The 57,671-nt window shown below is 74.2% G+C and carries 47 protein-coding genes and 1 pseudogene (2 of these 48 only partly in view); 19 read left to right on the top strand and 29 right to left on the bottom strand.

All coding sequences use genetic code 11. The annotated features are described in order from the left end of the window. From ACGFIA_RS00510 to mraZ, 8 genes are all read right to left on the bottom strand, one after another. A protein-coding gene (locus ACGFIA_RS00510) for an FtsW/RodA/SpoVE family cell cycle protein (protein WP_393258567.1) crosses the window boundary here: on the bottom strand, positions 1-196 show its 5' end (the start). Its footprint begins 1,307 nt before the window's first position; the window shows 196 of its 1,503 coding nt (coding positions 1-196); the start codon lies at positions 194-196; the stop codon falls past the left edge of the window. 103 nt (positions 197-299) lie between these two features. Then, positions 300-1,427 (bottom strand): phospho-N-acetylmuramoyl-pentapeptide-transferase, encoded by a 1,128-nt coding sequence (gene mraY, locus ACGFIA_RS00505; protein WP_357380781.1) that lies wholly within the window; start codon positions 1,425-1,427, stop codon positions 300-302. Further along, the gene (gene murF / locus ACGFIA_RS00500; RefSeq protein WP_393257652.1) at positions 1,424-2,833 is read right to left on the bottom strand and encodes a UDP-N-acetylmuramoyl-tripeptide--D-alanyl-D-alanine ligase; all 1,410 of its coding nucleotides are present in this window, start codon (positions 2,831-2,833) and stop codon (positions 1,424-1,426) included. The genes mraY and murF overlap by 4 nt, the downstream gene beginning before the upstream one ends. Further along, complete coding sequence (locus ACGFIA_RS00495; protein ID WP_357380777.1) at positions 2,830-4,392, bottom strand: UDP-N-acetylmuramoyl-L-alanyl-D-glutamate--2,6-diaminopimelate ligase; 1,563 nt, start codon at positions 4,390-4,392, stop codon at positions 2,830-2,832. Before ACGFIA_RS00495 ends, murF begins: the two co-directional genes overlap by 4 nt. A 52-nt stretch (positions 4,393-4,444) precedes the next feature. Next, entirely contained in the window at positions 4,445-6,658 is a 2,214-nt protein-coding gene (locus ACGFIA_RS00490; RefSeq protein ID WP_393257648.1) for a peptidoglycan D,D-transpeptidase FtsI family protein, read from the bottom strand. 3 nt (positions 6,659-6,661) lie between these two features. Further along, positions 6,662-7,243, bottom strand: a complete 582-nt coding sequence (locus tag ACGFIA_RS00485; RefSeq protein WP_357380773.1) for a hypothetical protein — start codon at positions 7,241-7,243, stop codon at positions 6,662-6,664. Next, the gene (gene rsmH / locus ACGFIA_RS00480; protein WP_357381164.1) at positions 7,240-8,349 is read right to left on the bottom strand and encodes a 16S rRNA (cytosine(1402)-N(4))-methyltransferase RsmH; all 1,110 of its coding nucleotides are present in this window, start codon (positions 8,347-8,349) and stop codon (positions 7,240-7,242) included. Before rsmH ends, ACGFIA_RS00485 begins: the two co-directional genes overlap by 4 nt. Before the next feature lie 204 nt (positions 8,350-8,553). Beyond that, a complete protein-coding gene (gene mraZ / locus ACGFIA_RS00475; protein ID WP_073831045.1) occupies positions 8,554-8,985 on the bottom strand; it encodes a division/cell wall cluster transcriptional repressor MraZ in 432 nt (143 codons plus the stop codon). Between the two features lie 355 nt (positions 8,986-9,340). Between mraZ and ACGFIA_RS00470 the strand changes: the two genes are divergently transcribed. The 3 genes from ACGFIA_RS00470 to ACGFIA_RS00460 are packed head-to-tail and all read left to right on the top strand — an operon-like array spanning position 9,341 to position 12,013. Then, the gene (locus tag ACGFIA_RS00470; RefSeq protein WP_357476813.1) at positions 9,341-10,588 is read left to right on the top strand and encodes a MurT ligase domain-containing protein; all 1,248 of its coding nucleotides are present in this window, start codon (positions 9,341-9,343) and stop codon (positions 10,586-10,588) included. Next, a complete protein-coding gene (locus ACGFIA_RS00465) occupies positions 10,578-11,300 on the top strand; it encodes a glutamine amidotransferase (RefSeq protein ID WP_357380771.1) in 723 nt (240 codons plus the stop codon). The genes ACGFIA_RS00470 and ACGFIA_RS00465 overlap by 11 nt, the downstream gene beginning before the upstream one ends. A 29-nt stretch (positions 11,301-11,329) precedes the next feature. After that, positions 11,330-12,013: a TVP38/TMEM64 family protein gene (locus tag ACGFIA_RS00460; RefSeq protein ID WP_393258563.1), complete on the top strand. Its 684-nt coding sequence runs from the start codon at positions 11,330-11,332 to the stop codon at positions 12,011-12,013. A gap of 45 nt (positions 12,014-12,058) precedes the next feature. Here the strand turns inward: ACGFIA_RS00460 and leuS are convergent, their stop codons facing one another. After that, complete coding sequence (gene leuS, locus ACGFIA_RS00455; protein WP_357469566.1) at positions 12,059-14,899, bottom strand: leucine--tRNA ligase; 2,841 nt, start codon at positions 14,897-14,899, stop codon at positions 12,059-12,061. Between the two features lie 394 nt (positions 14,900-15,293). Here leuS and ACGFIA_RS00450 point away from each other — a divergent pair, with 394 nt between their 5' ends. The 3 genes and pseudogenes from ACGFIA_RS00450 (at position 15,294) to ACGFIA_RS00440 (ending at position 20,134) form a co-directional block, all read left to right on the top strand. Then, positions 15,294-16,349 (top strand): MoxR family ATPase, encoded by a 1,056-nt coding sequence (locus ACGFIA_RS00450; protein WP_357380761.1) that lies wholly within the window; start codon positions 15,294-15,296, stop codon positions 16,347-16,349. Between the two features lies 1 nt (position 16,350). Continuing rightward, positions 16,351-17,649 (top strand): DUF58 domain-containing protein, encoded by a 1,299-nt coding sequence (locus tag ACGFIA_RS00445; RefSeq protein ID WP_393257641.1) that lies wholly within the window; start codon positions 16,351-16,353, stop codon positions 17,647-17,649. Further along, positions 17,646-20,134: pseudogene (locus tag ACGFIA_RS00440) on the top strand (DUF3488 and DUF4129 domain-containing transglutaminase family protein). Before ACGFIA_RS00445 ends, ACGFIA_RS00440 begins: the two are co-directional and overlap by 4 nt. Positions 20,135-20,837: 703 nt before the next feature. Here the strand turns inward: ACGFIA_RS00440 and ACGFIA_RS00435 are convergent. The 9 genes from ACGFIA_RS00435 to ACGFIA_RS00395 all read right to left on the bottom strand — a co-directional run bounded on the left by ACGFIA_RS00435 (position 20,838) and on the right by ACGFIA_RS00395 (position 31,660). Then, positions 20,838-21,239 (bottom strand): DUF3040 domain-containing protein, encoded by a 402-nt coding sequence (locus tag ACGFIA_RS00435; protein WP_128139017.1) that lies wholly within the window; start codon positions 21,237-21,239, stop codon positions 20,838-20,840. 115 nt (positions 21,240-21,354) lie between these two features. Beyond that, entirely contained in the window at positions 21,355-22,614 is a 1,260-nt protein-coding gene (locus ACGFIA_RS00430; RefSeq protein WP_357380755.1) for a DNA polymerase IV, read from the bottom strand. 190 nt (positions 22,615-22,804) lie between these two features. Beyond that, a complete protein-coding gene (locus ACGFIA_RS00425) occupies positions 22,805-23,980 on the bottom strand; it encodes a nucleotide pyrophosphatase/phosphodiesterase family protein (protein WP_357476734.1) in 1,176 nt (391 codons plus the stop codon). After that, on the bottom strand, positions 23,977-24,708 hold the full coding sequence (locus ACGFIA_RS00420) for a methyltransferase domain-containing protein (RefSeq protein ID WP_357476732.1): 732 nt from the start codon (positions 24,706-24,708) through the stop codon (positions 23,977-23,979). Before ACGFIA_RS00420 ends, ACGFIA_RS00425 begins: the two co-directional genes overlap by 4 nt. A 31-nt stretch (positions 24,709-24,739) precedes the next feature. Next, positions 24,740-24,919, bottom strand: coding sequence for a hypothetical protein (locus ACGFIA_RS00415; protein ID WP_013287622.1), 180 nt, complete (start codon positions 24,917-24,919; stop codon positions 24,740-24,742). A 96-nt stretch (positions 24,920-25,015) separates the two neighbouring features. Beyond that, positions 25,016-28,366, bottom strand: coding sequence for an error-prone DNA polymerase (locus ACGFIA_RS00410; protein ID WP_393257635.1), 3,351 nt, complete (start codon positions 28,364-28,366; stop codon positions 25,016-25,018). Positions 28,367-28,459: 93 nt separating this feature from the next. Continuing rightward, a complete protein-coding gene (locus ACGFIA_RS00405) occupies positions 28,460-30,259 on the bottom strand; it encodes a DNA polymerase Y family protein (RefSeq protein ID WP_357476726.1) in 1,800 nt (599 codons plus the stop codon). Then, entirely contained in the window at positions 30,256-31,017 is a 762-nt protein-coding gene (locus ACGFIA_RS00400) for a hypothetical protein (protein WP_357476723.1), read from the bottom strand. Before ACGFIA_RS00400 ends, ACGFIA_RS00405 begins: the two co-directional genes overlap by 4 nt. A 139-nt stretch (positions 31,018-31,156) precedes the next feature. Next, on the bottom strand, positions 31,157-31,660 hold the full coding sequence (locus ACGFIA_RS00395; RefSeq protein WP_357380743.1) for an SAV_6107 family HEPN domain-containing protein: 504 nt from the start codon (positions 31,658-31,660) through the stop codon (positions 31,157-31,159). Between the two features lie 539 nt (positions 31,661-32,199). Here ACGFIA_RS00395 and ACGFIA_RS00390 point away from each other — a divergent pair. The 6 genes from ACGFIA_RS00390 (at position 32,200) to ACGFIA_RS00365 (ending at position 37,628) form a co-directional block, all read left to right on the top strand. Continuing rightward, positions 32,200-32,688 carry a YbaK/EbsC family protein gene (locus ACGFIA_RS00390; RefSeq protein WP_357380741.1) on the top strand — a complete coding sequence of 163 codons (489 nt, stop codon included), beginning with the start codon at positions 32,200-32,202 and terminating at the stop codon, positions 32,686-32,688. After that, entirely contained in the window at positions 32,685-33,413 is a 729-nt protein-coding gene (locus tag ACGFIA_RS00385; protein WP_357380739.1) for a monooxygenase, read from the top strand. The genes ACGFIA_RS00390 and ACGFIA_RS00385 overlap by 4 nt, the downstream gene beginning before the upstream one ends. Next, positions 33,410-33,964 carry a GNAT family N-acetyltransferase gene (locus ACGFIA_RS00380; protein WP_357476720.1) on the top strand — a complete coding sequence of 185 codons (555 nt, stop codon included), beginning with the start codon at positions 33,410-33,412 and terminating at the stop codon, positions 33,962-33,964. The genes ACGFIA_RS00385 and ACGFIA_RS00380 overlap by 4 nt, the downstream gene beginning before the upstream one ends. A gap of 236 nt (positions 33,965-34,200) precedes the next feature. After that, positions 34,201-35,004, top strand: a complete 804-nt coding sequence (locus tag ACGFIA_RS00375; protein WP_393257628.1) for a carotenoid biosynthesis protein — start codon at positions 34,201-34,203, stop codon at positions 35,002-35,004. Next, a complete protein-coding gene (locus ACGFIA_RS00370) occupies positions 35,001-36,128 on the top strand; it encodes a glycosyltransferase (RefSeq protein ID WP_393257625.1) in 1,128 nt (375 codons plus the stop codon). The genes ACGFIA_RS00375 and ACGFIA_RS00370 overlap by 4 nt, the downstream gene beginning before the upstream one ends. A 12-nt stretch (positions 36,129-36,140) precedes the next feature. Further along, positions 36,141-37,628 carry a phytoene desaturase family protein gene (locus ACGFIA_RS00365; RefSeq protein ID WP_357476715.1) on the top strand — a complete coding sequence of 496 codons (1,488 nt, stop codon included), beginning with the start codon at positions 36,141-36,143 and terminating at the stop codon, positions 37,626-37,628. A 16-nt stretch (positions 37,629-37,644) separates the two neighbouring features. Here ACGFIA_RS00365 and ACGFIA_RS00360 read toward each other — a convergent pair whose 3' ends face one another. Together ACGFIA_RS00360 and metF are read right to left on the bottom strand one after the other, a co-directional pair. Then, entirely contained in the window at positions 37,645-38,334 is a 690-nt protein-coding gene (locus ACGFIA_RS00360) for a CDP-alcohol phosphatidyltransferase family protein (protein ID WP_357476712.1), read from the bottom strand. Between the two features lie 44 nt (positions 38,335-38,378). Beyond that, entirely contained in the window at positions 38,379-39,296 is a 918-nt protein-coding gene (metF, locus tag ACGFIA_RS00355) for a methylenetetrahydrofolate reductase [NAD(P)H] (RefSeq protein WP_357380727.1), read from the bottom strand. Positions 39,297-39,525: 229 nt separating this feature from the next. On the opposite strand from metF, the gene ACGFIA_RS00350 reads away from it, so the two are divergent. After that, entirely contained in the window at positions 39,526-40,980 is a 1,455-nt protein-coding gene (locus ACGFIA_RS00350) for a helix-turn-helix domain-containing protein (RefSeq protein ID WP_357476709.1), read from the top strand. 63 nt (positions 40,981-41,043) lie between these two features. Beyond that, positions 41,044-42,126: a polyprenyl synthetase family protein gene (locus ACGFIA_RS00345; protein ID WP_357380723.1), complete on the top strand. Its 1,083-nt coding sequence runs from the start codon at positions 41,044-41,046 to the stop codon at positions 42,124-42,126. Positions 42,127-42,286: 160 nt separating this feature from the next. On the opposite strand, the gene ACGFIA_RS00340 is transcribed toward ACGFIA_RS00345, so the two are convergent. Then, positions 42,287-42,667, bottom strand: coding sequence for an Rv2175c family DNA-binding protein (locus tag ACGFIA_RS00340; protein ID WP_357469585.1), 381 nt, complete (start codon positions 42,665-42,667; stop codon positions 42,287-42,289). Positions 42,668-42,809: 142 nt separating this feature from the next. Here ACGFIA_RS00340 and pknB point away from each other — a divergent pair, with 142 nt between their 5' ends. Continuing rightward, positions 42,810-44,795 (top strand): Stk1 family PASTA domain-containing Ser/Thr kinase, encoded by a 1,986-nt coding sequence (gene pknB, locus ACGFIA_RS00335; RefSeq protein WP_357469588.1) that lies wholly within the window; start codon positions 42,810-42,812, stop codon positions 44,793-44,795. Next, the gene (locus ACGFIA_RS00330; protein WP_357469592.1) at positions 44,792-45,661 is read left to right on the top strand and encodes a deoxyribonuclease IV; all 870 of its coding nucleotides are present in this window, start codon (positions 44,792-44,794) and stop codon (positions 45,659-45,661) included. Before pknB ends, ACGFIA_RS00330 begins: the two co-directional genes overlap by 4 nt. Before the next feature lie 124 nt (positions 45,662-45,785). Here ACGFIA_RS00330 and ACGFIA_RS00325 read toward each other — a convergent pair whose 3' ends face one another. The 4 genes from ACGFIA_RS00325 to ACGFIA_RS00310 all read right to left on the bottom strand — a co-directional run bounded on the left by ACGFIA_RS00325 (position 45,786) and on the right by ACGFIA_RS00310 (position 50,645). Continuing rightward, positions 45,786-46,814: a GntG family PLP-dependent aldolase gene (locus tag ACGFIA_RS00325; protein ID WP_357469595.1), complete on the bottom strand. Its 1,029-nt coding sequence runs from the start codon at positions 46,812-46,814 to the stop codon at positions 45,786-45,788. After that, on the bottom strand, positions 46,807-48,213 hold the full coding sequence (locus ACGFIA_RS00320; protein ID WP_013475760.1) for a class II 3-deoxy-7-phosphoheptulonate synthase: 1,407 nt from the start codon (positions 48,211-48,213) through the stop codon (positions 46,807-46,809). Before ACGFIA_RS00320 ends, ACGFIA_RS00325 begins: the two co-directional genes overlap by 8 nt. Positions 48,214-48,270: 57 nt before the next feature. After that, a complete protein-coding gene (locus tag ACGFIA_RS00315; RefSeq protein WP_393257615.1) occupies positions 48,271-48,837 on the bottom strand; it encodes a hypothetical protein in 567 nt (188 codons plus the stop codon). 173 nt (positions 48,838-49,010) lie between these two features. Continuing rightward, a complete protein-coding gene (locus ACGFIA_RS00310) occupies positions 49,011-50,645 on the bottom strand; it encodes a glycosyl hydrolase family 18 protein (protein WP_357469600.1) in 1,635 nt (544 codons plus the stop codon). 143 nt (positions 50,646-50,788) lie between these two features. Between ACGFIA_RS00310 and ACGFIA_RS00305 the strand changes: the two genes are divergently transcribed. After that, the gene (locus tag ACGFIA_RS00305; RefSeq protein ID WP_357469603.1) at positions 50,789-51,277 is read left to right on the top strand and encodes a glutathione peroxidase; all 489 of its coding nucleotides are present in this window, start codon (positions 50,789-50,791) and stop codon (positions 51,275-51,277) included. A gap of 64 nt (positions 51,278-51,341) precedes the next feature. On the opposite strand, the gene ACGFIA_RS00300 is transcribed toward ACGFIA_RS00305, so the two are convergent. Then, positions 51,342-52,145: an SGNH/GDSL hydrolase family protein gene (locus ACGFIA_RS00300; RefSeq protein WP_262013278.1), complete on the bottom strand. Its 804-nt coding sequence runs from the start codon at positions 52,143-52,145 to the stop codon at positions 51,342-51,344. Between the two features lie 215 nt (positions 52,146-52,360). Then, on the bottom strand, positions 52,361-52,711 hold the full coding sequence (locus tag ACGFIA_RS00295) for a DUF2203 domain-containing protein (RefSeq protein ID WP_260034125.1): 351 nt from the start codon (positions 52,709-52,711) through the stop codon (positions 52,361-52,363). Positions 52,712-52,876: 165 nt separating this feature from the next. Here ACGFIA_RS00295 and ACGFIA_RS00290 point away from each other — a divergent pair, with 165 nt between their 5' ends. Both ACGFIA_RS00290 and ACGFIA_RS00285 read left to right on the top strand, forming a co-directional pair. Beyond that, a complete protein-coding gene (locus ACGFIA_RS00290; protein WP_393257609.1) occupies positions 52,877-54,565 on the top strand; it encodes a metallophosphoesterase family protein in 1,689 nt (562 codons plus the stop codon). Next, a complete protein-coding gene (locus ACGFIA_RS00285) occupies positions 54,562-55,488 on the top strand; it encodes an HAD-IA family hydrolase (RefSeq protein WP_357469609.1) in 927 nt (308 codons plus the stop codon). Before ACGFIA_RS00290 ends, ACGFIA_RS00285 begins: the two co-directional genes overlap by 4 nt. Here the strand turns inward: ACGFIA_RS00285 and ACGFIA_RS00280 are convergent. After that, positions 55,446-56,066: an SLATT domain-containing protein gene (locus ACGFIA_RS00280; RefSeq protein ID WP_357469612.1), complete on the bottom strand. Its 621-nt coding sequence runs from the start codon at positions 56,064-56,066 to the stop codon at positions 55,446-55,448. The genes ACGFIA_RS00285 and ACGFIA_RS00280 overlap by 43 nt on opposite strands. Positions 56,067-56,239: 173 nt before the next feature. Further along, on the bottom strand, positions 56,240-57,671 hold the 3' portion of the coding sequence (locus ACGFIA_RS00275) for an ammonium transporter (protein WP_393257604.1). It continues 203 nt past the right edge of the window; only the last 1,432 of its 1,635 coding nucleotides appear in the window; the start codon falls outside the window, past its right edge; it ends in the stop codon at positions 56,240-56,242.

The raw sequence follows: 57,671 nt of genomic DNA, 5'->3' as shown, positions 1-57,671 counted from the left end.
TGGCGGAGAAGACCATGGTGAGGCCGATCAGCAGCAGCAGGCCGGCGCTGGACAGCAGCAGGTAGTACGAGGCCAGCGGCCGGGCCAGCAGACCACGCAGCGCGGCCAGGCCACCGGCCGGATCCCAGCGCGCCACGGGCGGGTCGGCCGGTGGCGTGGCCGCCGGGGCACGGCGGGCCGGCGGGTCGCTGGTCACCTGGATGTCTCGTCCCTCCCCCACAGGCCCATCATGGCCGCTCCACCCGCCCGCCCGTGGCGCAACGGCCCGGTCGGCGTGTCGGATCCGCACACCCCCGGCGTCAGCTGACCGCGGCGAGGAACTCGCTGTAGAACAGCCCCAGTGCGATGGCCACGCCGATGCCCGCGATGATCCAGAACCGGACCACGATGTTGACCTCGCTCCAGCCGGCCAGCTCGAAGTGGTGCTGCAACGGCGACATCCGGAACACGCGCTTGCCGGTGGTACGGAAGGAGATGATCTGGATGACCACGGACATCGTGACGATGACGAACAGGCCGCCCAGGATCGGCAGCAGCAGGATGGTCCGGGTGGACATCGCCATGCCGGCGATCAGGCCGCCCAGCCCGAGCGCGCCGGTGTCGCCCATGAAGATCCGCGCCGGGGACGTGTTCCACCACAGGAAGCCCACGCAGGCACCGGCCGCCGCGCCCGCGATCAGCGCGATCTCCAGCGGATCGCGCACTGTGTAGCAGTACGCCTCGGTGTAGTTCGGGTCGGCGCACCAGTGCCGGTACTGCCAGAACGCGATGAGCGCGTACGCCGCGAGCACCATCACCGAGGCGCCGGTGGCCAGGCCGTCCAGGCCGTCGGTGAGGTTCACGCCGTTCGTGGCCGCCATCACCACCATGATGATCACGATCACCGCGCCGATCTTGCCGATCTCCAGCGCCGGGATGTCCCGGATGAAGCTCAGCGTGGTGCTGCCCACCGTCTCGGTGTTCGTCGCGTTGCCGCCGGCGTCGGTCATGCTGGACGGGAAGTAGACCGCCACCGCGCCGAAGACCGCGCCGACCAGGATCTGCCCGGCCAGCTTGCCCCGCTTGTTGAGGCCACCGCTGTGCCGCTTGCGCACCTTGAGGAAGTCGTCGATGAAGCCGACCGCGCCGGAGAACACCATCAGCCCCAGCAGCACCAGCGCCGTGATGGTCGGCTCGACCTGGGCGATCTGCGCGTCCGGCAGCGTGGTCAGAGCCAGGTGCCCGGCCACGTACGCGATGACGGTGGCCAGGATGAAGACCACGCCGCCCATCGTCGGCGTGCCCTTCTTGCCCTCGTTGCTGGCGAGCCCGAGGTTCGACCGGATCGGCTGGCCGGCCTTGAGCCGGGCGAACACCTTGATCGCGATCGGGGTGCCGAACAGCGAGATCAGGAACGCGACGCCGACGGCGACGATGACCGCCCTCATGCCGCGCCGCCCTCCGTGGCCGTCTCCCGGGCGTCCGCGCGCAGCGCGTCGGCCACCTCCCAGGTCCGGTACCGGGAGCCCTTAACCAGCACCACGTCTCCCGGACGCAGCTCGCTCCGCAGCACCTCGACGGCCGCCGCCTGATCGGTGAGCAGCACCGACTCTCCTCCCCAGTTACCTACCGCTGTCGCGCCCTCGTGGATCGGCGCCGCCGGCTCGCCCACCACGAGCAGCCGGTCCACGCCCAGGTCGGCCGCGAGCCGGCCGACCTGCTGATGCCCCTGAAGTTCGAAGTCGCCCAGCTCGGCCATGTAGCCGAGCACCGCGACCGTACGCCCCTCGCCGCGCATGCTGGCCAACGCCCGCAGCGCCACGCCGGTGGAGGCGGGGTTGGCGTTGTACGAGTCGTCGATCACCGTCACGCCGTCGGGGCGCTCGAACACGTCCATCCGCCGGGTGGAGACCAGGCCCAGCTCGTTCAGCGCCGCCGCCAGCTCGGGCAGCGGCAGGCCCAGCTCCCGGCCGACCGCCGCGGCGGCGAGCGAGTTGGAGACCTGGTGCCGGCCGGTCAGCCCGAGCCGCACCGGCGCGCTGCCCTCCGGGGTGACGAGGGTGTACGACGGCCGTCCCCGGCCGTCCAGCGTCACGTCCACGGCGCGCACGTCGGCGCGCTCCGACTCGCCGTAGCGGACCACCCGGGCCCGGGTCCGCGCCGCCATCGCGTCGACCCGCGGGTCGTCGGCGTTGAGCACCGCCAGCCCGTCGGACGGGAGCGCCTCGACCAGTTCCCCCTTGGCGAGCGCGATGGCCTCCACCGAGCCGAACTCGCCGAGGTGCGCCACGCCGACGTTGAGCACCACCGAGATCCGCGGCGGCACCACGTCGCACAGGTAGCGGACGTGCCCGACCCCGCGGGCGCCCTTCTCCATCACCAGGTAGCGGGTCTCCGCAGTGGCCTGCAACGCGGTGTACGGGTGTCCCAGCTCGTTGTTGAACGAGCCGGGCGGCGCCACCGTCGGGCCGAGCCGGACCGCGATCTGGGCGATCAGGTCCTTGGTGGTGGTCTTGCCGGACGAGCCGGTCAGCCCGATCACGGTGAGCGCGGGCAGCCGGTCGACCACCGTACGGGCCAGCCGGCCCATCGCGTCGAGCGTGTCGCCGACGAGCACCATCGGCACGCCCGGCACCTCCCGGGTGCCGAGCACCGCCACCGCGCCGGCGTCCACCGCGCCGGCCGCGTAGTCGTGGCCGTCCACCCGCTCGCCGGGGAAGGCGACGAACAGCCCGCCCGGGCCCACCTTGCGGGAGTCGAACTCGACGGTGCCGGTGATCCGGGCGTCCGGGTCGGCGCCGGCCAGCCGGCCGTCGACAGCTGCGGCCACCTCGGCCAGCGTCAGCGGGATCACCGCTGACCCACCAGGTCACCGAAGCGGGCGCGCAGCGCCGCCGCCAACTCCACCCGGTCGTCGAACGGCAGCACCTCGCCGCCGATCTCCTGGCCGCGTTCCTGGCCCTTGCCCAGCACCGCCACCACGTCACCCGGTTCGGCCACCCGGACCGCCTCCTCGATCGCCGCCCGCCGTCCGGGCACCTCGATGACGCGGGCCGGGGTCGCGGCGGCGTACGCGCCGGCCAGCACCTCGGCCCGGATCGCCGCCGGGTCCTCGGTCCGCGGGTTGTCGTCGGTCACCAGCACCACGTCGGCGCCGCGCGCGGCCACCCCGCCCATCACCGGCCGCTTGCCCCGGTCCCGGTCGCCGCCGGCGCCGAGCACGCAGATCAGCCGGCCGGTGGTCAGGCCACGCAGCGCGGTCAGCACCGCCTCGATCGCGTTTGCCTTGTGCGCGTAGTCGACCACCCCGCGCACCGGGGCGTCGCCGCTGACCAGTTCCAGCCGCCCGGGTACGCCACCGCAGGCGGCCACGCCGCGCGCCGCGGTCCGCGGGTCCACCCCGGCGGCGACCAGCAGCGCGACGGCCAGCAGCGCGTTCGCGACGTTGTGCCGGCCGGGCAGCGCGACGCCGGTGGGCAGCGTCAGGCCGTCCGGCCCGTGCAGCGCGAAGCGCTGCGCGTACCCCTCGCCGTCGACGCCGTCGGCCCACCAGGTCGCGTCCGGGTCGCCGGCCGCCGAGTAGGTGACGGTGCCCGGCCTGTACAGCGGGCGCAGCGCCGGGTCGTCGTGGTTGAGCACCTCGACCCGGCAGCGGCCGTCGAACAGCTTGGCCTTGGCCGCGAAGTAGTCCGCCTCGTCGGCGTGGAAGTCCAGGTGGTCGGAGCCGAAGTTGGTGTAGCCGCCGACGTCGAACCGGACACCGCCGACCCGGCCCATGGCGAGGGCGTGGCTGGACACCTCCATGACCACGGTGTCCACCCCGTGCTCGCGGGCCACCGCGAGCATGGCGTGCAGGTCGGTGGCCTCCGGAGTGGTCCGGACGCTGTCGATCACCAGGTCGCCGAGGCGGGTCTCCACGGTGCCGATCAGCCCGGTGACGTGCCCGGCGGCGCGCAACCCGGACTCGACCAGGTAGCTGGTGGAGGTCTTGCCGGCGGTGCCGGTCACCCCGATCACGGTCAGGCCGGCGGTCGGGTCGCCGTAGATGGTCGAGGCCACCTCGCCGAGCGCGTCGCGCGGGTCGTCGACGACGAGCACGGGCAGGCCGCTCCCGGCGGCCAGCTCCGCGCCGGCCGGGTCGGTCAGCAGGGCCACCGCGCCCGCCCGCGCGGCGGCGGCGGCGAACTCCGCGCCGTGGCGCCGGGCGCCGGGCAGGGCGGCGTACAGGTCGCCGGGGCGTACCTCCTGGCTGGCGTGGGTCACGCCGGTGACGGCCGGCTCGGCGGCCTCCTCCGGCGCTGTCGCCGCCACGCGGGCGGCGAGGTCGCCGAGCCGTACGGGACGCACGGTTGTGGGACGTGGATTGCCGGGCACGGCGTCAGACCCTACCCGGTCGTCCGGTTCCGACCGCACAGCCGCCCCGGTGGTTCGTCGCCACTCCCCGATGATGTCCCGCCGTTCCCGCTCAGCGCGGAAAGACCTCGAACTTCGGGGACTTGTTGGTGAGCGACGGCGGCACCCGGTAGTGGCGGAGAGTGAAGCCCATCATCTCCCGGAACGCGGGCGCGGCGACCGCGCCGCCACCGCCGCCGGGGCTCCACACGAAGACCGCCACCACGTACCGGGGGTTCTCCGCCGGGGCCATGCCGATGAACGAGCCGACCTCGCCGGGCTGGAGCTTGCCGCCGTCGTAGCGCAGCCCGGTGCCGGTCTTGCCGGCCACCCGGTAGCCGGGCACGGCGGCGGCCAGTCCGGTCCCCTGGCCGTCCGGGCCGTCGACGGTGGTGACCGCCTCCATCATCTGGCGCAGCGCCGCCGCGTTGGCCGGGCTGAGCACCGACCGGGTGGTGGGCGCCGCGGCGGGGCTGCGCTCGCCGTCCGCGCCGATGGTCTCCTTGACCAGGTGCGGCTGCACGTACGTGCCGTTGTTGGCGATCGTGGCGTACGCGGCGGCCATCTGCAGCGGCGTGGCGTCCACGCTGTGCCCGATCGGCACCGACCCGTACGCCGAGCCGCTCCACTGGTCCGGCGGGAGCAGCCGGCCGGGCGCCTCACCGGGCATGCCCTCACCCGTCGCCTGGCCCAGCCCGAACCGCTTCTGGTAGTCGAACAGCCGTTCCTTGCCCAGTTTCTCGGCGATCTCGATGGTGCCGACGTTCGACGAGAAGGCGAGCATGCCGGGGATGCTCATGGTGCGGCCGCCGACCGGGTGTGTGTCGCGGAAGGTGACACCGCCCCGCACGATCGTGTTCGCCACCGGGAACGAGGTCTCCGGCGTGATCACGCCCTCCTGGAGCGCCGCGCCGTACGTGATCGCCTTGTGGATCGATCCGGGGTCGACCACGAACGTGGTGGCCGCGTCGTCCCGGTCGGCCGGCGAGGTGACCTTCGTGGGATTGGCCGCGTCGTACGTGGGCTGGCTGGCCTGCGCCAGCACCTCACCGCTCGGGACCTCGATGATCACCGCCGCGCCGACGCTGCCCTTCACCTTCGCCGTCTGCCGGGCCAGGATCCGCTGCGTCATGAACTGGAGGTCCCGGTCGACTGTGAGCTTCAGCGAGCTGCCCGGCTGCGGCTGGGTGGTGCGGCTGTAGCCGCCCGGGATGGGTGCGGCCAGGTCGCCCAGGCCCACCTCGTAGGTCCGCTTGCCGGCCTGCCCGCGCAGCACGTCGTCGTACTTGGCCTCCAGGCCCTCCAGGCCGTTCATGTCCTGGCTGACGAAGCCGATCAGGTTGGCGGCCAGGTCGCCGCCGGGCACCTCGCGGCGCTCGTCGCGGTGCACGTTGATGCCGGCCAGCTCCAGCGCCATGATCTTCTTCGCGGTGCTGATCTCGACACCACGGGCCAGGTAGACGAACTGCGACGGGGTGTCGCTGCCGGGCAGGGTGCGCTCGCGCATCTTCTCGGCCAGGTCGGAGGCGGGCATCCCGAGCAGCGGGGAGAGCAGGCGCGCGGTGGCGAACCGGTCCTTGACCCGGGTCGGGTCGGCGAACACGTACCGGGCCTCGACGCTGTGCGCCAGCGGCTCGCCGCCGCGGTCGAGGATCGCCCCGCGCGCGGCGGGCAGCTCGACCACGGCGAGCCGGTTGGGCAGGCCGCCGTCGGCGTACGCCGGGGTGTCCACGGTCTGGAGGTAGACCAGCCGCACGCCGATGCTGGCGAACAGCGCCAGCGCCAGCACGGTGCCGAGCCGCAGGCGCCGGCGCGGGTCGCCCAGCCGCGGCGGCCGGCGCGGCTTGCGGACCGGGCGGCGGGGCTGGGCGGCCGGGCGGCGCGGCTGGGACCGGCGGCGCGGCGGCGGCGCGTCGTCCTCGTCGTCGAACGGTTCCCGCACCGGCCGGGACGAGACGGTCCGCACCACGCCGGCCCGGCCGCCAGCGGCGGCGGACCGGCGGCCGGACCGGGCGCCGTCGGTGGCGGGCTCGCGCGTGCCGGCCCGCCCGGCCCGGCCGCCGTCGAGCACCTGCAACGCGGGCCGGAACGGGTCGCCGGACCGGTTGCTCCGGGGGGTACGCCGTTGCTCGGCGCCGCCGCCCTCGCGCACGGTCCGCCCGCGCGGGGTGTACGCGCGGGCGTCGGAGATCCCGCCGAGGCCCGGCTCGCGCGGCTCCGACCCCCGCGACGATCCGCGCCGGGAGCCAGTGGCGTCCCGGCGCGGATCCTCCGATCTCGGCGGCATCGCTCAGCCTCCGTTGCCCTGCTGGCTGGTGACCGACGGGGCGCCCTGCGCGGGGTGCGGCACCCCAATGGTCTGCCCGTCCGGCAGCCGGATGTACGCCGGGTCCTCGGACTCGACCAGGCCGAGCTTGCGGGCGTTCGCGGTGAGGTTGCCGGGCGCCTTCTGCTCGGCGATCTGCTTCTTCAGCTCCTGCTCGTCGACGTTCAGCTTGTTCTGCTGCTGCTGGAGCTTCTCCAGCTTGAAGGCGTTCTCGTTGATCTTGGTGTTGACGGCCAGGATGCCCAGCACCCCACCGACCACGAGCACCAGGATCAACGCGACGAAGGGCGCCCGGGGAACCCGGATCGGCGCCGGCGGGGCGACCCGCAGGCGCGGCGCCGGCGTGCCGGCGACCCGGGTACGCTCGGCCGGCCGCAGGGCGGCGCTGCCCTGCGTCGGGAACTCGCGCGCCCCCCGGGCGCGAGCCTGCTCCCGGCGGTCGGCCGCCGTCGTGTCCGGCGTGGTGCGCTGCGCCGCGGTCCGGCCCCCCGACCGCGGTGCGCGCTGCCCGACGGCTCCCCGGCCGTCGCGCTTCTCGACGTTCATGTCCCCTCCCCCTCCTCGTCCGTCCCGTTCGCGTCCCCCGGGGCCGACCGCGGGTCCTCGTCGGACCCCGGTGACCCCGTCCCCGGTTGGTGCATCGCCTTCACCCGGCGGCGGTACCGTTCGCGGTCGGTACGCCCCTGCCGGGCCGCCTCCGGGTCGAGGCGTTCCGCTGCTCGCAGCCGTACCGAGGCGGCACGCGGGTTCGCGGCCACCTCCGCCTCCCCGGGCAGCTCGGCGCCCCGGCTCAACAGCCGGAACGTCGGGCCCGACCCGGGCAGTTCGACCGGGAGGTCGATCGGGCCCTTACTGCGGACCCGGTCGGCGAGCGCCTGCTTGGTGAGCCGGTCCTCCAGCGAGTGGTAGGACAGGACCACCATGCGGCCGCCCACTGTGAGCTTGTCGAGAGCAGCCGGCAGCGCCGTCTCCAGCGCTGCCAGTTCTCTGTTTACCTCGATCCGCAAAGCCTGAAACGTTCTCTTTGCCGGGTGTCCACCGGTTCGTCGGGCCGGGGCCGGAATGGCGTCGCGGACCAGCTCGGCCAGCCGGGCCGAGGACGTGATCCGGGTCCGCTCCCGCTCCCGGATGATCGCCGAGGCGATCTTTCCGGCGAACTTCTCCTCGCCGTACACCCGCAGCAGGCGGGCCAGGTCCGGGTGGGAGTAGGTGTTCACCACCTCCTCGGCGGTCACCCCCCGGGTCTGGTCCATCCGCATGTCCAGCGGCGCGTCCTGCGCGTACGCGAACCCGCGGTCGGGCGCGTCGAGTTGCAGGGACGAGACGCCGAGGTCGAACAGCACCCCGTCGATCGCCGGGTAACCGAGCCGGTCGAGCACCTCGGGCAGCTCGTCGTAGACGGCGTGCTCCAGGTGGATCCGGTCGGCGAACCGGGCCAGGCGGACCCGCGCGTGGGCCAGCGCCTCGGTGTCCCGGTCCAGGCCGATCAGCACCGTGTCCGGGTGCGCCGTGAGCACCGCCTCGGCGTGCCCGGCCAGGCCGAGCGTGGCGTCGACGTGCACGGTGCGACCGGGCCGGCCCAGTGCGGGGGCCAGCAGCTCGAGACACCGCTCGAGCAGCACCGGCACGTGCGTGCCGCGTAGCTCCCCCATGTCGACCCCCACCCCGTTCGCCAGCCGTTCCGTCACGTGTCCGTCGTCGCCACGACGCCTCGCCATACCGCCAGATCCCCATCCGCTCCCGCCCGCCGGAGGCCGCGGCCCTCCGTGTCGGATCGTGCGCCTGGCACCGGGGAAGGGGTGCCAGGAACTCGAAAGCGGCTGGAGATCTCGCAGTACGTCGGGCGCCGTCACGCCCTACAGACCGCCGGGCAGCACCCCCTCCTCGATGTCGGCGAAGTCGTCTTCGCTCTCCGCGAGGTAGGCCTCCCAGGCCGCCCTGTCCCAGATCTCCACCCGGGTGCTCGCTCCGATCACGACCAGATCCCGGTCCAGTGCCGCGTACGACCGCAGGTGGCCGGGAATCGTGACCCGCCCCTGCTTGTCCGGCACCTCGTCGTGCGCGCTGGCGAAGAAGACCCGGCTGTAGGCCCGGGCCGCCTTGCTCGTCATCGGCTGCGCGCGCAACTGGTCGGCGATCCGCTGGAACTCGGGCATCGGGAAGACGTAGAGGCAGCGCTCCTGCCCTTTGGTGATCACGACACCCCCCGCCAGTTCGTCCCGGAACTTCGCCGGAAGGATCAACCGGCCTTTGTCGTCCAGGCGCGGAGTGTGGGTGCCGAGGAACATCGGCCCAACCCCCTCGCCCTGAGCGGCGTTCGCGGCGCCGCTGACCCCCCGGGCCGGTGTGGCCCTCCCGGCCTCACCATCGCGCCCCACTCTACTCCACTTCCCTCCACCTGCAACCAGAATCGCCCGCGTGGCGTGGCGTTTCGGCGCGCAAAACCGCACGTCAACGCGGGTGGGGCCGAGTGGAGGGGGTGGAGGGCGCCCCACACCGTCCGCTACCCGACATCGACCGCCGCCGTCCGGCCCGGCGCGCTCCGGCCGTCCGCCGCGCCGTCCCCGGCCGAACGGTTCGCCGTCGGCGGCGATCTGGTGGAGGTGGCGGTCCGGTAACCTCGCTCGCGTGACGGACGCGAAGATGCCCTTGCGGGCGAAGGTGGCCAGCTCCGTGTCGCGCACCGCCGCGGCGCTGTCGCGGGCCGCGGGTCGCGGCGACGGCTCGGTGATCGGCGGCTGGATCGGCCTCAAGATCGACCCGGACCTGCTCGCCCACCTCTCGGCCGGGCGCGCGATCGCCCTGGTGTCCGGCACCAACGGCAAGACCACCACGACCCGGCTCACCACCGCCGCGGTCGGCGTGCTCGGCCGGGTCGCCACCAACTCCTTCGGCGCGAACATGCCCACCGGCCACACCTCGGCGCTCGCAAAGGCCGGCAGCACGCCGTACGCGGTGCTGGAGGTGGACGAGCACTACCTCGCCCAGGTGCTGGAGGCGACCGAGCCGCACGTGGTGGCGCTGCTCAATCTCTCCCGCGACCAGCTCGACCGCGCCAAGGAGGTCGCCATGATGGCGCAGCTCTGGCGCGCCGCCCTGGTCCGGCACCCGCGGGTACGGGTGGTCGCCAACGCCGACGACCCGATGGTGGTGTGGGCCGCCTGCCCGCCGGCCGACCCGGCCCAGGGCCACGTGCCGCCGCACGTCACCTGGTTCAGCGCCGGGCAGCGCTGGCACGACGACTCCTGGGTCTGCCCCGAGTGCGGCTCCACCATCCAGCGCTCCGGTGAGCAGTGGTGGTGCACCGGCTGCCCGCTGCGCCGTCCCGAGCCGAACTGGACGGTCGAGGACGACGGCGTGCTCGACCCCACAGGCGCCTGGCACAAGATCCAGCTCCAGCTCCCCGGCAAGGTCAACCTGGGCAACGCGGCCACCGCCCTCGCCGTCGCCGCCGAGTTCGGCGTACGCCCGGTGGACGCGGTCTCCCGGCTCGGCAGCGTCACCTCGGTGGCCGGCCGCTACGCCCAGGTGGACCGCGACGGGCGCAACATCCGGCTGCTGCTGGCGAAGAACCCGGCGAGCTGGCTGGAGGCGTTCGACATGGCCGACGTCGCGCCGACACTGCTGTCCATAAACGCCCGCGACCCCGACGGGCTGGACACCTCCTGGCTGTTCGACGTGGACTTCTCCCCGCTGGTCGGCCGGCAGGTGCTGATCACCGGCGACCGGGCGTACGACCTGGCGGTGCGGCTGGAGGTCAACGGCGTGCCGTTCCAGCACGTACGCGCCTTCGACGAGGCGGTCCGCGCGGTGCCGCCGGGCCGGCTGGAGGTCATCGCCAACTACACCGCCTTCCAGGACATCCGAGCGGAGTTGGACCGTGTCAACTGAGAGCCTGCGCATCGTCTGGATCTATCCCGACCTGCTGTCCACGTACGGCGACCGGGGCAACATGCTGATCCTGGCCCGCCGGGCCCAGCTGCGCGGCATGCCGGTCGAGGTGCTGGAGGTCCGCTCCGACCAGCGGCTGCCCGCCACCGCCGACATCTACCTCATCGGCGGCGGCGAGGACGGCCCGCAGGCGCTCGGCGCCCAGCGCCTGATCGCCGACGGCGGCCTGCACCGGGCGGTGGCCCAGGGTTCGGTGGTGTTCGGCGTCTGCGCCGGCTACCAGCTGCTCGGCACCTCCTTCTTCGCCAAGGGCACCCGCTGCGCCGGGCTGGAACTGCTCGACCTCTCCTCCGACCGGGGCCCCACCCGCGCGGTCGGCGAGCTGGCCGGCGAGGTCGACCCGCGGCTGGGCATCCCGCACCTGTCCGGCTTCGAGAACCACGGCGGCCGCACCCACCTCGGCCCGGGCGTGTCCCCGCTGGCCCGGGTCACCGCCGGGGTCGGCAACGACGGCGCCACCGAGGGCGCGTGGCGGGGCAAACTGCTGGGCACCTACTCGCACGGCCCGGCGCTGGCCCGCAACCCGGACCTGGCCGACCTGCTGCTGCGCTGGGCGACCGGCATCCACCAGCTGCCCCCGCTCGACGACACCTGGGCCGACCGGCTCCGCTCCGAGCGCCGCGCCGCGGTGGCCGCCGCACCGAGGCCGTGACCGACGCCGCCCGGCCGGGGCGGCGACCGGTGGCCCGCCGGCTCGCCGGGTTGCTGCGGCAACCCTCGGCGCGCCGGTTCGGGCTGCTCCTGCTGCTGCTCGCCGGGTTCGGCGTGACGCTGCTGCTGGTGCCCCGGCCGGACCCGGCCGACCTGCCCCGGCTCGCCGACTCGCTCGGCGACTACGGCCCGCCCGCGGCGGTGATCGGCGGCGCGCTGCTGCTGGTGGCGCTGGTGCCGCGCACGTTCGTCACGCTGGCGGCGGGCGCGATCTTCGGCCCGGTGCAGGGTGCCGCGTACGCGCTCGGCGCGGCGCTGCTCGCGGCGGCCATCGGCTTCACCGTCGGCCGGGTGCTCGGCCGCGACTTCGTCGCCGAGCGGGTGCGCGGCCGGCTGGCCCGCCTGGACGGCTGGTTCGCCCGGCAGAGCGTCTTCGGCGTGGTCACCGTACGGCTGCTGCCGATCGCCGGGTTCGGTCTGGTCAGCTACGGCTACGGCACCACCGCCGCCCGGGTGCTGCCGTTCCTGACCGGCAGCGTGATCGCCTCCGCCCCCACCGCCGTCGGGTACGCGGCGATCGGCGCGGCGGTGACCACGCCCGGCTCGATCAACTGGTACGCGGCCGCGCCGGCGAGCCTCGGCCTGATCGCCAGCGTGCTGATCATCCACCGCTGGTGGCGGGCCGAGCGGCGGCGCCGGTCCGAGCCGGCATGACCGGCGGTGGGCGTGCCCCCGATGTGGACACGCCCACCGGCCGGGTCAGGCGACGACCGAGACCATCCGGCCCTTCACCACGATCACCTTGCGCGGCTCCTTGCCGGCCAGCGTGCCGGCCACCGCCTCCAGCGCCGCCGCGCGCACGGTCTCCTCGGTCGCGTCGGCCGGCACCTCGACCCGGCCGCGGACCTTGCCGTTCACCTGAACCGGGTACGTGACCGACTCGGCCACCAGCAGGGCCGGGTCGGCGACCGGGAAGTCCGCGTACGCCAGTGAGTGCTCGTGGCCCAGCTTGTGCCACAGTTCCTCGGCCATGTGCGGGGCGAACGGCGCGACCATCAGCACCAGCGGCTCGGCCACCTCGCGCGGGGTACGCGCCAGCCGGGTCAGGCCGTTGGTCAGCTCGATCAGCTTGGCGATGGCCGTGTTGAACCGGATCCCGTCCATGTCGGCGCGGACCCCGTCGATCGCCTTGTGCAGCAGCCGCCGGGTCGCCTCGTCGGCCGGTTCGTCGGTGACCCGCAGCTGGCCGGTCTGCTCGTCGACGACGGTGCGCCAGACCCGCTGCAGGAACCGGTACGAGCCGACCACCGCCCGGGTCTCCCACGGGCGGGACACCTCCAGCGGGCCCATCGACATCTCGTACACCCGGAACGTGTCCGCGCCGTACGCCGCGCACATGTCGTCCGGGGTGACCACGTTCTTCAGCGACTTGCCCATCTTGCCGTACTCACGGCGGACCTCGGTCTCGCCGTGGAACCAGCGGCCGTCGACCTCGACGACCTCCTCGGCGGGCACGTACGCGCCGCGCGGGTCGACGAACGCGTACGCCTGGATCATGCCCTGGTTGAACAGGCGGCGGAACGGCTCGAACGACGAGACGTGGCCCAGGTCGTACAGCACCTTGTGCCAGAAGCGGGCGTACAGCAGGTGCAGCACGGCGTGCTCGGCGCCGCCGACGTACAGGTCGGTGCCACCGCAGTCGCCCGCGCCGCGCGGCCCCATCCAGTACGCCTCGTTCTCCGGGTCGGCGAAGCGCTGCGAGTCGGTCGGGTCCAGGTAGCGCAGCTCGTACCAGCAGGAGCCGGCCCACTGCGGCATCACGTTCGTCTCGCGGGTGTAGCGCTTGGGCCCGTCACCCAGGTCCAGCTCCACCTCCACCCAGTCACGCCGCCGCGACAGCGGGGTCTCCGGATCGCTGTCGGCGTCGTCGGCGTCGAACGTCTTCGGCGAGAAGTCCTCCACCTCGGGCAGCTCGACCGGCAGCATCGACTCGGGCAGCGCGATCGGCGCCCCGGTCTCGTCGTACACGATCGGGAACGGCTCGCCCCAGTAGCGCTGCCGGGAGAACAGCCAGTCGCGCAGCCGCCAGGTGACCGCGCCGGCGCCGTGCCCGCTGGCCTCCAGCCACTCGATGATGCGCGCCTTCGCGTCGGTGACGCCCAGGCCGTCCAGGTCGATGCCGCGATCCGGCGCGGCGCTGTTGATCGCCGGGCCGTCCCCGGTGTACGCCTTGCCGTCGAAGCCCTCCGGCGGCTGCACGGTCCGCACGATCGGCAGCTCGAAGACCTCGGCGAAGGCCCAGTCCCGCTCGTCCTGGGCGGGTACCGCCATGATCGCGCCGGTGCCGTACCCGGCCAGCACGTAGTCGGCGATGAAGATCGGGATCTGCCCGCCGGTCACCGGGTTGGTGGCGTAGGCGCCGACGAAGACGCCGGTCTTCTCCTTGCTGTCCGCCTGCCGCTCCACGTCCGTCTTGGCCGAGGCGGCCTTCCGGTACGCCTCGACGGCCTCACGCGGGCCGGCGTGCCCGCCGGTCCAGGCGTCCTTCGTGCCCTCCGGCCAGGCGGCCGGCGTCAGCACGTCGACCAGCTCGTGCTCGGGCGCCAGCACCATGTAGGTGGCGCCGAAGACGGTGTCCGGCCGGGTGGTGAACACCCGCACCGGGGCCGCGTCCGTCGGGAAGTCGATGTGCGCGCCGGTCGACCGGCCGATCCAGTTGCGCTGCTGCAGCTTGATCGGCTCGGGCCAGTCCAGTGTGTCCAGGTCCTCCAGCAGCCGGTCCCCGTACGCGGTGATCCGCATCATCCACTGCTTCAGGTTGCGCTTGAAGACCGGGAAGTTGCCGCGCTCGGAGCGGCCGTCGGCGGTGACCTCCTCGTTGGCCACCACGGTGCCCAGGCCCGGGCACCAGTTCACCGGCGCCTCCGAGACGTACGCCAGCCGGTGGTCGTCGACGACGCGCCGCCGCTCCCCCACGGACAGCTCGGCCCACGGGCGCCCGTCGGGGGTGGCACGGGTGCCGCCCTCGAACTCGGCGATCAGCTCGGCGATCGGCCGGGCCTTCTTCGCATCCGCGTCGTACCAGGAGTTGAAGATCTGCAGGAAGATCCACTGGGTCCAGCGGTAGAAGTCGGTGTCGATGGTCGCCACCGAACGCCGCTCGTCGTGGCCCAGCCCCAGCCGGCGCAGCTGCGCCTTGAACCGCTCGATGTTGGCCTCGGTGGTGGTCCGGGGGTGGGTGCCGGTCTGCACCGCGTACTGCTCGGCGGGCAGGCCGAACGCGTCGAAGCCCATCGCGTGCAGCACGTTGCGCCCGGCCATCCGCTGGTAGCGGGCGTAGCAGTCGGTGCCGATGTAACCCAGCGGGTGCCCGACGTGCAGGCCGGCGCCCGACGGGTACGGGAACATGTCCAGCACGTACAGCTTCTCGGCGCCCGCGCGCGGGTGACCCGGGTCGGCCAGCGGGCCGGCGGGGTTCGGGGCGTGGAAGGTGCCGTCGCGCTCCCAGGTGTCCTGCCAGCGGTGCTCGATCTCGTCGGCCAGGGCGGCGGTGTACCGGAACGGGGGAATGTCGGTCGCCGGTGCGGCTGCCTCACTCATGGCGTCTCCTCGGCGCGGATCGATACGAAATATGTGGGCGGTCTGCTGCGGGCACAAAAAAGCCCCTCGCGCAGGAGGGGCGGCCGTGCTGTCGCGCTTTTCAGCGCATCAACACGGCTCGGTAAGAAGCAGGAAGAACCCGGCCATGCACGCAGTGTACCTCGCGCCTCTCCGCACCCGCGCGCCAGTTCCGGCCCCGCGCCGGTCCCCCGGTCTGGCGAATATTCCGGGCGTAACCGACCGACCACCTGCGGGAGTCGGCGATAACGACAAACATGGTTAGCCTGAGAGGCCAGTGAGATTACTGCGGCAGACGTGGCTCGGCGTCGCGAACCCAACGGCGGGTCCAGGTGCTCTATAAAGAGCTGCCGTCCAGGCGACGAGGAGGAGGCCCGTGACACAACAGACCTGGGACGAGGTGGGCGGTCTGCTGCCGCACGACGAGTTCCGCGCCGCCAGCGAGGCCATCGTGGCCAACATCGAGCAGGTCATCGAGGGCAAGACCGCCACCGTCCGGCTCGCCCTGGCGGTGCTGCTGGCCGAGGGTCACCTGCTCATCGAGGACGTGCCCGGCGTCGGCAAGACCAAGCTCGCCAAGGCGATGGCCCGCTCCATCGACTGCTCGGTCCGGCGGATCCAGTTCACCCCCGACCTGCTTCCCAGCGACGTCACCGGCGTCAGCGTCTACAACCAGGAGACGCACGACTTCGAGTTCCGCCCCGGCGCGGTCTTCGCCAACCTGGTCGTCGGCGACGAGATCAACCGGGCCTCGCCGAAGACCCAGTCGGCGCTGCTGGAGTGCATGGAGGAACGGCAGGTCACAGTCGACGGGGTCACCTACCAGTTGCAGACGCCGTTCATGGTGATCGCGACGCAGAACCCGATCGAGATGGAGGGGACCTACCCGCTGCCCGAGGCGCAGCGGGACCGGTTCACCGCCCGGATCGCCATGGGCTACCCGGACCCGCGGGCCGAGCTGGCGATGCTCGACGGGCACGGCGCCACCGACCCGCTGCCGGGGCTGCGGCCGGTCTCCGACGCGGCCACCGTCCGCCGGCTGATCGGCCACGTCCGGCAGGTGCACGTCGCCGACGCCGTCAAGCAGTACGCGATCGACCTGGTCACCGCCACCCGGGAGGCACCCGACCTGCGCCTCGGCGCGTCCCCGCGCGCCACGCTCCAGTTGCTGCGCACCGCCCGCGCGGTGGCCGCCCTGGAGGGCCGCGACTACGTCCTTCCGGACGACCTCCAGGTCCTCGCGGTGCCGGTACTGGCGCACCGGATCATCCCCACCGCCGACGCGCAGCTGGCCCGGCGCACCACCGACGCGATCGTCTCCGAGCTGGTGCACCGCTTGCCGCTCCCGCACGACCGGCAGCGCTCGCCGTACGACACCCGGCCCGGCGGCGGCAACAACAGCCGCGGGCCGTACGAGCCGCGGAGGCCGTGACGTGCGCGACGGCCTGCGTGGGCTGACCACCCGCGGCCGCTCCTTCCTGGCGGCCGCGGTGGCCGCCGCGATCTCCGCCGGCATCCTCGGCGAGAAGGACCTGCTCCGGGTGGCGGTCCTGCTCGCCGTGCTGCCGCTGCTGGCCGCCGCGTACGTCGGGCGGAGCCGGTACAAGCTGGCCTGCAACAGGTCGCTGGAGCCGCACCGGGTGCCGGTCGGGGCCAGCTCCCGGGTGGTGCTGCGGTTGCAGAACCTGTCCCGGCTGCCCACCGGCACGCTGCTGCTGGAGGACCGCCTGCCGTACGCGCTGGGCAGCCGCCCCCGGGTGGTGCTGGAACGGCTCGGCGCGCACCAGGCCAGCTCGGTGGCGTACACGGTCCGGGCGGACGTGCGGGGCCGCTACGAGGTCGGGCCGCTGGTGATCCGGCTGACCGACCCGTTCGGACTGTGCGAGCTGACCCGGTCGTTCCCCAGCACCGACCACCTCACGGTGATCCCGCAGGTCACCCCGCTGCCGTCGGTGCGGCTCCCCGGTGAGTACGCGGGCAGCGGCGACAGCCGGGCCCGCTCGGTGGCGGTGCACGGCGAGGACGACGCCGCCACCCGGGAGTACCGGATGGGCGACGACCTGCGCCGGGTGCACTGGAAGTCCACCGCCCGCACCGGTGAGCTGATGGTGCGCCGCGAGGAGCAGCCGTGGGAGAGCCGCGCCACGGTGGTGCTCGACACCCGCGCCGGCGGGCACCGGGGCGAGGGCCCGACGGCAAGCTTCGAGTGGGCGGTCTCGGCGGCGGCCAGCGTCGCCGTGCACCTGCGCGAGGCCGGCTACAAGCTGCGGCTGGTCACCGGCAACGGCGCCGACGTCGGGGCCACCGAGGCCGGCGGCGAGGGACTGCTCCTCGACCACCTCGCCGACGTGCACCTGGACCGGCGCGGCGAGATCACCACGCTGGTGCAGCAGGTCCGGCAGCGGGCCGACGGCGGTCTGATCATCGCGATGCTCGGCACGCTCGGCGCCGCCGAGGCGGAACTGCTGGCCGGCTTGCGCGGCAACGGCGCCACCTGTGTGGCGTTCCTGCTGGACAGCAACACCTGGCTCAACCTGCCACCCAACGCCCGGGCCGAGGCGGAGCGGGCACACGGCGCCGCCGCGCTCGCGCTGCTGCAGAGCGGCTGGCGGGTCATCGGGGTGGAGCACGGCACGCGCCTGCCGATGGTGTGGCCGCAGGCCGGACGGGGCTCGCAGGGCTTCGCGCTGCGAGCGGCCATGGCCGAGACGGTGGCCGGCGGACGACGATGACCGGAAGGATGTCCCTGTGACCCCGCACCGCAACATCGGGTTCGTCGCCGCGGCGGCGACGCTGCTGGCGGCGGCACCGCTGTCGGCGATCTTCGAACGCTGGACCTGGCTGATCCAGGCCGCCGTCGTGGTCGCCGTGGTGGCCGGCTCGGCCGCGTTGAGCCGCCTGGGCCGGTTCCCGCTGTGGGGGCAGGTGCTCGCCATGCTGGCCGGGCTGACCCTGGGCCTGACGTGGGTCTTCCCCGGCGGCACCGAACTGCTCGCGTTCGTGCCGACCCCTGCGACGTTCGCCCACTTCGGCGACCTGCTCCAGGCGTCGTTGCAGGACATGCGCTCGTACGGCGTGAAGGTGCCGGACGTCGACTCGCTGCTGTTCCTCGCGGTGCTCGGCATCGGCGCGGTGGCGGTGGTGGTGGACGTGCTCGCGGTCGGGTTGCGCCGGCCCGCGCTGGCCGGCCTGCCGATGCTCGCCATCTACTCGGTGCCGGTCGCGGTGTACGTGGACAGCGTCCCGGCCACCCCGTTCGTGGTGGGCGCCGCCGGTTACCTCTGGCTGCTGGTCACCGACAACGTCGACCGGGTACGCCGGTTCGGCCGCCGGTTCACCGGCGAGGGGCGAGACGTGGACGTCTGGGAGGCGTCCCCGCTGGCCGCGGCGGGACGACGGCTCGCGGTGGTCGGCGTGATCGTGGCGGTGGCGCTGCCGCTCGCGGTGCCCGGGATGACCGGCGGCCTGATGAACAACGTCGGCAACGGGCCCGGCGACGGCAGCGGGCGGCCGGGCCAGGGCGGCAGTTCGGGCCGGGTCGACCTGTTCGCGGCGCTCAGCGGCCAGCTCAACCAGAGTGAGGAAGTCGAGCTGGTCAAGGTCAGCACCGACGAGACGACGCCGTTCTACCTGCGCCTGGGCGTGGTCGACGACCTTCGGCCGAGCGGCTTCCAGGCACGCGTGCCGACCGGGCGGCCGATCACCCGGCCGCTGCCCGACCCGAGGGAACGCGCCGTGCGCGGCGTGGAGCAGCAGCGCTACCGCGCCACGGTCGAGGTGACGAAGAACCTCAACATGCCGTTGCTGCCGGTCTACGCCGAGCCGGTCAAGACCGACGACCTCAACGGCAACTGGCTGTACGACCCGAACCAGCAGGTCGTCTTCTCCAACCGGGACAACGCCCGCGGCAAGAGCTACTCGTTCGACTACGTCCGGTCCACGTTCAGCCCCACGGCGCTGCGCACCGCCCCGTCACTGCCCTCGGACAGCCCGGTGATGCGGCAGCAGACCGAGCGGCCGTCGGTCCCGGCCGTCGAGGAACTGGTCGCGCAGCTGGTGAAGAGCAAGTCGACCGACTACGACAAGGTCCGGGCGATCTACGACTACTTCTCCGTGGAGAACGGCTTCACCTACTCGCTGTCCACCCGCAACGGCAGCAGCGGTGAGGACATCACCGACTTCCTCGCCACCAAGGTCGGCTACTGCCAGCAGTACGCCGCGGCGATGGCCTGGCTGGTCCGGGCCGCCGGCATCCCCGCCCGGGTGGCGGTCGGGTTCACGAACGGCAGCAGGGCCGAGGGCGGCACGTACGTGCTGACCAACCAGAACCTGCACGCCTGGACCGAGGTCTACTTCGGCGGGATCGGCTGGGTGCCGTTCGACGCCACCCCGGCGGCGGCGGTGGCCGGCTCGGTCCGCTCGGCCTGGGCGCCGGACATCGACGCCCCCGAGGAGGTCACCCCCTCGGCCGGCAGCACCGCCGTTCCCGACGCGGCCGGCCCGTCGGCCGGGCCGAACGAGACGGACCGGCTGGACAAGGACGCCGACCAGGGCCTGGCCCTGAACCAGGGCGGCCCGGCCGAGGAGAGCCCGGTCTGGCCGTGGTGGCTGGCCGGCGCTCTGCTGGCGCTGCTGGCGCTGCTGGCCGTACCGGCCCTGCGCCGCTCCGCCCTGCGCCGCCGCCGGCGTGCCCGGACGGTCACGCCCGCGGCCACCGCGCTTCCGGTGCCGGGCCAGCGCGGCGAGACGCGGGAGGTGGTCGTCGGCGTGGACGCCGAGGCGGCCCGCGCCGACGCGCACGCCGCCTGGGACGAGCTGCTCGACACGCTCGTCGACTTCCAGGTCCGGGTGGACCGCACGGAGACCCCGCGGGCGACCGCCGAGCGGCTGGCCCGGGAGGCGCTCGCCGAGCGCGGGGACGCCGCGACCGGCGTACGCCTGCTCGGCCGCGCCGAGGAGCGCGCCCGGTACGCCCGCGACCCGCTGACCGACGCGGAGCTGCAGCCGGCGCTGCGTACGGTCCGGGGCGCGCTGGCGGCCGGCGCGGACCGCCGCACCCGGCTGATGGCGGCGCTGCTGCCCCCGTCGGTGCTGCAGCGCTGGCGTACCGGCCTGGCCGAACGGTCGGCAAGGGTGGTGACCACGAGCGGCCAGGTCCGCCAGCGCCTCACGCGCTGGAGCCCGCGCCGCCTCCTGGCCGGCCGCCCCGCCCGCTGACCCCCCTCCCGGCCCTCCGGCCGCTCCCCCGGTGATCAAGGAGTTGGTGTCCGGATCCGGCTCTGCTGAGGACACAAACTCCTTGATCACCGGGGTGGGCCGCCTGCTCCGGTGCGGCGCGCGCCCGTGCACGCCGCCTGGGCGGGTGAGGGCGGTCGACTGGACGCTTCCGCCCTGGCGCCCGCGAGACCTTGGTACGAAATGGCCCCCATAGGGGCGCTTTCGTACCAAGATCTTTTCTGGGTCCTGCGATGCGGGAGGCTCGTCTTGCTGGGCAGGAAGGGGTGTCGGTGATCATGGCCGAGTGGGTGCGGCGGGGTGCACGCGGGACGGAGGAGACGTCGGCAGGCGGGCGCTGCGCGACGAAAGCTCGGACGGAGACCCGGCGCGCGCTGCGCGGGACGGAAGCGTGACGCCGCGCCGGACGGACGCGTGACGGAAGCGTGACGCCGCACCGGACGGACGCGGGACGGAAGCGTGACGCCGCGCCGGACGGACGCGGGACGGAGGCGTGACGCGGCGGAGCGGAGCGGACGGGCCACGTCCACCGGCGGAGCCGCCCCGCCGGCCGGGTCGGAGCGGGCACGACGAAGCGCGGGCCCTCGCCCGCGCATGCCACGGCGACCCGCAGCGGGTCGCTCCGGCGGCGCTTGCCAAAGGTGCCGCCGGTATCCCGCCCCCCGGGTTCAGGGGCGGGACGTGATCAGCGGTGGCCCTCCGGGCGCTGCCGCCAGCGGTCCTCCATCCGGTCGAGGAAGGAGCCCCGGCGACCACCACCACTGCGGCCACGGGGACGACGCCGGCTCGTTGTGCCGCCGACCACGTGCAGGTCGGGCGACTGGGATCGGCGGTGCGACTGCACCGCGTAGCCCAACGAGGCCAGCATGACGACGAAACCCGCCACGGCCACCGCGGGAATCTTGATCACGGCACCGTAGATCAACAGGGCCAGACCAGCGACGACCACGCCGGCAGCGACGAGCACGCGACGCCGCGCGTGGAAACGCGGGTCGCTGGCGCGCACGGCCGAGGCGAACTTGGGGTCCTCGGCAAGCGACCGCTCGATCTGCTCGAACAGCCGCTGCTCGTGCTCCGAGAGCGGCACGGCACTCCTCCCCGGTCACGTTGGTCGGCCCGGTCGGGCCGACAGACCGTGGCAGCCATCCGGCTGCTTACCCGCAAGTCTACGAGGGCCCCCGCGCGTCGGAAAGCGGGACGACCTACGGCCGGGCCGGTTTTTCGACTTGTCGGGTATCACGACGGCCGAGAAGACTGGCCGGACCTATGACGGACCGCCCGAATCGGGCGGCCGCCGCGTCGGCCGCCGCCTCCGCCTCACGCCAGCCGCGCTCCGGCGCGCCCAGGGTGAGCTGCCGTGGAGTCTCCCCGGCCGGGGCGAGACCTTCCATCCGGACACCGACCAGCCGGACCGGCTCGCCGGGGGCGAGCGCGGTCCACAACGCCCAGGCCGTGTCGAACATCTCCCGGGCGGTGTCGGTGGGCACGGCGAGGGTGCGGGAGCGGCTGATCGTCCGGAAGTCGGCGAAGCGAACCTTGAGCGACACGGTGCGCCCGACCTGCCCGGCCGCCCGCAGCCGAGCGCCGGCCTTGTCGGCGAGCGCGAGCAGGGAGCGCCGGATCTCGGCCGGGTCGCTCACGTCGGTGTCGAACGTGACCTCGGCGCCGATCGACTTCTCCACCTGCTCGGGCGTGACAGCGCGCGGGTCACGCCCCCAGGCCAGCTCGTGCAGGTGGGTGGCGGACGCCTCGCCCACAGCCCGGCGCAGCAGGCCGGCCGGCGCCTCGGCCAGGTCGCGTACGGTGCGCAGGCCGAGGCGGCGCAGCGCGTCCGCGGAGCGCTCCCCCACGCCCCACAGGGCGGACACCGGCAGCGGGTGCAGGAAGTCCAGCACCCGGGCGGCCGGGACCACGAGCAGGCCGTCGGGTTTGGCCCGGGTGGAACCGAGCTTGGCCACGAACTTGCTCGGACCCACCCCCACCGAGCAGGTCAGTCGCTGTTCCTCGGCGACCCGGCGGCGGATCAGCGCGGCGATCTCGGCGGGCCGGCCGAACAGCCGGCGGGCGCCCGCCACGTCGAGGAACGCCTCGTCCAGCGACAGCGGCTCGACCAGCGGGGTGACGTCCCGGAAGATCCGCATGACCGCCCGCGACGCCTCGGTGTAGGCGGCGAAGTCGGGCGGGAGGTAGACCGCGCCGGGGCAGAGCGCCCGGGCGCGGGCGGTGGGCATCGCGCTGCGGACGCCGTACCGCCGGGCCTCGTAGCTGGCGGAGCTGACCACGCCGCGCGGCCCGACGCCGCCCACCACCACCGGCCGGCCGCGCAGCTCGGGGCGGCGGCGCACCTCCACCGAGGCGTAGAACGCGTCCATGTCGACGTGCAGGACGGTGCAGCCGGTGTCGTCGGCGTCCGGCCCGAAGCGCGGGTCACCGCCTCGGGGCAACGACTGGCTGCGGCCCATGCCAGCAGGCTAGCCCGCCGGTCCGACAACCCACCGCCCAGCCCGCGGCCATGCCGCCGACCCCGGACGAACCATGCTCGGCCCGCCGCCGGACCGGGCGAGGGCCGGCACCACAGCCACCGCCCCGCCGGCCCCCGGACGAGGCGGAACCGCCCCGGACCCGCAGCGCAGAGGCACGGACGAACCGGCGTCAGCCCCGGATCACCAGCAGCGGGATGGTCATCTCGGCGGCGGTGTCGGCACCGTGGTACGCGACCAGCCGCGACGCCATCGGCGGTTCGGAGCGGGTGGCGACCACCGCGTACGTGTCCCGGCAGACCACCACCACGTCACCGATGCGGGTCAGGTGTGCCTCGGGCACCGGCCCGAACCAGCCGGTCGCCACCGCCTCGGCCCGGATCAGCACCTGCGCGGCCGGGCCCAGCACCTCGGTCCAGGCGGCCGTCACGTCGGCTTCGGCACCCGGCTCGACGTGCAGGTAGCGGACCCGGGGCTCACCGGCGACCACCCGTACCCCGGCCCGCAGCCGGGGGTCGGTGTCCAGGTCGATCCGGTGCCCGGCGGGCACGTCGAGCTGGCCGTGGTCGGCGGTGACGAGCAGCGCGGCGTCCGGCGGGAGCCCGTCGACGAGCCGGGCCAGCAGCGCGTCCACGTCGGCGGCGGCGGTCCGCCAGGGTGCGGAGTCCACGCCGCTGAGGTGCCCGTGCCGGTCCAGGTCGGGGTGGTAGCCGGAGACGAGCGTGGGCCCGTCCCCGGCAGCGAGCGCCGCCAGCATCCGGGCGGCGAGCGCGTCCACGCCCGCCGCGCCCCGGTAGTCGCCGCCCCGGTTGGCGGCGAGCGTCAGGCCGCTGCCGGCGAACTCGGGGCGGCTGACCACAGTCACCGCGACCCCGGCGGCACGGGCCCGCTGGTACCAGGTGGGCACCGGCTGCCAGCTCACCGGATCGGGGTCGCCGGCCCAGTCGACGTGGTTGAGCACCCGGCCGGTGCCGGGCACCCGGACCGTGAAGCCGAGCACGCCGTGCGCGCCGGGCCCGGTGCCGGTGCCGAGGCTGACCAGGCTTGTCGGGGTGGTGGACGGGAAGCCGGTGGTGAGTGGGCGGCCGGCGGTGGCGGCCAGGCCGGCGAGCGTCGGGGCGTACGGGGCGGCGGTGGGGATCTGGTACCAGCCGAGGCCGTCGACGAGCAGCACCGCGATCCGGCGTACCCCGGCCAGGCGCGGGGCCAGGCCGAGCCGGTCGGCCGCGCCCGGTACGCCGAGCAGCGCCAACGCGCTGGGCAGCACGTCGGTCAGGGCGCCGCCGTCGTAGCGCGGCGCCACCCGGTCCAGCGGGCCGGGAGCCGGATCGGGCACCGGACCGGTCATGCCGGGCAGCGGGCGAACAGGTGCAGCTGGGCGGCGAGATCCCGGTACGGGGACCGGGCGGCGAGGGCGCGCTCCAGCTCCACCAGGGCGGCCTGCTGCCCGTCGGCCACCGCGGCCGGGAGAAGGTCGGCGAGCACCCGTACCCCGTGGATCTCCTCCACGACGAGGCCGGCGGCGGTGAGCAGCGCGCCCGCGTCGGCGGCGTCGTAGCGGCGGCGCAGCGTGTCCCGGCCGCCGGTGGTGCCGTTCGGGTCGGCGGCGAGCGCGGCGGCGGCGTCCAGTTGCCCGTTCATCGCCCGGCCGAGCACGGCGGCGGTCCGGCCGGCCACGAGCACGCTCGCCGCGCCACCCGGCCGCAACGCGGCGACCAGCGCTGACGTCACCGGTTCCGGGTCGTCGACCACCTCGAGGACGGAATGGCAGAGCACCAGGTCCACGGTGGCCGGTTCGACCAGTCCGGTGAGCGCGTCGGCGTCGCCCTGCGTCGCGCGTACCCGATCGGCGACCCCGGCCTCGGCGGCCCGTCGGGTCAGCGCGGCGAGCGCGTCGGGGCTGGCGTCGATCACCGTGACCCGGTGACCGGCCTCGGCGAGCGGGACGGCGAAGCCGCCGGTCCCGCCGCCGACGTCGAGCACGGAGAGTCGTTCGCCGGCCCGCCGGTCCAGCTCGGCCCGGAGCACCGACCAGATGACCGCGGTGCGGGGGGTGAGGGTTCGGATCTGCTCCACGCGCCGAGCCTAGTCACCCCCCGGCCCGGGTTCAGGACTCGCCGCCGCCGGCGGGGTCGTCCTCGGCGCGGGAGCGCTGGTGGTTGGCCACCGGGCCGTCGGTCACCTGGTATTCCCGCGGCTCGGCCTCGTGGGTGGGCGCCCAGTCGGCGCCGAGGCGGGTCCGCCGGGCGTTTGCCACGCCACCGGCGTTCGTGCGGTGAAAGGTCATCGGTTCATCCCCCATACCCCGGGTGGGCCACTCTGCCCACCCGCGTCGGGAGTCTCCCGCCTCCGGCTCGGAGAAACCGTAATGTGGATCACTCCATCAACGGAAATCCCTTGACGCCGGTGTGACGGGGGGCTCGATCGCGTCCAGCCGGTCCGCGGTGAGGTTCGTGACGCCCTCGTGCCGCTGCAGCCGGCCCCGCACCACAAGTGCTCCGCTGGTGCGGGCGACTCGACGGTATCTCTGCCACAGCCCCGGGGAGCAAGTGACATTGAGCATCCCGGTCTCGTCCTCCAGGTTGAGGAACGTGACGCCGCCGGCGGTCGCCGGGCGCTGCCGGTGGGTGACGATCCCGCCGACCCGGATCCGCTGCCCGGGTGGCACCTGGCCGAGCCGGGCGATCGGCACCGCGCCCAGCTCGTCGAGGCGGTCCCTGATGAACCGGGCCGGGTGGCTCTCCGGGGACAGGCCGGTGGCCCAGACGTCGGCGACCAGGCGGTCCACCGCGGCCATGCCGGGCAGGGTGGGCGGGTCCGCGCCGGTCACCGTGCCGGGCAGCCGGCCGGGCCGGTCCTGGGCCGCCGCGCCGGCGGCCCAGAGGGCCTGCCGCCGGGTCAGCCCGAAACAGGCGAAGGCGTCGGCGGTGGCCAGCGCCTCCAGCTGCGCGGCGGTGAGACCGACGCGGCGGGCCAGGTCCGGCATGTCCCGGTACGCCCCGTGCGCGGCGCGTTCCGCCTCGATCCGCTCGGCCACGTCGACGCCGAGGGTACGGACGCTGCCCAGCCCGAGCCGCACCGCCGAGCCGCCCAGCCCCCAGGCGTGCGGCGGCTCGCCCGGCACGCTGCCCCACCGGGTCTGCGGCGTGGACTCCAGCACCGCCTTGGCGCCGCTGGCGTTGATGTCCGGCCGGCGCACCTCCACACCGTGCCGGCGGGCGTCGTCGGCGAGCGTCTGCGGCGAGTAGAAGCCCATCGGCTGCGCGTTGAGCAGCGCGGCCAGGAACGGGCCGGGGTGGTAGCGCTTGAGCCACGAGCTGGCGTACACCAGGTAGGCGAAGCTCATCGCGTGGCTCTCCGGGAAGCCGTAGCTGGCGAACGCGGTGAGCTTGCGATAGACGTCGTCGGCCAGCTCGCCGGTGATGCCCCGCTCGGCCATCCCGGCGTAGAGCCGGTCGGCGATCTGCGCCATCCGCTCCACCGAGCGCTTCGCCCCCATGGCCCGGCGCAGCTGGTCGGCGCCGGCCGCGTCGAACCCGGCCAGGTCGATGGCGAGCTGCATGAGCTGCTCCTGGAACAGCGGCACGCCGAGCGTCTTCTCCAGCGCGTTGCGCATCAGCGGGTGCGCGTACGTGACCGGCTCCTGGCCGTTCTTGCGCCTGATGTACGGGTGCACCGAGCCGCCCTGGATCGGGCCGGGCCGGATCAGCGCCACCTCCACCACCAGGTCGTAGAACTCGCGCGGCTTGAGCCGGGGCAGGGTGGCCATCTGCGCCCGGCTCTCCACCTGGAACACGCCCACCGAGTCGGCCCGGCAGAGCATGTCGTACACCTCGGGGTCGTCCAGCGTCATGTCGCCCAGGTCGAGCCGGGAGCCGATCAGGTCGTAGCCGTAGTGCAGCGCCGAGAGCATGCCGAGGCCGAGCAGGTCGAACTTGACCAGGCCGACGGCGGCGCAGTCGTCCTTGTCCCACTGGAGCACGCTGCGGCCGGGCATCCGGCCCCACTCCACCGGGCACACCTCGATCACCGGCCGGTCGCAGATCACCATGCCACCGGAGTGGATGCCCAGGTGCCGGGGGAAGGTCTGCAGCTCGTTCGCGTACGCGACCACCTGCTCGGGGATGTCCGCCACGTCGACCGCGGCGACCGAGCCCCACCTGTCGATCTGCTTGCTCCAGGCGTCCTGCTGGCCGGGCGAGAACCCGAACGCCTTCGCCACGTCCCGCACCGCCGACCGGGGCCGGTACGAGATGACGTTGGCGACCTGGGCGGTGTGCTCCCGGCCGTAGCGGGCGTAGACGTGCTGGATCACCTCCTCCCGGCGGTCGGACTCGATGTCCACGTCGATGTCGGGCGGGCCGTCGCGTTCCGGGGCGAGGAAGCGTTCGAACAGCAGCCGGTGCCGGACCGCGTCCACGTTTGTGATGCGCAGCGCGTAGCAGACCGCCGAGTTGGCCGCCGACCCCCGGCCCTGGCAGTAGATGTCCTGCGCGCGGCAGAACGCCACGATGTCGTAGACGACCAGGAAGTAGCCGGGGAAACCGAGATCTTCGATCATCCGCAGCTCGTGTTCCAGTTGCGCGTACGCCTCCGGGTGCGCCTCGGGCGGCCCGTAGCGCTCGCGGGCGCCGCCCATGGTCAGCCGGCGCAGCCAGCTCATCTCGGTGTGCCCGGGCGGCACCGGGTACGCGGGCAGCCTCGGCGCCACGAGCTGGAGGTCGAAGGCGAGTTCCGCGCCGTACTCGGCGGCCCGCGCCACAGCGCCCGGGTACGCGGCGAACCGCGCCGCCATCTCCGCGCCGCTGCGCAGGTGGGCGGTGGCCGCGGCGGGCAGCCAGCCGTCGATCTCGTCGAGGCTGCGCCGGGCCCGGACCGCCGCCACGGTGGTGGCCAGCCGACGCCGGCCCGGGGTCGCGTAGTGCGCGTTGTTGGTGGCCACTGTGGGCAGCCCGGCGGCGGCGGCCAGCTCGGCGAGCGCGTCGTTGCGGTCGGCGTCGACCGGGTGGCCGTGGTCGGTCAGCTCCACCGCCACCGTCTCCGCGCCGAACAGCGCGGTGAGCCGGTCGAGCTCGCGGGCCGCCGCGTCGACGCCCTCGGTGAGCAGCGCCGCGGGCACGTGCCCCTTGCGGCAGCCGGTGAGCACCAGCACGTGGTCGCGCAGCTCGGCGGCGATCTCCTCCAGCTCGCCGTAGACCGGGCGGCCCTTCTCCCCGCCGCGCAGCTGGGCCCGGGAGATGGTGGCGGCCAGGCGCGCGTACCCCTCGTGGCCGTGCGCGAGCACCAGCAGGTGCCGGCCGAGCGGGTCCGGTTCGCCGTTCTGCGGGCCGGGCAGCCCGAGGGACAGTTCCGCGCCGAAGATCGTCGGCAGCCGCAGCGCGCGGGCCGCCTCGGCGAAGCGCACCACGCCGTAGAAGCCGTCGTGGTCGGTGACGGCGAGCGCGGTCAGCCCGAGCCGGGCCGCCTCCTCGGCCAGTTCCTCCGGGTGGCTGGCCCCGTCGAGGAAGCTGAAGTTGGAGTGCGCGTGCAGCTCCGCGTAGGGCACCACGCCGTCCGGACGGGTCAGCTCCGGCGGCTGGTATTCCTGGCGCTTGCGGCTCCACGCCGGTGAGTCGCCGCCGTCGGCGTCGACCGCGAGCGGGTCGACCACGTGCAGGTGCCGCTCGCCCTTGGCCCGCCCGGACAGCACCTGCTCCAACTTGGACCACGGCATCTTCGGGTTGTGGAAGCTCACCGGCGCCTCCCCCACCCGGCGGCCAACCGCCTGAGATCTTGGTACGAAACGGCCCCCCGAGGGGCACTTTCGTACCAAGATCTCTCCCGGCGCTCAGTCATAGATCGCCTCCACCAGCCACTGCCCGCCCTCCACCGCGAGCAGCAGGGCGGCGCCGTCGGCCAGGCTCACCTGGAACCGGGCCCGGCGGCGCGCCTCGGCCGGCGCCCACCAGCGTTCGTCCACGGGCCACGGACCGGCCCAACCGGTGATCTCGGCCGGACGCCCGTCGCCGACGGTGAGCCGGGCCGGCGCCGCGCTGACCGCCAGCCGCGCGGTCACCACGACCGGCTGCCCGGCCGCGTCGCGCACGTCGGCCGGCAACGGGGTCGGCAGCACCACGGCCGGCGACGGTGGCGGGATCCGCCCCGGCCACGGCGGCTCGGCCACCGCCCGGCCCCGCCGGGCTCGCCGTCCGGCCCGCGCCCCGGCATCGGGTACGGCGACCGAGGCGGACGCGGCACCCGGAGCGGCCCCGATGCCCGGGATGAGTGACGCGGCCGGGGACGACAGCCCTGTCGGGGACGGCGACGCTGCCGGGACCGGAGCCCGGGACGGCGGCGCGGCCGGAGCCTGGGACGCCGGGACCGGGGGCGCCGCGTCGGCCGGCAGGGGTGGCGGGCCGGGGCGCGCGGGCACCCGCTCGTCGCCCCACGGGACCAGGCGCACCTGGTCGGCCGGGGAACGCCCGCCGCCGAGCACTGCGGTGACCACCGCCTCGGGACCGAGGATGCCCTGTACCCGGTTCAACGCGCGATGCGCCCGCTCCCGCTCCTCACCGGTCTCCCCCCACAGCCCGGCTTGCAGGCCCGCCTGGGCGAGCACCCCGTCGGGCACCAGCCGCAAGCGGACGATCCCGGCGGTGGGCCGGGCCGGACGCGCCCCGCCCCGGCCGTTGCTGCCGGAGAGCCAGCCGTCGAGCTGCCAGCGGACCCGGTCGGCGATGGCCGCGGCGGTGAGCAGGCCGTCGTGCCGCCAGACCCGGTGCAGTTCCTGGCCGTGCGCGGTGACCGCCTCGATGCCGAGCCGGGTGCAGGCCAAGCCGTATCCGGCCAGCCGCTCGTGCAGCCGCTCGGCGAGTGTGCGGGCGGCGAACGCGGCCGCGTCGACCCGGTCGATCGGCTCGTCGTTGTCGGCGGTGACGGTCAGGTCGGCGGGCGGCTGCCGGACCGCCAGCGGACGGTCGTCCCGGCCGCCGGCGAGCCGGTGCGCCAGTGCCCCGTCGAAACCGAACCGGGCCAGCACGTCCCCGGCGGGCAGCGCCGCGAAGTCGCCGAGCGTGCGGACGCCGAGCCGGCGCAGCAGGTCGGCCAGGGCGGGCCGGCCGAGCGCCTCGACGGGGCGGCCGGCCAGGAACCCGCGGGTGCCGCCGGGGGCCACGATCCGCCCCTCCCGGGCGGCCAGCCCGGCCGCGAACACCCCGTCGGCGATGCCGGCCTGGCTCTCCACCGCGCAGCTCTGCGCGACGTGCTCCACGATCCGCTCGGCCGCCGCCTCCTCGCCGCCGAGGTAGCGGCTCGGCCCCCGGGCCGCCGTGGCGCAGGCGCCGGGCCGGATCACCTCGACGCCGGCGACCACCTCCTCCACGGCGGCCACCACCGGCTCGAACGCGCGCACGTCCCGGGCGGGGTCGTGGTCGACAACGGTGAGGTGCGGGCAGCGTCCCTGTGCCTCGCGGCGGCGCAGCCCACGCCGGATCCCCTCGGCGCGGGCCCGCTCGGAGCAGGCGATCACCCGGTTGGCGTGCAGCACCACCACCGGGTCGGTGGCGGGCACCCCGTCGACGATCTCGGCGGCGAGGACCGGCCAGTCCGGGCACCAGAGCAGCAGCGTCCGCTGCGGTACGCCGCTCACGCCGGACCGGCAGCGGCGAGCGTACGGGCGGGTGGGGCGACCACGCGCAGCCGGCGCGGCGGCGCGGCGGCCGGGGTGCCGAGCCCGGCCGAGCGGGGGATCACCCGGGTCAGTTCGTCGCCGGGTAGCCACACCTTGATCTCCTTGGGGCGGGCGGCGGCGCCCCGGCCCCGGGCCGAGACGGTCACCTCGCGGCGGCGCAGCCGCCCCCGACCGGGGCCGAGCCCCTGCCAGACGCCCCGGACCACCTGGAGCGTGACGTCCGCGCCGTCCCACCGCCCGTACGGGACGAGCACGCTTCCGCGCTGCCGGGCACGGGCGGCCAGCCGGGTCGCGACCGAGGCGGAGACGGTGGCCGGCACGGCGGTGACCACCACGTCGACCCCGTCGATGAGCGCGGCGACCACAGTTGGCCACTCCGGCCCGGGGTCGGGCACCAGGGCCAGCCGGTCCAGGGCGATGCCCGCCTCGGCCGCAGCGCCCGCCCCGAATGTGGGTACGCCGACCACCGCGCACCACGAGCCGGCCCGGGACGCCTCGGCGAGCAGCGCGAGGATCAGCGAGGTGGTGCCGCTGCGCCGGGGCCGGCCGGCACCGACCGCGACCGTGCTGCCGCGCCGCAGACCCCGGTTGGGCAGCAGCCCGGTCAGCTCGGCCCGCACGGGCAGCACCCGGTGGCCGCCGGCCGGATCGGGTGCGCTCGCCGGCCGGACCAGATCGGCCAGGGCGGCGGAACCGACCACCATGCGGCCCGCCATCGGACCAACCCCCCGTCGTGTTTCGCCACGGGCCTCACCCGTGGATGGTGCTGTGGATCGTGTCGTGCGCGGCACGCGTGTGCCGTGGCGCGGCGCCCGGCCACCCGGAGTCCCGCCGGTGGTGGCCGGGCGCCACGGATCAGGCGGCGGCGGCTCCGGGCCGGGGCGGGGTGTCGGAGGCGCCGCGGCGCAGCGGGCGGGGCAGGCCGTCGAGCGCCGGCTGGTGGGCCACGCCGAGCGCGGTCTCCACCACCGTCACGAACTCCTCGGCGGCGCGCAGCAGGTCGTCGGCCTCCCGGGCGGTCACCACGCGGGGGATGCCGGCCTCGGCGGCGGCCCGCTTGCTCGCGCCGGCGGCGAAGTAGGCGGCCCACTCGTCCAGCTCGGGGGCGACGGTGGCGAGCAGCACCCAGACGCTGGTGATCCGGTTCCGGCGGGTGGGCGCGGGGCGAGCGCGGGCGGCGAGCACGGCGGCGGCGGCACGCAGCGCCGCGAGGTGGGCGGCGGCGTACCGGAGGCCGTCGGGACGGGTGCGGGTGGCCTCGGCCAGCCCGTCGCGGGCCACCGCGAGCAACTGGGCGGGGGTGCGGTGCGGCAGCACGTGCGCGGGCACCGTGGGCGCCTGGGCCGGACTGGTCGGCATGGGTCTCTCCTCCGCGTGTGGCCGGGGCGGGCGCTCGTGCGACGGGAACGTCGCCCGGTCGCCCGGAGCGGTCGGTGCGGAGGAAGACGCACCTTGTGGCGGCCGGCCGGATGTGGACGCTTCCCCACACCCACACCCGGCCGGCGTGCCGGCGGGTCCGTCGCCCGCCGCCCGGGGGTCGTGGGCGGCGGGCGACGACCTGCCTGACGGGCCCGGACTCGCGACTGTCCGAGACCCGGTGCGGCCCGCGGTGCCGCACCTCCCGGAAGCCGGTGCCGCGAAACACCGCTTCCGGAGCGTTCGACGGGTGCGCGACCGGCTCGGACAGGCCGGGCCAGCCGGGGAGCTGAGCCGCTTGCCGTCTGAGCCGAACCCGGCTTCGAGGCGAACCTGACTTCGAGCCGGAATCGAACACTCGTTCTAACTACCCTGACAGTACACCTCCCCACCGACGAAAACGCAACGTGTGACGCGCCGGGACGCACGGGAGGGCGACGGCCCCCGGCGGGCCCGCGCGCGGGTGGGGGAAGAATGGGGGGATGCAGCCACACCCGAACGTGCAGGCGGTGCAGCGCGCGCTCGACGAGGCGGGCGCGCGGAACGGATCGGGCGAGGCCAGCCTCGTCCGGCTGCTGCCCGACGCGGTGCACACCGCCGCCGCGGCGGCCGAGGCGCTCGGTGTCGCCGTCGGCGCCATCGCCAACTCGCTGATCTTCGACGCGGACGACGCGCCGCTGCTGGTGCTCACCTCCGGCGCGCACCGGGTGGACACCGCCGGACTGGCCGCCACGCTGGGCGTGACCCACCTGCGCCGGGCCACCCCGGAGTTCGTCAGGCGGCACACCGGGCAGGTGATCGGCGGCGTCGCCCCGGTCGGCCACCCCGCGCCGCTGCGCACCGTCGTGGACACCGCGCTGGCCGGGTACGACGAGGTGTGGGCGGCCGGCGGCGTACCCCGGGCGGTGTTCCCCACCACGTACGCGGAACTGCTGCGGATCACCACCGGCACCCCGGCCGAGGTGGCGTGAACCCCGGACTCGTCACGCTGCACGTGTGGCGTGTGCCCCGGCGGGCCGTACCCGGTGTGCTGACCCGGATGGCCACCCACCCGGCCCGGCTGCGCCGGCTGCCCGGCGTCCGCTTCGCCAAGCTGCTCGGCACCGGGACCGGCACCGGCTTCGGCCCCGGCGACGCCGATCTGACCCGGTGGGCCGCGCTCGTGGTCTGGGACTCCCCCGCCGACGCGGCCGGCTTCGACGCCTCCCCGGTCGCCCGTTCCTGGGCCCGGATCGCCCGCGCCGCGGTACGGGTCGACCTGCGCCCGCTGACCAGCCGCGGCCGGTGGTCCGGCCGGGAGCCGTTCGGCGCGCCGTCCGGCGGGCGGGTCACCGGGCCGGTGCTGGCGCTGACCCGGGCCCGGCTGCGGGCGCACCGGGCGGCCACGTTCTGGCGCGCGATCCCGCCGGTCGCCGGCGCGCTGCACAGCGCCCCCGGCCTGCTCGCCCGCTTCGGCGTCGGCGAGGCGCCGCTGGGCTGGCAGGGCACGGTGAGCGTGTGGCGCGACCCGGCGGACCTCGTCGCGTTCGCGTACCGTTCCCCGGAGCACCGCGCCGCGATCACCCGCACCCCCACCGAGGGCTGGTACGCGGAGGAACTGTTCGCGCGGTTCGCGGTGGGCGACGTGGTCGGCGACCGTACGGTGCTCGGCTGGGCCGCCGAGGGCGACCCGGAGACGGCGAGAGGGCGCGCATGAGACTGGTGCGGTGGACCCCGGACGACCTCGTCCGGCGGCTGGACGACGTGGTGGCCGTCTACGGCGAGGCGATGGGCTACCGGCCCGACCTGCTGGAGGCCCGCCGCGGCTACATCGCCACCCACGTACGCCGCCCCGGCTTCCGCGCCGTCGCCAGCCTGACCAACGAGGGACACCTGGCCGGTTTCGGGTACGGCTACCGGGGCGCCACCGGGCAGTGGTGGCACGACCAGGTGTACCGGGCCCTGAACACGCAGGCCCGGCAGCGCTGGCTGACCCACCCGTTCGAGGTGGTCGAGCTGCACGTCCGCCCGCCCGCGCAGGGCCACGGCCTGGGCGCCCGCCAGTTGCGCGCCCTGCTCGCCGTGGCCGAGGGCGACACCACCCTGCTGTCCACCCCGGAGGCCGACGAGGAGAAGTCCCGGGCCTGGCGGCTGTACCGCCGGTTCGGCTTCGTCGACGTGCTGCGCCACTTCCACTTCCCCGGCGACGAACGGCCGTTCGGCGTGCTCGGCCGGGACCTGCCGCTGCCCCCGCCGGACGCCCCGTGAGCGCGAGGAGTGAGCCGGGTTCGCGAGCCCCGCAGTCGCGAACGAAAGGTCGGCACCGTGAGCGCGAGGAGTGAGCCGGGTTTGCGAGCCCCGCAGTCGCGAACGAAAGGGCGGCACCGTGAGCGCGAGGAGTGAGCCGGGTTCGCGAGCCCCGCAGTCGCGAACGAAAGGTCGGCACAGTGAGCGCGAGGAGTGAGCCGGGTTCGCGAGCCCCGCAGTCGCGAACCGGAAGCGTCATGAGGGCCCGGCTGCCCTGGGCGCTGCTGGCCGTGCTGGTGCTCGCCCAGATCTGCTACCCGCTCACCGGCGGCGCGACCCGGGCCGGGCTCACTGTGGCCACAGTGGTGCTCGGCTGGCTGCTCTCGGTCGGCCACGCGCTGCTCACCCGGGGCGCCCGTACCGCCGTCGCGCTGGTCGCTGTCGTCACCGGCGGCGGGTTCGCGGTGGAGGCGATCGGCGTGGCCACCGGGTTCCCGTTCGGCACCTACGACTACTCCGGCGAGCTGGGCCCGAAGCTGGCCGGGGTGCCGCTGATCATCCCGCTCGCCTGGACCTGGATGGCCTGGCCCGCCTGGCTCACCGCGGTCCGGCTGGTCCGCTCGCGGGCTGCCCGGATCGCGCTGTCGGCGGTCGGGCTCGCCGCCTGGGACCTGTTCCTCGACCCGCAGATGGTGGCCGAGGGCTACTGGACCTGGCGCGACGCCACCCCGGCGCTGCCCGGGCTGCCCGGCATCCCGGTCAGCAACTACCTGGGCTGGCTGGGCTTCGCGGTGCTGCTCGCCGTCGCGCTGCGCCCGCTCGCCGGGCCGTCGGTGGACCGGGTCGACGGCCGGGACGCCCCGATGTTCGCGCTCTACCTCTGGACGTACGCCTCCAGCGTGCTGGCGCACGCGGTGTTCCTGCGGCTGCCGGCGTCGGCGCTGTGGGGCGCGGCCGGGATGGCGGTGGCGGCGGTGCCGCTGGCGGTGACGCTGTGGCGGGCCCGCCGGGACCGGGCCACCGAGCCGCAGTCGGCGCCGCGCGTCGACGCCCCGGCATGATCGCCGCCCTCGCGCTGGCCGTGGCGGTCGCCGCGCTCACCGGGCACACGCTCGTCAACGCGCTCGCCTGGCTGCGCCGACCGGCCACCGGCCCGGCCGAGGTGACCGAGCCGGTGGCGGTGCTGCTGCCGCTGCGCGACGAGGCCGACCGGGTCACCCCGTGCCTGCGCGCGCTGCTGGCCCAGCGCGGGGTGCCGGACCTGCGGATCGTGGTGCTCGACGACGGCTCGACCGACGGCACCGCCGACGTGGTCCGCGCGGTGGCCGGCGACGATCCCCGCCTCACGCTGCTCACCGGCGTCGCCCCGCCGCCCGGCTGGCTGGGCAAGCCGCACGCCTGCTGGCAGCTCGCCACCCGTACCGCCCCGGAGCCGACAGCGCTGGCCTTCGTCGACGCGGACGTGGTGCTCACCCCGTACGCGGTGGCGGCGGCCGTGACCGAGTTGCGCGCGGCCGACGCGGCGCTGCTGTCGCCGTACCCCCGGATCGTGGTGCGGACGGCGGCCGACCGGCTGGTGCAGCCGCTGCTGCAGTGGTTGTGGCTGACGTTCCTGCCGCTGCGCGCGATGGAACGCTCGCGGCGGCCCTCCCTCGCGGCGGCGGGCGGGCAGTTCCTGGTCGTGGACCGGGCCGGCTACCTGCGGGCCGGCGGGCACGCGGCGGTGGCCGACAAGGTGCTGGAGGACATCGAGCTGGCCCGGGCGGTGAAACGGGCCGGCGGGCGGATCGCGCTCGCCGACGGGTCCCGGCTGGCGTCCTGCCGGATGTACGACACCTGGCCGCAACTGCGCGACGGCTACACCAAGTCGCTGTGGGCGACGTTCGGGCACCCTGCCGCCGCGGCGGCCGTGCTGGCGGTGCTGTTCGCGCTCTACGTCGCGCCGCCGCTGCTGGCCCTCGGTGCGCTGCTCGCCGGCGCGCCGGCGGTGGCCGCCGTGGCGTTCCTGGCCTACCTGGCCGGGGTCGCCGGGCGGGTGGTCAGCGCCCGCGCCACCGGCGGACGGGCGTGGCCCGACGCGCTGGGCCACCCCGTGTCGGTCGTGGTCCTCGGTTGGCTGACCGTCCGGTCGTACCATCTGCGGAAGCGACGCCGGCTCACCTGGCGGGGTCGCCCGGTCACCTAGGAGGGGCACGCCATGGCGCGCATCGTGGTCATCGGCGCCGGTGTGGGCGGGCTCGCCGCCGCCGCCCGGCTCGCGGTCACCGGGCACGAGGTCACCGTCCTCGAACGGGCCGGCACGGTCGGGGGCAAGCTCGGCCGGTACGCCCACCACACCCCGGAGGGGGTGTGGCACTTCGACACCGGGCCGAGCCTGCTCACCCTGCCGCAGGTCTTCCACGACCTGTTCGAGGCGACCGGGGCGAAGCTCGACGAATACCTCGACCTGGTCCCGCTGGACCCGATCGTGCGGCACGTCTTCCCCGGCGGCGAGCAGGCGCTCGACTCCTGCGCCGACCCGGACGAGTTCGCCGCCCGGATCGGCGCCGCGTTCGGCGACCGGTCCGCCGCCGACTGGCGCGGCCTGTGGCGACGCGCCGGCCGGGTGTGGGCGGCCTCACACCGGGACATCCTGCGCCGTACCGTCGACTCCCCCCGCGACCTGGCCGCGCTAGCCTGGCGGCTGGGCGACCTGGCCGCCATCGGCCCTGGCCGCAGCCTGCGCGGGCTGGGCCGCCGCCACCTGTCCGACCCGCGGCTGCGGATGCTGCTGGACCGGTACGCCACGTACACCGGCGCCGACCCGCGCCGCGCCCCGGCCGCGCTCGTCGCCGTCCCCTACGCCGAGCTGGCGTACGGCGGCTGGTACCTGCGCGGCGGGCTGGGCACGCTCGCCGACGCGCTGCTGTCGCGCTGCCTGGACCTGGGCGTGGTGGTGCGCACCGACGCCACTGTCACCAGGATCGACGCCGCGGGCGGGCGGGTGCACGGGGTACGCGTGGCCGGGACGGCCGCGCCGGTGCCGGCCGACGTGGTGGTGGCGAACGTGGACGCGCTCACCGTCTACCGGGACCTGCTGCCCGACCCGCGCCGGCTGGCCGCGCTCACCGACCGCAGCCTGGCCGGGTTCGTGCTGCTGCTGGGCGTACGCGGCGACTCCGGGCTGGCCCACCACACCGTCTTCTTCCCCGACGACTACGACGCCGAGTTCGACGCCGTGTTCGGCAACCCGGGTCGCGGGGTGCGGGCCCGCCCGGCGCACGACCCGACCGTGTTCGTCACCGCCGCCGACGACCCGGCGGTCCGCCCGGAGGGCCACGAGGCGTGGTTCGTGCTCGTCAACGCGCCCCGGCACGGCACCGCCGCGAGCGCCGTGGACTGGCGGCGGCCCGGCCTGGCCGAGGCGTACGCGGACCGGATCCTCGACGTGCTGGCCGAGCGCGGCGCCGACGTGCGGGACCGGCTGGTGTTCCGGGAGATCCGCACCCCGGCCGACCTGGACGCGGCCACCGGCGCACCCGGTGGGGCGATCTACGGCACCGCGGGCGGGCTGCTGCGCCCGGCCAACCGGGGCCCGGCGGCCGGGCTCTGGCTGGTCGGCGGTTCCAGCCACCCGGGCGGCGGCCTGCCCATGGTGACGCTGTCGGCGGAGATCGTCGCCGAGGCGGTCGGCCCGGCCTGGTGAGCCGGGCCGGCCCCCGTCAGCCGGCGTCGACCAGGGCGCGGCGGACGGCGGAGAGCAACTGGCCGAGACCGAACCCGGCGAGCAGCACCCAGACCGTGGTGGCCATGGTGACGGTCCCGGCGGTCAGGTCGACGTCGATCAGGCCGGTGAGCCCGGCGACCAGCAGCCCGACCAGCGCCACACAGACCCGGGTCGGCCGCTCCCCCACCGTCACCGCGCCGATCTCCCGCATCCCGGCCGAGACCGCCCGCGCCCGCACGTACTCGTGCAGCCAGGACAGGCCGCCGGCCGCCGCCACCAGCGCGCCCGGCGCCCCGAGCAGCCAGAACGCGATCAGCCAGGCCACCTCGCCGAGCCGGTCGGCGACCGAGTCGTACACGTAGCCCAGCCGGGTGGTGCGGCCGGTGGCCACCGCCACCGCACCGTCGACGCTGTCGGCCACCGCCGCCAGCAACACGAACAACGCACCCAGGAACGGTCCGTCGCCGGGCCGGCCCACAAGCAGCGGTACGCAGAAGCACAGCAGCACCCCGAACACGGTCACCGGGGTCGGGCCGACGCGCAGCCGGCCCAGCACGTAGCCCACGTGGTAGGCGAAGCGCAGCCAGGCGCGCACCACCGGCGCGGCGGTACGCGGATCGAAGCCGCCGTGCAGCCGCGCCCACGCGGTCGCGTACTGGTCCCAGTTCAGCTGTGTGCCCACCACGGATCAACCGTAGAAGCACGGCGCGGGTGTCGTGTGGCGGGTGGTCACACCCGTGCGGCGGCGCGCAGCCGCTGCCACACCTCCCGGGTGGCCGTGGACCGGTTGAGCGTGATGAAGTGGATCCCCGGCACACCCTCGTCGAGCAGCTTCTCGCACATCTCGCTCGCCTGCTCGACGCCGAGGCGGCGTACCGCCTCCGGGTCGTCGGCCACCCGCTCGAACCGCTCGGCCAGCGCCGCCGGGAACGGCGCGCCGGACAACTGCACCGACCGTTCGATGGTGCCGATCTGGGTCACCGGCATCACCCCGGCCAGGATCGGGGTGTCGCAGCCGGCCGCTGCCACCCGGTCACGCAGCCGCAGGTAGTCGTCGGCGTCGAAGAACATCTGGGTGATCGCGAACTCCGCGCCGGCCCGGCACTTGCGGACGAAGTGCGCGGTGTCGCTGTCCACGTCCGGCGAGCGCGGGTGCTTGTACGGGAACGCGGCCACGCCGACGCTGAAGTCGCCGCTGTCGCGGACCAGCCGGACCAGGTCCTCGGCGTACCGGACGCCCTCCGGATGGGCGATCCACTCGCCGCCCGGGTCGCCCGGCGGGTCACCCCGCACGGCCAGCACGTTGCGCACCCCGACCGAGGCCAGCCGGCCGATCACGTGCCGCAGCTCGGCCACCGAGTGGTTCACCGCGGTCAGGTGCGCCATCGGCAGCAGCGTCGTCTCGGTGGCGATCCGCTCGGTCACCGCCACAGTGGTGTCGCGGGTCGAGCCGCCCGCGCCGTAGGTGATCGACACGAACGAGGGACGCAGTGACTCCAGCTCGCGGATGGCCTGCCAGAGCAGCTTCTCCCCGGCGGGGGTCTTCGGTGGGAAGAACTCGAAGGAGAAGGTGGGACGGCCGTCACGGATCAGCTCCCCGATGGCCGGCTGGGGATTGGGAAGGACCGAGGGAAGACCGAGCGCCACAGACCGACTGTAACCGGGACGGCACGCCGTGCCGAGATCTTCCCAGCCCGCGAACACCTGGCCGGTGCGACGTCGTACCCCGGGGGTAGAAACGACGGCAGCGCGGAGGGGCGGCCGTGCGTCGCCGTCCCGGGGGCCCGCGCGGGGGTCGCCACGACGGCGACGCACGGCGCCACCACCTGGCCGGGCGTCCACGTCGCCATCCGCGCCGTCGCTCCCGGAGGTTCCGATGATCCCGTCCCCGCCGCCCGGCCCGCGCCTGCTCGGGCCGCTGCTGGCCGAGTTGCGGGCCGCCCGTGGCTGGAGCCAGCAGCGGATGGCCGCCGAGCTCTGCGCCGCCTCGGGCGTGCCCACGCTGACCCGGCACGAGGTGTCCCGCTGGGAACGCCAGCTCCGGCTTCCCGGCGACTTCTGGTCGGCCTGGCTGGCGACGGTCCTCGGGGTGCCGGGCGAGCTGGTCGCCGAGGCCGCCGCCCGCAGCCGCCGGCTGGGCGTGACGCCCGCGGCGGTCGACCCGGCCGGGTCCCGCGCCCGGCTGGCCCTGCTCACGCTCGCGTACCGCTGGGCCGCCGACCCGGACGGCCGCACACTGGCCGGTCCGTTCGCCGCGGCAGCTCCGCCGGCGGTCCACACCCGGCCCGGTCGGCCCGGGCCGCACGACGTGGGCGCGCCGGCCGGGCCGTTCGCCCACGGCACGGCCGGGCCCGGGGCGGACGGCGGACCGGGGACGTCAGTGCCGGACAACGCCCGCCACCCCGGGGACGGGTGGCACCCGGCGGACGGGGTGACGCTCGCCACGCTGCGGCGCTGGGACGACCTGCTCGGCGGCGGGGATCTCGCCGGGCACGGCGCCCGCCGGCTGCGGCGGGCGGTCCGCGGCTACCGTCGCGCCGGGCCCGCCGGCCGGCGCGCGCTGCTGCCCGCGCTCGCCGAGTCGGCGCAGCTCGCCGGCTGGCTGGCCGCCGACGCGGGCGACCCCGGCGGGGGCCTGGTCGCCTACCGGCTGGCGCTGCGGGCGGCGGTGGCCGCCGGGCAGCCCTCGCTGGCCGGGCACGTGCTCGCGTCGGCCAGTCACCTGCTGGCCGACGCCGGCGACCCGGCCGGCGCGCTGGTCCTGGCCCGGATCGGGTACGCCGCCGGCCGCGCCACCGCCTCGCCCGGCCTGCGGGCGCTGCTGCTGCACCGGGTCGCGCTCGCCGCCGCGCTCGCCGGGCGTCCCCGCGCCGCCGGGCGGGCGCTGGCCGGGGCGGACCGGGCCGGTACGCCGGAGCCCGGCCGGGAGCCGCCCTGGCTCTACTGGCTCGACGCGGCCGAGCTGGCGGCGATGACCGGGCGCACGCTCGTCGCGCTGGGCCGTCCGGCCGCCGCGGTGCCGCTGCTGACGCCGGTGGCAGCCGCGCGTGACCGTCCCCGCCGGGCCGCCGTGTACGGCGCCTGGCTGGCCCGCGGGCACCTGGGCCTGGGTGCGGTGCCCGAGGCGTGCGCGGTGGCCGGCGAGGCGCTGCTCGACGCGGTCCGGTCCGGCTCTCCCCGGGCCGTCGGCCAGCTCACCGCGTTCCGCCGCGGCTTGGCGCACGCTGCGCCCGGTCCGGCCACCCGGGGGTACGCGCGACTGTTCACGGCGGCCCGCCCGTACCTGCCGCCCGGCGTGCCGCGCCACCGGCGGGACCGTCCGGGCCGGTGAGCCACGAGGCACGCCGGGACGCCGGGCGCGGCGATATCGGGTGTGAACCGCTAGCGTCGTGGCGTGACCGACGCTGCTCCCGTATCCCCCGTCGACCGTGCCGGCCTGCGCCAGCGGATCGACAAGGCGCTCACCGAGTTCCTCGCCGGCCAGCGCGGCCGGCTGACCGCCGTCGACGACGGCCTGCTGCCGGTCGCCGAGGCGATCGAGGCCTTCGTGCTGGGCGGCGGCAAGCGGCTGCGCCCGGCGTTCGGCTACTGGGGTTACCGGGGCGCCGGCGGGGTCGACTCCGACCAGGTGGTCGCCACCCTTGCCGCGCTGGAGTTCGTGCAGGCCAGTGCGCTCATCCACGACGACCTGATGGACCGGTCGGACACCCGGCGCGGTGAGCCGGCGATGCACAGGCGGTTCGCCGCCCGGCACCGCGCGGCCGGCTGGGGCGGCGACGCGGACTCCTTCGGCGACGCCGCCGCGATCCTGCTGGGCGACCTCTGCCTGGTCTGGTCCGACGAGCTGCTGCACTCCTCCGGCCTGCCGCCGGCCACCGTGGCCCGGGCCCGGCCGGTCTTCGACGAGATGCGCACCGAGGTGACCGTCGGGCAGTACCTGGACGTGCTGACCCAGGCCACCGGGGACACCTCGCTGGACCGGGCCGCCAAGGTGGCCCGGTACAAGTCGGCCAAGTACACGGTCGAGCGCCCGCTGCTGCTCGGCGCCGCGCTGGCCGGCGCGCCGGCCGAGGTGCACGCCGCCTACTCGGCGTACGGGCTGCCGCTGGGTGAGGCGTTCCAGCTCCGCGACGACGTGCTGGGGGTCTTCGGCGACCCGGAGCGCACCGGCAAGCCGGCCGGCGACGACCTGCGTGAGGGCAAGCGGACGTACCTGGTGGCGGCGGCCCTGGAGACGCTCGACCCGGCCGGCCGGGAGACGCTGCTGGCCGGGCTCGGCGTACCGGACCTGGACGCGGCCGGGGTGGACCGGCTGCGCGAGCTGATCACCACGAGCGGCGCGCTGGAGCGGGCCGAGCGGCACATCACCGCGCTCACCGAGAGCGCCCTGGCCGCGCTGACCGCTGTCGACCTGGACACCGAGGCCCGCCAGGCCCTGGTCGACCTGGCCATCGCCGCCACCCGCCGCCCCGCCTGACCCTCCGCTCTCCCACCCCTCCCACCCCCACACCCGCCCTCCCCACGCCCGCCCCCGAAGCGGTCGATCATGAAGTTGGCGGCACTTCCGGAGATCGACTTCGCCGCCAACTTCATGATCAACGGGAGCGGGCGCGGGTGGGCGCGGGTGGGGAAGGGCGCTAGAAGGCGACGGCCTGGGCGCGGCGTTTGACCTCGCGGGCCAGGTCGCCGCCGAGGGCGACGGCGGGGGTGCCGGGAAGCGTCGGGTCCTCCCGGTAAAGCCAGCGCAGCGCCTCCTCGTCGTCGTACCCGGCGTCGGCGAGCAGGTTGAGCACGCCGGGTAGGTGCTTGAGCACGGTGCTGTTGGCCACCAGGTCGGCCGGGATCCGGCGGACGCCGTCGCGGCGCACCGCGATCAGTTCCCGGTCGCGGATCATCTGGTGCACCTTGCTGATCGACAGGTCCAGGCGCTCGGCCACGTCGGGCAGCGCCAGCCAGCCGGCCGGGTCGGCCGGTCCGGCCAGGTCGGGGCCGGTCTCGGCGGGTACGGAATCGGTCACCCGACCACCCTGCCACGTGCCCGCCGGGGCCGGTGCACGGCACCCCGCACCGCCGCCGGGAGCGCGGCGGTCCCCCCGTGTCGCAACCCGGCGGTAGCATCCTGTTCAACCTTCATCCTTCCGACACATAGACTGCCTGCCGATGGACACACAGGTCGCCGACACGTTGCTGGGCTCGCTGATCGAGGGGCGCTACCGCATTCGCGGTCGCGTCGCCCGTGGCGGCATGGCGACCGTGTACACCGCCACCGACGAGCGCCTGGAGCGCACCGTGGCGGTCAAGATCATTCACCCGACCCAGGCGCCGCAGGCCCAGGCCCGGATGGCCGGCTTCGTCGAACGCTTCACCGACGAGGCGAAGACGATCGCCCGGCTCACCCACCCGAACGTGGTGGCGGTCTACGACCAGGGCATCCACGCCGGCCTGCCGTACCTGGTGATGGAGTACGTCCGGGGCCGCACGCTGCGCGACGTGCTCGCCGAGCGCCGCCGGCTGAACCCGGACGAGGCGCTCGCGATCACCGAGCAGATGCTCGCCGCGCTCGCCGCCGCGCACCGGGCCGGCCTGGTGCACCGCGACGTCAAGCCGGAGAACGTGCTCGTCGCCGAGGTGCCCACCGGGGGCAGCCGAAACCTGGTCGACAGCGTGGTCAAGGTGGCCGACTTCGGGCTGGCCCGGGCCGTCGAGGCCAGCGCCGAGGACGAGAACGGCAACCAGCTCATGGCGACCGTGGCGTACGTGGCGCCGGAGCTGGTCACCCAGGGCCACGCGGACCCGCGCACCGACGTCTACTCCGCCGGCATCGTGCTGTTCGAGATGCTCACCGGCCGGGTCCCCTACGACGGCGACCGCCCGGTGGAGGTCGCGTGGCAGCACGTCGACCGGGACGTACCGGCGCCGTCGACGCTGGTGCCGGCACTGCCGCCGGTGCTCGACGCGCTCGTCGCCCGGGCCACCCGGCGGGATCCGGCCGGCCGGCCGGCCGACGCCGCGGCGCTGCTGAGCGAGGTGCAGGCGGCCCGCGAGCAACTGGGCGACCCGCACGCGCACACCACTGTGCTGCCGCAGCTCAGCGACGAGACAGCCGTCCTGAGTCAGCCGACCCAGATGGTGGCCGCGCTCCAGCCGGTCGAGCGCCCGGCGTGGGCCCGGCTGCCCGAGGGCGGCGCCGCGCAGCGCCCGCACCGGCGCCGCGCCGCCGAGGAGGACGCCGCGGGGACCGGGTTCGCCGCCCTGCGTACCCGGATCATGGGCTCGCCGCGCGGACGGCTCGCAGTCGCCGCGGTGGTCGTGGTGCTCGGCCTGGTCGCCGCGGGTGGCGGCTGGTGGTTCGGGGTGGGCCGCTACACGGTCGCGCCGCAGCTGGTGAGCCTGAGCAAGGCCGACGCGGAGGCGCAGGCCCAGCGCGGCGGCTTCACGCTGCGGTACGCCGCCCCGCGCTACGACGAGAAGGTCCCCAAGGACACGGTGCTCGGGCAGGCTCCCGGATCGGCCGCGCGGATCGTCAAGGGCGGCACGATCACGCTGACCCTGTCGCTCGGTCCGGAGCGGCTGCCGGTGCCGGACGTGGTGGGCAAGGACTACTCGCTGGCCCAGGCCGAGTTGGAGGGCGTCAACCTGGTCGTGGTCAAGGGCTCCTCGCGGTACGACGACGCCCTGCCGGCGGGCGTGGTGCTGGCCACCGACCCGAAGGTGGGCACGGTGGTCAAGCCCGACACGAAGGTGACGTTGATCCTGAGCAAGGGTCGTGCGCCGGTCTCCGTGCCCAACCTGGTCGGCAAGAGCCTCACCGAGGCACGGACCATCCTCGCGCAGCTCGGGCTGAGGCCGGTGGAGACCGTCAAGGACTCCGACAAGCCGAAGGACGAGATCCTCGGCCAGAGCCCGGCCGACGGCACCGGCGTGGAGAAGGGCGCCCAGGTCAAGCTGGAGATCAGCAAGGGCCCGCCGCAGGTGGCCGTCCCCCGGGTGATCGACATGCCGTGCCAGCAGGCCAAGCAGACGCTGGAGAGCCAGGGCTTCCCGGTCAACGTCCAGCTCAACCCGAACGGCGTCGTCCGGATCCAGAACCCGGCCGAGAACACGCCGGTGCCGCCGGGCACGACGGTCACGGTGACGTGCCTGTGAGCGGCTGCGACGGTCGCCGCCGGGTGGGGTCGCACACCCCCACCTCCGGCGGCCTGGCCCGGGCGGCCCTGCCGTACGCCGAGGCGGCCGAGTCCGAGGTGGTGCAGGTCTACGTCTCGAACTCGCGCGGCTGGGCGCTGCCGCCGGGCGACCCGGCGCAGGACGCGTTGTTCCGCGACGGGTGCGGCGAGCGCGGCCTGCCCGTCTTCATCCACGCCTCACTGCTGGTCAACCTCGGCTCCCCCACTCCGGCGACCGTCACCCGGTCGGCCGATACGCTGGCCCACGCGTTGCGGCGAGGGCGGGCGATCGGCGCCGAGGGCGTGGTCTTCCACGCCGGCAGCTCGGTCGACGCCGGTCACGCCGAGGCGGCCATGCGGCAGGTCCGCGCGGCGTTGCTCCCACTGCTCGACGAGGCAGCGGCCACCGGCGGGCCGATGCTGCTGGTCGAGCCGAGCGCCGGGGGCGGCCGGTCACTGGCGTCCCGGGTCGAGCACCTCGGCCCCTACCTGGACGCGGTCGACCGCCACCCGATGCTCGGCGTCTGCTTCGACACCTGTCACGCCTGGGCGGCCGGGCACGACCTGGCCGCCGAGGGTGGCATGACCGCCACGCTCGACACGCTGGTCGCCACGGTGGGCGCGGACCGGTTGCGGCTGGTGCACGCGAACGACTCGAAGGACCTGTGCGGTTCCACCCGGGACCGGCACGAGAACATCGGCAAGGGCACCATCGGCGAGCCGGCGTTCGCCGAGCTGATGCGTCACCCGGCGACCGCCGGGGTGCCGGTGCTGGTGGAGACCCCCACGGAGAAGCACATCGGCCACGCCGCCGACATAGCCACCCTCAAGCGCCTCCACCCCTGACGGGCCCCTCCCCCTCCCCCGCACCACTGCGTTGATCAAGGAGTTTGTGTCCGGCTCCGGCGCGGAATCAGACACAAACTCCTTGATCAACGGGCGTGGGCGGGGCGGGGGCAGGCGCGCGGGGTCAGGCGCGCAGGGCGGTGTGCAGGATGGTGGCGGCGCGGTCGATCTGCGCGTCGGCGACGTCCAGGTGGGTGACCAGCCGGGCGGTACGCGGGCCGAGCACCGAGATAAGCAGCCCTTCCGCCCGCGCGGCGGCAGCCAGCGCGGGCGCGTCCAGCGGGTGCTTGGTCAGGTCGAGCGGCACGATGTTGGTCCGCACCACCGCCGCGAGCACCCCGTGCGGGGCGACCGCCTCGGCCAGCCGGGCCGCCTTGGCGTGGTCGTCGGCGAGCCGCTCGACGTGGTGCGCCAGCGCGTACCGGCCGGCGGCGGCGAGGATGCCGACCTGCCGCATGCCGCCGCCCATCCGCTTGCGGAGGAACCGCGCCCGGGCGATCTTCTCGGCGCTGCCCACCACCAGCGAGCCGACCGGCGCGCCGAGGCCCTTGGAGAGGCAGACCGAGAGCGTGTCGAACAGCACGCCGTACTCGGCCAGCGGCACCCCGTCGGCCACGTGCGCGTGCCAGATCCGCGCGCCGTCGCAGTGCAGCGCCACCCCGTGCTCGTCGGCGACCTCCCGCATCCGGCGCAGCGTCGGCAGCGGGATCACCCCACCGCCGCCCCGGTTGTGGGTCTGCTCCACGGCGATCGCGCGGGTGGGCACCGCGAAGTAGCCGTCCGGCCGGATCATCCCGGCGACCACGTCGGGGTCCAGCTCCGCGCCGACCGCCGGCCACGTCCGCGAGGAGATCCCGCCGTACGCGGCGGCGGCGCCGACCTCGTACGTGACCACGTGCGCGTCGGCGTCGCAGAGCAGCTCGTCACCGGGGGGTACGTGCAACTGGAGCGCGATCTGGTTGGCCATCGAGCCGCTCGGGGCGAACAGCGCCGCCTCGTGGCCGAAGAGCGCGGCCACCTCGGCCTCCAGCGCGGTGACGGTCGGGTCCTCGCCGTAGACGTCGTCGCCCACCTCGGCGGCGGCCATCGCCTCCCGCATCCCCGGCGTCGGCCGGGTCACCGTGTCCGTCCGCAGGTCGATGACCTCAGCCACGGAGCATCTCCGCCACCAGGAACGCCAACTCCAGCGACTGCTGGGTGTTCAGCCGGGGGTCGCAGGCGGTCTCGTACCGGTCGGGCAGGTCCAGGTCCTCGATGCCCTGGGCGCCGCCGAGGCACTCGGTGACGTCCTCGCCGGTCAGCTCGACGTGCAGGCCGCCCGGGTGGGTGTCCAGACCGCGGTGCACCTCGAAGTAGCCGAGCACCTCGTCGACGATCCGGTCGAAGTGCCGGGTCTTGTAGCCGTTTGAGGACTCGTGTGTGTTGCCGTGCATCGGGTCGCACTGCCAGACGACCTTCGCGCCGGCGGCGGTGACCTTGGCGACGATCGGCGGCAGCGCGTCGCGGACCCGGTGGTTGCCCATCCGGCTGATCAGCGTGAGCCGGCCGGGGATGTTGTCCGGGTTGAGCTTCTCGCAGAGCTCGATCGCCTCGTCCGGGGTGGTCGTCGGGCCGAGCTTGACCCCGATCGGGTTGGCGATGCGGGAGATGAAGTCGATGTGCGCGCCGTCGATCTGCCGGGTCCGTTCCCCGATCCAGAGGAAGTGCCCGGACAGGCCGTACGCCTTGCCGTTGGAGATCCGGGTCAGCGCCCGGTCGTACTCCAGCGCCAGCGCCTCGTGTGAGCAGTGCAGCGTGACGGTACGCAGCGCCTCGTCGTCGGTCATCCCGCAGGCCCGGATGAAGGCCAGCGCCCGGTCGATCTCGCGGGCGATCGCGTCGTAGCGCTCCCCGGCCGGGGACCGCCGCACGAAGTCCTTGTTCCAGTCGTGCACCGCGTGCAGGTCGGCCAGCCCGCCGGCCAGGTACGCCCGGAGCATGTTCATCGCGGCGGCCGAGTTCGCGTACGCCCGGATCATGCGCTGCGGGTCGGCGACCCGCGCCTCCGGCGTGGCCTCCAGCGAGTTGATCATGTCGCCGCGGTAGGCGGGCAGGCCCCGGGCGTCGGTCGGCAGGGACCGGGGCTTGGTGTACTGGCCGGCCACCCGGGCGACCTTGACCACCGGCAGCGACGCGCCGTAGGTGAGCACGATGGCCATCTGGAGCAGCGTGCGGGCGTTGGCGAGCAGGTGGCTCTCGGTGTTGTCGGCGAAGGTCTCCGCGCAGTCGCCGCCCTGGAGCAGGAACGCCTTGCCCTCGCAGACCAGCGCGAGCCGCTGCCGCAGCTGGTCGACCTCGTAGGGCGCGACCACCGACGGCACCGTGTCCAGCACCCGGCAGACCTCGGCGACCTGGGCCGGGTCGTCCCACGGCGGGGTCTGCGCGCGCGGCAGCTCCCGCCAACGGTCGAGGCCGAGGGCCGCGTCCTCGGCGGAGTCGGCGGTCGGGCGGCTGGTCTGCAGACCAGGGCTGCCCACGGCGGGGTGACTCAGCTGATGCCACTCATGGCGCATGAGAGAAAGCGTACGGCGACCGAAGCGATCACTCGCCGCCGAGGGGGATGGTTCCGGTCACTGGGAGGACACCGGCGAGGCCGGCGCGGCCGGCGGCGGTCCCGTCGGGTCGGTGGTCCCGCCGCCCGATGCCGGCCCTGCCGGTTCGGGGGTCGGCTCGACCGGAGTGTCGACGGGCACCTCGCCGGAGATGCACCAGTCCGCCCCGTTCCGGGTGACGGTGAACAGCAGCGACCGGGCGGCCGTACGCGATCCGGCGGTGACAGTGACCGAGGCGCTGACCTCCTGGCCGTTCGGGCCGGAGCGGACGTCGGTGATGGTCGCCTGCGGCACCGTGAAGTGGTCGGCGAAGTCGCCGTTCGGGCCGGTGGCGGCGGAGTCGAAGGCGGCGTGCATGGGCGCGCAGAGCTGGCTGCGGCCGGCGTCGGCGTCGCGGGCGGTCAGCGCGTCCAGGTACGCCTGCACGCGTTCCCGGCTCTTGGCCGCCGCCTCCTCGGCGGGCGCCTTCTCGCTGGGCCGGGCGTCGCCGCCCTCCTGACCGTTCGAGCCGCAGGCGGCCAGGGCCACCGGCAGGAACGCGAGGAGAGCGAGGCCGGCGAACCGGCCCCGGTGGCTGCGACCCATCTGTCCTCCCGTCGCGTGGACTCGTCGAGCGGCGAGTGTGCCACACCCGGCCCGCGCCGCCGGGTGACTCCCCATCCTGACCCGGATCGGTGCGCTCGGCCAGGACGGCACGCGGGCGGGGAGGGGCCGGTGTGGCCCCTCCCCGCCGGGTGGGTGGTGCGTCGGCCCTCGGCTCAGCCGAGACCGCCCTTGATGGCGCCGATCAGCTCGCCGTTGCCTGTGTCACCGGAGAGCTCCCAGAAGAACGCGCCACCGAGGCCCTGGCTGTTGGCATAGCTCATCTTCCCGCCGATGGTCGACGGGGTGTCGTAGCTCCACCAGTTGCTGCCGCACTTGGCGTACGCCGTGCCGCCGACGGTGCCGGTGGCCGGGCAGCTGTTCTTGAGCACCTTGTAGTCCTCGATGCCCGCCTCGTAGGTGCCCGGTGCCGCGCCGGTGGCGCTGCCGCCGGGTGCGGCCTGGGTCACGCCGGTCCAGCCGCGTCCGTAGAAGCCGACGCCGAGCAGCAGCTTGCTGGACGGCACGCCCTTGGACTTGAGCTTCTGGATCGCCGCGTCCGACCAGAAGCCCTGCTGCGGGATCCCGGTGTACGAGTAGAGCGGCGAGTGCGGCGCGGTCGGTCCCTGGGCGTTGAAGGCGCCGAAGTAGTCGTACGTCATCGGCATCAGCCAGTTGAGGTTGGTCGCGGCGCCGGCGTAGTCGGTGGCGTCGATCTTGCCGCCGTTGCTGCCGTCGGCGGTGATCGCCGCGGTGACCAGGAAGCTGGAGCCGAACTTGCTCCGCAGCGCCGAGACCACGTTCTTGAACGCGTTCGGGCCGCTGCTGTCGCACTGGAGGCCGCAGGCGTTCGGGTACTCCCAGTCGACGTCGATGCCGTCGAAGACGTCCGCCCAGCGCGGGTCCTTGACCAGCGAGTAGCAGGAGTCGGCGAACGCGGCCGGGTTCTGCGCGGCCTGGGTGAAGCCGCCGGACCAGGTCCAGCCGCCGAAGGACCAGAGCACCTTCAGGTTCGGGTACATCTTCTTCAGCTTGCGCAGCTGGTTGAAGCTGCCGCGCAGCGGCTGGTCCCAGGTGTCGGCGACGCCGTCGACGCTGTCCGCGGCGGTGTACGCCTTCTCGTAGTCGGCGTAGCTGTCACCGATGCTGCACCGGCCGCCGGTGGTGTTGCCGAAGGCGTACAGGATGTGGGTCAGCTTCGCGGCCGAGCCGCTGGTGTGGATGTTCTTGACGTGGTAGTTGCGGGCGTAGACGCCCCACTCGGCGAAGTAGCCGACGATCTTCTTGCCACCGGGCGGCGGCGTGGTGGGCGGCTGCGTCGTCGGCGGGGTGGTCGTCGGCGGCGTGGTGGTGGGCGGCGTCGTGGTCGGCGGGGTCGTGGTCGGTGCGGCGGTCGTCGGCGTGCCGCCGCCGGTGCAGGAGCCACCGTTGATCGTGCAGCTCACCGGCGCCTTGTACGCGCCGGTGCCGTTGTAGCCCCAGCTGAAGCTGGCGCCCGGGGCGAGCGTGGCCGCCCAGCTCTTGTTCACCGCCACGTAGCGGTCGCCGCTGCGGGTGATGTCGGCGTCCCAGGAGCTGCTGATCGAGGTGCCGGAGGGCAGCGTGAACTCGATGCGCCAGCCGTTGACCGTGGAGCTGGTGCCGTTTGTGACTGTCACCCGTCCCTCGTGGCCGGTCCCCCAGTCCTGCACCTTGGCGAACGTGGCGGTGACGCTGCCGGCGGCCGACGCGGTGGTCATGGGCACCGCGGCGACCGCGAGCGCGACCACGGCGCCGGTGGCCCACAGGGCCCGGCGGAGCGATCTCTTCATACGGCGTCCCTCCAATAGTTAGGAAACTTTCCAAATTGATTGCTGAGACGCTACTCACACCGTCGCCACTTCGTCAAGATGTCGATGCATCGATTTCCCGGACGGCACGGCACCGCCCACGCGGGTGCCCGTAGCCTCGTGCCATGACCGTTTTCGACGTCCAGATCGACGCCCTCACCGGCGGCCCGGCCGGCCTCGGCAGCTACCGCGGCCGCGCCCTGCTCGTGGTCAACGTGGCCTCCCGCTGCGGCCTCACCCCGCAGTACGCGGGCCTTCAGGAACTCGCCGACACGTACGCCGGACGCGGGCTGACGGTGCTCGGGGTGCCGTGCAACCAGTTCGCCGGCCAGGAGCCGGGCAGCGCCGCCGAGATCGAGGAGTTCTGCCAGGTCAACTACGGCGTGACGTTCCCGATGACGGAGAAGGTCGACGTCAACGGGCCGGACCGGCACCCGCTCTACGCGGAGCTGGTGTCCACGCCGGACGCCGAGGGGCACACCGGCGACGTGCGCTGGAACTTCGAGAAGTTCCTCGTCGCGCCGGACGGCACCGTCGCGGGCCGGTTCGCGCCGCAGGTCACGCCCGACTCACCGGAGCTGCGTACGGCGATCGAGAAGGTCCTGCCCGCCTGAGCGCCGCAGGGCACGGCGCAGCGGCACGCCCCCGTCCGGAGGCGTGCCGCTGCCGTGGACCGGGTCAGCCGGCGGCGGACCGGAAGACCGGGTAGTAGCCGCCGGACTGCCCCGCGGCCGTCGGGTGGTACGACTTGCTCAGGCTCAGCACGTTCAGGGCGTGCAGCCACTTGGTCCCGCCGCTGCACAGCTGGTGGCCGACGAAGATGGAGCGGACGTCGGCGAATTTGAAGCCGGCCGAGACGGCGGCCGTACGGGTGATGTCGTCGAGCAGGTTGATGCCCTCGTTGATCTTCGCCCGGGACGTCGCGCTGAGCCCGACGCAGGTGGTGCCGAGCTGGTAGAAGACCGGGTAGCCGACCACCACGACGCGGGCCGAGGGCGAGCGGCTCTTGATGCCGTTGTAGACGTTGGCGAGGCGGCCCGGCATCGAGGTGCGGGCCACGTTCATGGCGGACTGCACGGCCGCCACGCACTGGGTCTCCCCCTGGAGCACGCAGGTGCTCATGATGTTGGCGAAGCCGACGTCGTTGCCGCCCACTGTGACGCTAACCAGCGTGGTGGTGGAGGAGAGCGCGGAGAGCTGGCTGTTGATGACGTCCGCCGTGGTGGCGCCGGAGCAGGCGACCGAACGGTACGACGCGGGCTTGATGTTGGTGTTGTAGAGCGCCGGATAAGCGTTCGTACTGCGCAGGCAGTTACCGCTCTCGGACGTGTAGCTGTCGGCGCCGACGCCGGAGGCGTACGAGTCGCCGAGCGCGACATAGCGGTCGGACGGGGCCGCCTGGGCGGGGGCGGCCAGAGACAGAGTGACCCCGACCGAGGCGGCCAGAGTCAGGGCGAGGGTGGCAAGACGGGATCTCCGCACGTCGCACTCCTGGGGGCGTGAAGTGGTGGTGAGAGATAGATATCAATAAGATCACAGGGCATGGAAGATCACCGATTTGCGGCCCGGCGCGCATAGCGACTTACGCCGACAAATCGTTGCCGGTTTCGCGCACCGCACCGAAGGTTTCCGCCAGCGAGGACGAATCGACGCAGATCAGACGCGGACAGGGCGGCTCGGGCCGGACCACGGCTCGCTCAGACGGGGCGGCGGCCGGCGAAACCGCACTCGACCCGGTGGTACCACCGGATGTCGGTGTCCCCCTCCAGCCAGCACCACAGCACCGCCCGGCCGTCGCGCTCACCGGGGAAGTCGAGCAGCACCGGGGCGATCCCCTTCACCGCGATCTCGTGCTGGTGGAACTCGTCCACCACGAGATGCAACCGCGCCTCCAGCGCCTTCACCTCGGCCAACCCGCCGAGCGCGCTGACGCCGTGATCGGCCAGATCGACCCGCAGCTCGGCCAGGTCGGCCCGCAGCCGGATCAGCTCGTCGACGCGCGGCCGCAGCGTGGCCACCAGGTGTCGCGCCTGGGCGAGAGTGAACACCGGGCCAGTATGCGGCACGACCGTCCGGAGGGAAGCTGCCACACGGCACCGCCGGAACGGCGCCGGGTATCGAGCATCGTCGCGCTCGGGTATACAGATGGTTTCTCCCGGATCGGCCCTCGGCTTGCCCGGACACCCCTCGCCCGCCGTTGGAGGCTCACTGGCATGAGCGATCGTTCGCCCAGCCCCAGCACCCCGGACCCGCGGTACCTGTTCCGGTACCGGGATCTGGTCGCCGACACCCTGCCCGAGCATCGCGCCGTCCTGCAGGAGCGTGGTTGGTGCTGGTGGGGCTGGTGGAAGCGACCCAACGAACCCGGACGACTGGAGGTATGGGAGGCGCTCGAACGCGAGACGCTGGAGGGACCTCGGGTGCCGATCGGGCTGTTCCACTCCGGGACGGGCCTCGTTCATCCCGCCATCGTCGACCGCGTGATCCTGCCGCAGCCGGACGATCTCGGGGCCTTCACCTCGCTCAGTCCGCCCGACGCCGAACGGGACGGCGTTCCACCCTACTATCGGGCGAGTCGGCACAGCCGGGGATGGCTACGGCTGGTGGCCCTGGCCGAGGAGCCGATGGAATTCTTCGGGAAGTTCTCCTTCGCCGCCGCACCGCCGTTGCCACATCATCCGCGAGGCCAAATGGAGCGGCTGGTGGGTAAGCGGATCCTGGACGCTGACGAGCTGCGCGCGATGGACACCACCATCTGGGAGATCCGTCCGGCCCAGCCGGCTGACTCCAGCGAGCGGTTCCTGACCGCGTCGCCACGCCAGGACGGCGCGCTGTCCGCCGAGCCGATCGCCTGCCCAGGGCCGTGGCTGCTGCACCTCACCGATCCGCACTATGCGACCGGGCGGTTTCGGTCGGAGCATCAGTGGCGGCTGGAGACCGAGGACGGCGCTACTCGCCCGACCATGGTCGACGCGATCTCCGATGCCCTGGCTCGTGATCAGCGGTCGGTAGGAGCGGTCCTCGTAACGGGCGATCTCACCTACGTCGCCCACCGCGACGAGTTCGCGGCGGCGCGGGCCGGCCTCTTCAAGCTCACCAATGGGCTGCTCGGGCTGGGCATGGAACATCTCGTCGTCATCCCCGGCAATCACGACATCGCCTGGACCCGCGGTGACTCGTACGAATACGGAGCACCGGTCGAGGTGGCTCCGGCGGCGGCAACGGCCGACTACCGGGAGTTCTTTCGCGCCCTATACGGATACCCGGCCTCACCCCACCTCTCGATGGCTCGCCGCTTCGTCTTCCCCGGCGGCAACCTGGTCGACATCGCCGCGGTCAACTCCAGTTCGCTGGAACAGGGGCAGTCGTTCCTGGCGGGCATGGGCCGGGTCCAGGAGTCCGCATACCGCGAGGTGACCAGTGCGCTCGCCTGGTCGAGCCCTGGATCAGCCCTGCGCGTGCTCGCGCTGCATCATCATCTCGCACTGACCGAGGACCTCGAATCGCCCGACGAGTACGCGACGGGTTTCGGGATCGCCATCGACGCACCAAGGATCCAGCGCCTGGCCGCCCGTGACGGGGTGCACCTCGCGGTGCACGGGCACAAGCACCGCGCGTTCGTCTGGCGCACCGAGGCGTACCATCTCCCCGAATACAGCAACGAACGCTGGGACCTGGGACGCTTCAACATCGTCGGTGGCGGGAGCAGCGGCTCGAGATCGTCAGACGGTCGGCGTAACTTCTTCAACCTGATCCGGATGGCGGGTCCAGTCGTGGAGTTGGAGATGTACCGGAGTCAACAACAAGGCTCGTTCGAACGCTTCATGACCTGGCGGGCCCCGCTGGCAACAGGGTCAGACGGCCGGCTTGAGATTGCCCCCTGGAAGGTCGTTTCCCCATGACCATCAGACGGCCCGTCGTGCACGCCCTCATCCTCGACATGGACAATACGTTGTACGACTGGGTGGCGTACTTCGTGCCGGCAGTGCGAGCGATGGTGGCCGTAGCCGCCGAACTCCTCGACGTGTCCGAGGACGAGTTGCGCAACAACCTCCAGGCCGTTCACCGCAACCACGGCAACACCGAGCACCCCTTCGCGCTGCTCGAGACCTCTGCCGTCGAGCGACGCCTACCCGGGATGAGCCAACGAGCACGACACGAGCACCTACTGCCGGCCTTCGCCGCTTTCAACGAGGTCCGGCGACGTCACCTTCACCTCTATCCGGATGTGGAAAGCACGCTCCGGGCCATCAAGGCCACAGGTTGTCACGTTGTGGGACACACCGAGGCCAAGGACGTGAACATCAGCAGTCGAGCAAGGTCGCTCGGGTTGGACGCGATGTTGGAGGCGATCTACGCGCCCCGGTTCGTCGGGCCACCACACCCGTTGGGCGCCGATCGACTGTCCCTTCCGGCCGCAATCGAGGTTCGCGTACTGCCACCGACGGCACGCAAGCCCAATCCGGAGATCGCCCGTCAGATCTCCGAGCAGCTCGGCGTTCCGACTGCCCACTGCCTGTACGTGGGCGACAGCCTGAGCAAGGACGTGGCGATGGCCAAGCGAGCAGGGATGCTCGCCGCCTGGGCTCGCTACGGCACCCACCACGACTCCGACCTCTGGCGCGGCTTGGTCGCACTGTCCCACTGGGACCCGGCGGCCGTCACCGCAGCAGAAGTCAAGAGCGATGATCCTCCGCAGTACGCGCCGGACGTGACGCTCGACGCCTTCCGCGAGTTGTGCGACCACTACACCTTCAGTGCTGCACCGCACCCGAGGCGGCCTCAAGTGATATCGGCCTGCTTGCCGGCGGCACCGGCCGATTGACCCGCTCCGACGGAGGTGTGGTCCGCTGCGGGCGACCATCCGCTCCGCCGGTTTAGGTCACCGATGTTGCTGCGGAACTCACTGAGCCACTCGCCGGTCTCCGCCTCGACCAACTCGGCCGTCCGCAGCACGAGCACGCGGATTAGTTCCTCGCGCCGCCGTACCACCGCGTCCTCCGTGGCCGCGACACCCAACTGCGTGGCAACCCAGTCCAGCCGGAACTCGATGAGTGCCCGCTGAAGCGCTTGCGCGGTAGCGATGTCGCGCATCCAGGCGGAGGACAGGCCAAAGAAGTGGTCGAAGGCCAGGCAGCCACCAGCAATAGCGAGCAGGACATATCCCCAGCTGGCGCCGCTCCCAGCGCTCGCCGCGCTGACGAGGGGCACGACTCCGCCAGCGATCCCCAGCAGAATCGCGCAACCGCGCAGCAGGCGGGAGATCCTGCGGCGTACCGCCTTGTCGCGCAGGTACCAGGCAACCGCGTCCTCAGCCTGCCCTTCCGCCCACCCGCGCAAACGGTCCAGAGCGGCCTCAGGCTGTTGGTCCGCAGCCAAGACGGGGAACGGGCGGATGATCATGTCCCGTCGCGGGACTCGACGGCTTGGCCTGTCGACGTGACCGTTGCCCGCTACCACGAGCCGCCCGATCCCAGCGCATGGCGAAGGCCGTGACCGGGTGGCGGGTCGAGGATCGGAGAATGCTGTCGCGCCATACGCACAGCCTGCGTCATCGCGCCCTACCACTCAAGGAATCAGACGCGTTCCGCCTCCTGCACGAACGTGTCGCTCCGCCGCGCGCCCATCCGGTCCAGCTCGTCCAGCACCGCACCCACGCCGTCAGCGCCGACCAGCACCGTGACCCGCAATCGGGCGGCGAGGGGCTGGTCCTGCCAGTAGCCGCGCGGCAGCAGGCTCGCCTGCGGCGTGGTCGTCGCCACGGCGGCGTCGCTGACGATCACCGAGATCGCGCCGGCGGCAAGCAGGGCGTCGCGCAGGTCGGCGCTGTTGGCCGCCGGATCCGGTTCCAGCAGCGCGGTGACCACCCGTACCCGCTGGCCTGGTGGCACTGCCGGTTCGCCGGCCGGCGCCGCTCCGGTACGGCGGCGGGGCGCGCCCGGCGCGGTCAGGCTGGTGACCCCGCCTAGGTGGTACGCGTCGGCGCCCTGTTGCGCCTGGTCCAGGCGTTCCTGGTCGGCGAGCGGCACGCGCAGGCCGATCAGCGCCTGCACCCCGGCGGCGATCAGCCAGGTGAGGACGAAGGAGAACGCGACCACCGCGACCACGCCGACGATCTGGCGCCACAGCAGGCCGCCCCCGCCGCCGAGCAACAGCCCGTCGGCGCCGAGCGGGTTGACCCCGCGGTTGCCGAACAGGCCGAGCAGGAGCGTGCCGAGCATGCCGCCGACGAAGTGCACGGCGAGCACGTCGAGCGCGTCGTCGAGGCGCAGCAGGTACTTCAGCTTCAGCGCGAAGTGGCAGACCAGGCCGGCCAGCGCCCCGATCGCGACGGCCGAGGCCGCGTTGACGTACCCGGCGGTCGGGGTGACCGTCGCGAGGCCCGCCACCGCGCCGGAGACCGCGCCCACGACGGTGCTGTGCCCGTCGGTGACGCGTTCCAGCCCCAGCCAGACGAGCATCGCCGCCGCGGCGGCGAGGTGCGTGTTGAGGACGGCCTGCGCGGCCAGGCCGTTGGCCTGGAGGCCGTCGCCGCCGTTGAAGCCGAACCAGCCGAACCAGAGGATCCCCGCGCCGACGATGGTCAGCGGGATCGAGTTCGGTGGCGCGGCGGTGTGCGGCCAGTCCCGGCGGCGGCCGACGACGAGCAGGACGGCCAGCACGGCGGCGCCGGCGCTGGCGTGCACGACGAGCCCGCCGGCCCAGTCCTGGGTGCCGAACTTCGCCAGCCATCCGCCGGGGTGCCAGAGCCAGTGCGCGATCGGCGCGTAGACCACCACCGACCAGACCGCGAGGAACAGCACCCAGCCGCCGAAGCGCAGCCGGCCCGCTGTGGCGCCGGTGACGAGCGCCGGTGTGATCACCGCGAACATCATCTGGAACAGGACGAACGCCAGCGTGGGGATGGTGATCCGGCCGTCGACCACGTGCAGGTTGGGCGCGGGCGGCACCTTCAGATCGGTGAGCCCGAACAGCTCCAGGTTGCCGAACAGCCCGCTGCCGGCGTCG

It is taken from the genome of Micromonospora sp. NPDC049203 (assembly GCF_043197215.1).
GTDB lineage: Bacteria > Actinomycetota > Actinomycetes > Mycobacteriales > Micromonosporaceae > Micromonospora.
Note: the sequence above shows the minus strand (reverse complement) of the source record. Positions and strands in the feature narration are given on the sequence as shown.

What these genes read in the sequence shown, in the direction of transcription:
- mraY (WP_357380781.1), bottom strand. Translation starts at nt 1,427, where the DNA reads ATGAGGGCGGTCATCGTCGCCGTCGGCGTCGCGTTCCTGATCTCGCTG.
- ACGFIA_RS00490 (WP_393257648.1), bottom strand. Translation starts at nt 6,658, where the DNA reads ATGCCGCCGAGATCGGAGGATCCGCGCCGGGACGCCACTGGCTCCCGG.
- ACGFIA_RS00485 (WP_357380773.1), bottom strand. Translation starts at nt 7,243, where the DNA reads ATGAACGTCGAGAAGCGCGACGGCCGGGGAGCCGTCGGGCAGCGCGCA.
- rsmH (WP_357381164.1), bottom strand. Translation starts at nt 8,349, where the DNA reads ATGGGGGAGCTACGCGGCACGCACGTGCCGGTGCTGCTCGAGCGGTGT.
- mraZ (WP_073831045.1), bottom strand. Translation starts at nt 8,985, where the DNA reads ATGTTCCTCGGCACCCACACTCCGCGCCTGGACGACAAAGGCCGGTTG.
- ACGFIA_RS00470 (WP_357476813.1), top strand. Translation starts at nt 9,341, where the DNA reads ATGCCCTTGCGGGCGAAGGTGGCCAGCTCCGTGTCGCGCACCGCCGCG.
- leuS (WP_357469566.1), bottom strand. Translation starts at nt 14,899, where the DNA reads ATGAGTGAGGCAGCCGCACCGGCGACCGACATTCCCCCGTTCCGGTAC.
- ACGFIA_RS00430 (WP_357380755.1), bottom strand. Translation starts at nt 22,614, where the DNA reads ATGGGCCGCAGCCAGTCGTTGCCCCGAGGCGGTGACCCGCGCTTCGGG.
- ACGFIA_RS00425 (WP_357476734.1), bottom strand. Translation starts at nt 23,980, where the DNA reads ATGACCGGTCCGGTGCCCGATCCGGCTCCCGGCCCGCTGGACCGGGTG.
- ACGFIA_RS00415 (WP_013287622.1), bottom strand. Translation starts at nt 24,919, where the DNA reads ATGACCTTTCACCGCACGAACGCCGGTGGCGTGGCAAACGCCCGGCGG.
- ACGFIA_RS00400 (WP_357476723.1), bottom strand. Translation starts at nt 31,017, where the DNA reads ATGGCGGGCCGCATGGTGGTCGGTTCCGCCGCCCTGGCCGATCTGGTC.
- ACGFIA_RS00395 (WP_357380743.1), bottom strand. Translation starts at nt 31,660, where the DNA reads ATGCCGACCAGTCCGGCCCAGGCGCCCACGGTGCCCGCGCACGTGCTG.
- ACGFIA_RS00390 (WP_357380741.1), top strand. Translation starts at nt 32,200, where the DNA reads ATGCAGCCACACCCGAACGTGCAGGCGGTGCAGCGCGCGCTCGACGAG.
- ACGFIA_RS00380 (WP_357476720.1), top strand. Translation starts at nt 33,410, where the DNA reads ATGAGACTGGTGCGGTGGACCCCGGACGACCTCGTCCGGCGGCTGGAC.
- ACGFIA_RS00375 (WP_393257628.1), top strand. Translation starts at nt 34,201, where the DNA reads ATGAGGGCCCGGCTGCCCTGGGCGCTGCTGGCCGTGCTGGTGCTCGCC.
- ACGFIA_RS00370 (WP_393257625.1), top strand. Translation starts at nt 35,001, where the DNA reads ATGATCGCCGCCCTCGCGCTGGCCGTGGCGGTCGCCGCGCTCACCGGG.
- ACGFIA_RS00365 (WP_357476715.1), top strand. Translation starts at nt 36,141, where the DNA reads ATGGCGCGCATCGTGGTCATCGGCGCCGGTGTGGGCGGGCTCGCCGCC.
- ACGFIA_RS00350 (WP_357476709.1), top strand. Translation starts at nt 39,526, where the DNA reads ATGATCCCGTCCCCGCCGCCCGGCCCGCGCCTGCTCGGGCCGCTGCTG.
- pknB (WP_357469588.1), top strand. Translation starts at nt 42,810, where the DNA reads ATGGACACACAGGTCGCCGACACGTTGCTGGGCTCGCTGATCGAGGGG.
- ACGFIA_RS00320 (WP_013475760.1), bottom strand. Translation starts at nt 48,213, where the DNA reads ATGCGCCATGAGTGGCATCAGCTGAGTCACCCCGCCGTGGGCAGCCCT.
- ACGFIA_RS00315 (WP_393257615.1), bottom strand. Translation starts at nt 48,837, where the DNA reads ATGGGTCGCAGCCACCGGGGCCGGTTCGCCGGCCTCGCTCTCCTCGCG.
- ACGFIA_RS00310 (WP_357469600.1), bottom strand. Translation starts at nt 50,645, where the DNA reads ATGAAGAGATCGCTCCGCCGGGCCCTGTGGGCCACCGGCGCCGTGGTC.
- ACGFIA_RS00305 (WP_357469603.1), top strand. Translation starts at nt 50,789, where the DNA reads ATGACCGTTTTCGACGTCCAGATCGACGCCCTCACCGGCGGCCCGGCC.
- ACGFIA_RS00290 (WP_393257609.1), top strand. Translation starts at nt 52,877, where the DNA reads ATGAGCGATCGTTCGCCCAGCCCCAGCACCCCGGACCCGCGGTACCTG.
- ACGFIA_RS00285 (WP_357469609.1), top strand. Translation starts at nt 54,562, where the DNA reads ATGACCATCAGACGGCCCGTCGTGCACGCCCTCATCCTCGACATGGAC.
- ACGFIA_RS00280 (WP_357469612.1), bottom strand. Translation starts at nt 56,066, where the DNA reads ATGATCATCCGCCCGTTCCCCGTCTTGGCTGCGGACCAACAGCCTGAG.